At 62.0% G+C, this 55,410-nt stretch carries 57 protein-coding genes, 1 other RNA gene and 4 pseudogenes (2 of these 62 running past the window's edge); 18 read left to right on the forward strand and 44 right to left on the reverse strand.

Going from position 1 to position 55,410, the window contains the following annotated elements; all coding sequences use genetic code 11:
• Together NKI29_RS16455 and NKI29_RS16460 are read left to right on the forward strand one after the other, a co-directional pair.
• Positions 1-394 carry the 3' end of an ABC transporter permease gene (locus tag NKI29_RS16455; protein ID WP_352570408.1) on the forward strand. 824 nt of this gene lie to the left of the window's left edge, so the window shows 394 of its 1,218 coding nt (coding positions 825-1,218); its start codon lies off the left edge, out of view; its stop codon occupies positions 392-394.
• A gap of 113 nt (positions 395-507) precedes the next feature.
• Positions 508-750 carry a hypothetical protein gene (locus NKI29_RS16460; RefSeq protein WP_023720771.1) on the forward strand — a complete coding sequence of 81 codons (243 nt, stop codon included), beginning with the start codon at positions 508-510 and terminating at the stop codon, positions 748-750.
• On the opposite strand, the gene NKI29_RS16465 is transcribed toward NKI29_RS16460, so the two are convergent.
• Both NKI29_RS16465 and NKI29_RS16470 read right to left on the reverse strand, forming a co-directional pair.
• The gene (locus tag NKI29_RS16465; protein ID WP_352570409.1) at positions 747-1,475 is read right to left on the reverse strand and encodes a hypothetical protein; all 729 of its coding nucleotides are present in this window, start codon (positions 1,473-1,475) and stop codon (positions 747-749) included. The genes NKI29_RS16460 and NKI29_RS16465 overlap by 4 nt on opposite strands.
• Positions 1,476-1,482: 7 nt before the next feature.
• Positions 1,483-2,595 (reverse strand): endonuclease/exonuclease/phosphatase family protein, encoded by a 1,113-nt coding sequence (locus NKI29_RS16470; RefSeq protein ID WP_352570410.1) that lies wholly within the window; start codon positions 2,593-2,595, stop codon positions 1,483-1,485.
• Between NKI29_RS16470 and NKI29_RS16475 the strand changes: the two genes are divergently transcribed.
• The 3 genes from NKI29_RS16475 to NKI29_RS16485 all read left to right on the forward strand — a co-directional run bounded on the left by NKI29_RS16475 (position 2,594) and on the right by NKI29_RS16485 (position 3,828).
• Positions 2,594-2,731 carry a hypothetical protein gene (locus NKI29_RS16475; protein ID WP_352570411.1) on the forward strand — a complete coding sequence of 46 codons (138 nt, stop codon included), beginning with the start codon at positions 2,594-2,596 and terminating at the stop codon, positions 2,729-2,731. The genes NKI29_RS16470 and NKI29_RS16475 overlap by 2 nt on opposite strands.
• Before the next feature lie 51 nt (positions 2,732-2,782).
• Complete coding sequence (locus NKI29_RS16480; RefSeq protein ID WP_352570412.1) at positions 2,783-3,367, forward strand: BA14K family protein; 585 nt, start codon at positions 2,783-2,785, stop codon at positions 3,365-3,367.
• Positions 3,368-3,543: 176 nt separating this feature from the next.
• Entirely contained in the window at positions 3,544-3,828 is a 285-nt protein-coding gene (locus tag NKI29_RS16485) for a PilZ domain-containing protein (protein WP_352570507.1), read from the forward strand.
• 10 nt (positions 3,829-3,838) lie between these two features.
• Here the strand turns inward: NKI29_RS16485 and NKI29_RS16490 are convergent, their stop codons facing one another.
• The 5 genes from NKI29_RS16490 to NKI29_RS16510 form a co-directional block, all read right to left on the reverse strand.
• Positions 3,839-4,351 (reverse strand): hypothetical protein, encoded by a 513-nt coding sequence (locus NKI29_RS16490; protein ID WP_352796723.1) that lies wholly within the window; start codon positions 4,349-4,351, stop codon positions 3,839-3,841.
• 102 nt (positions 4,352-4,453) lie between these two features.
• The gene (locus NKI29_RS16495) at positions 4,454-4,975 is read right to left on the reverse strand and encodes a hypothetical protein (protein ID WP_023676659.1); all 522 of its coding nucleotides are present in this window, start codon (positions 4,973-4,975) and stop codon (positions 4,454-4,456) included.
• Between the two features lie 501 nt (positions 4,976-5,476).
• Positions 5,477-6,454, reverse strand: coding sequence for a DUF3592 domain-containing protein (locus tag NKI29_RS16500; RefSeq protein WP_352755804.1), 978 nt, complete (start codon positions 6,452-6,454; stop codon positions 5,477-5,479).
• Between the two features lie 257 nt (positions 6,455-6,711).
• Entirely contained in the window at positions 6,712-7,731 is a 1,020-nt protein-coding gene (gene ilvC, locus NKI29_RS16505) for a ketol-acid reductoisomerase (protein ID WP_023676662.1), read from the reverse strand.
• Between the two features lie 135 nt (positions 7,732-7,866).
• Positions 7,867-8,520, reverse strand: coding sequence for a TetR/AcrR family transcriptional regulator (locus tag NKI29_RS16510; protein ID WP_352570415.1), 654 nt, complete (start codon positions 8,518-8,520; stop codon positions 7,867-7,869).
• A gap of 153 nt (positions 8,521-8,673) precedes the next feature.
• Here NKI29_RS16510 and NKI29_RS16515 point away from each other — a divergent pair, with 153 nt between their 5' ends.
• The gene (locus tag NKI29_RS16515; protein ID WP_352755802.1) at positions 8,674-9,102 is read left to right on the forward strand and encodes an anthrone oxygenase family protein; all 429 of its coding nucleotides are present in this window, start codon (positions 8,674-8,676) and stop codon (positions 9,100-9,102) included.
• A gap of 37 nt (positions 9,103-9,139) precedes the next feature.
• On the opposite strand, the gene NKI29_RS16520 is transcribed toward NKI29_RS16515, so the two are convergent.
• A complete protein-coding gene (locus NKI29_RS16520; protein ID WP_023676665.1) occupies positions 9,140-9,592 on the reverse strand; it encodes a MarR family winged helix-turn-helix transcriptional regulator in 453 nt (150 codons plus the stop codon).
• Between the two features lie 100 nt (positions 9,593-9,692).
• Between NKI29_RS16520 and NKI29_RS16525 the strand changes: the two are divergent.
• Together NKI29_RS16525 and NKI29_RS16530 are read left to right on the forward strand one after the other, a co-directional pair.
• Positions 9,693-9,869: pseudogene (locus tag NKI29_RS16525) on the forward strand (Rieske (2Fe-2S) protein); the annotation flags it as partial.
• Positions 9,870-9,998: 129 nt separating this feature from the next.
• A pseudogene (locus tag NKI29_RS16530) lies at positions 9,999-10,723 on the forward strand (glutathione S-transferase family protein).
• On the opposite strand, the pseudogene NKI29_RS16535 reads toward NKI29_RS16530, so the two are convergent.
• Positions 10,671-11,907, reverse strand: a pseudogene (locus tag NKI29_RS16535) (FAD-dependent oxidoreductase). The pseudogenes NKI29_RS16530 and NKI29_RS16535 overlap by 53 nt on opposite strands.
• Before the next feature lie 74 nt (positions 11,908-11,981).
• Positions 11,982-12,392: a winged helix-turn-helix transcriptional regulator gene (locus NKI29_RS16540; RefSeq protein ID WP_352450047.1), complete on the reverse strand. Its 411-nt coding sequence runs from the start codon at positions 12,390-12,392 to the stop codon at positions 11,982-11,984.
• Positions 12,393-12,528: 136 nt separating this feature from the next.
• Between NKI29_RS16540 and NKI29_RS16545 the strand changes: the two genes are divergently transcribed.
• Positions 12,529-13,419 carry an SDR family oxidoreductase gene (locus tag NKI29_RS16545; protein WP_084641112.1) on the forward strand — a complete coding sequence of 297 codons (891 nt, stop codon included), beginning with the start codon at positions 12,529-12,531 and terminating at the stop codon, positions 13,417-13,419.
• Between the two features lie 41 nt (positions 13,420-13,460).
• Here NKI29_RS16545 and NKI29_RS16550 read toward each other — a convergent pair whose 3' ends face one another.
• From NKI29_RS16550 to NKI29_RS16560, 3 genes are all read right to left on the reverse strand, one after another.
• Positions 13,461-15,380 carry a potassium transporter Kup gene (locus NKI29_RS16550; RefSeq protein WP_352450049.1) on the reverse strand — a complete coding sequence of 640 codons (1,920 nt, stop codon included), beginning with the start codon at positions 15,378-15,380 and terminating at the stop codon, positions 13,461-13,463.
• Between the two features lie 158 nt (positions 15,381-15,538).
• Entirely contained in the window at positions 15,539-17,458 is a 1,920-nt protein-coding gene (locus NKI29_RS16555; RefSeq protein WP_352755799.1) for a potassium transporter Kup, read from the reverse strand.
• Between the two features lie 97 nt (positions 17,459-17,555).
• On the reverse strand, positions 17,556-18,296 hold the full coding sequence (locus tag NKI29_RS16560) for a pyridoxine 5'-phosphate synthase (RefSeq protein WP_352570420.1): 741 nt from the start codon (positions 18,294-18,296) through the stop codon (positions 17,556-17,558).
• Between the two features lie 115 nt (positions 18,297-18,411).
• Here NKI29_RS16560 and NKI29_RS16565 point away from each other — a divergent pair, with 115 nt between their 5' ends.
• Positions 18,412-18,816 carry a SpoIIAA family protein gene (locus NKI29_RS16565; RefSeq protein ID WP_352456501.1) on the forward strand — a complete coding sequence of 135 codons (405 nt, stop codon included), beginning with the start codon at positions 18,412-18,414 and terminating at the stop codon, positions 18,814-18,816.
• 10 nt (positions 18,817-18,826) lie between these two features.
• Here NKI29_RS16565 and NKI29_RS16570 read toward each other — a convergent pair whose 3' ends face one another.
• From NKI29_RS16570 to NKI29_RS16605, 8 genes are all read right to left on the reverse strand, one after another.
• On the reverse strand, positions 18,827-19,954 hold the full coding sequence (locus NKI29_RS16570; RefSeq protein ID WP_352456559.1) for an ATP-dependent DNA helicase: 1,128 nt from the start codon (positions 19,952-19,954) through the stop codon (positions 18,827-18,829).
• 147 nt (positions 19,955-20,101) lie between these two features.
• On the reverse strand, positions 20,102-20,434 hold the full coding sequence (locus tag NKI29_RS16575) for a nitrile hydratase accessory protein (RefSeq protein WP_352456560.1): 333 nt from the start codon (positions 20,432-20,434) through the stop codon (positions 20,102-20,104).
• A 19-nt stretch (positions 20,435-20,453) separates the two neighbouring features.
• Positions 20,454-21,113: a nitrile hydratase subunit beta gene (nthB, locus tag NKI29_RS16580; protein ID WP_352456502.1), complete on the reverse strand. Its 660-nt coding sequence runs from the start codon at positions 21,111-21,113 to the stop codon at positions 20,454-20,456.
• On the reverse strand, positions 21,110-21,715 hold the full coding sequence (gene nthA, locus NKI29_RS16585; protein ID WP_352570421.1) for a nitrile hydratase subunit alpha: 606 nt from the start codon (positions 21,713-21,715) through the stop codon (positions 21,110-21,112). Before nthA ends, nthB begins: the two co-directional genes overlap by 4 nt.
• A 56-nt stretch (positions 21,716-21,771) precedes the next feature.
• Positions 21,772-24,930 (reverse strand): efflux RND transporter permease subunit, encoded by a 3,159-nt coding sequence (locus tag NKI29_RS16590; RefSeq protein WP_352570422.1) that lies wholly within the window; start codon positions 24,928-24,930, stop codon positions 21,772-21,774.
• A complete protein-coding gene (locus tag NKI29_RS16595) occupies positions 24,927-26,174 on the reverse strand; it encodes an efflux RND transporter periplasmic adaptor subunit (RefSeq protein ID WP_352570424.1) in 1,248 nt (415 codons plus the stop codon). The genes NKI29_RS16590 and NKI29_RS16595 overlap by 4 nt, the downstream gene beginning before the upstream one ends.
• A 169-nt stretch (positions 26,175-26,343) precedes the next feature.
• Positions 26,344-26,940: a LysE family translocator gene (locus NKI29_RS16600; protein ID WP_352570425.1), complete on the reverse strand. Its 597-nt coding sequence runs from the start codon at positions 26,938-26,940 to the stop codon at positions 26,344-26,346.
• 106 nt (positions 26,941-27,046) lie between these two features.
• Entirely contained in the window at positions 27,047-28,027 is a 981-nt protein-coding gene (locus tag NKI29_RS16605; RefSeq protein WP_352570427.1) for an acyl-CoA desaturase, read from the reverse strand.
• Positions 28,028-28,213: 186 nt separating this feature from the next.
• Between NKI29_RS16605 and NKI29_RS16610 the strand changes: the two genes are divergently transcribed.
• A complete protein-coding gene (locus NKI29_RS16610; RefSeq protein ID WP_352570428.1) occupies positions 28,214-28,618 on the forward strand; it encodes a metalloregulator ArsR/SmtB family transcription factor in 405 nt (134 codons plus the stop codon).
• 38 nt (positions 28,619-28,656) lie between these two features.
• On the opposite strand, the gene NKI29_RS16615 is transcribed toward NKI29_RS16610, so the two are convergent.
• The 7 genes from NKI29_RS16615 to NKI29_RS16645 all read right to left on the reverse strand — a co-directional run bounded on the left by NKI29_RS16615 (position 28,657) and on the right by NKI29_RS16645 (position 34,851).
• Entirely contained in the window at positions 28,657-29,298 is a 642-nt protein-coding gene (locus NKI29_RS16615) for an SEL1-like repeat protein (RefSeq protein ID WP_352570429.1), read from the reverse strand.
• Positions 29,299-29,303: 5 nt separating this feature from the next.
• Positions 29,304-29,876, reverse strand: a complete 573-nt coding sequence (ilvN, locus tag NKI29_RS16620) for an acetolactate synthase small subunit (protein WP_023676680.1) — start codon at positions 29,874-29,876, stop codon at positions 29,304-29,306.
• Between the two features lie 66 nt (positions 29,877-29,942).
• Complete coding sequence (locus NKI29_RS16625; protein ID WP_352570430.1) at positions 29,943-31,694, reverse strand: acetolactate synthase 3 large subunit; 1,752 nt, start codon at positions 31,692-31,694, stop codon at positions 29,943-29,945.
• A gap of 352 nt (positions 31,695-32,046) precedes the next feature.
• Entirely contained in the window at positions 32,047-33,207 is a 1,161-nt protein-coding gene (locus NKI29_RS16630; RefSeq protein WP_352570431.1) for a PcfJ domain-containing protein, read from the reverse strand.
• Positions 33,208-33,422: 215 nt separating this feature from the next.
• Complete coding sequence (locus NKI29_RS16635) at positions 33,423-33,950, reverse strand: GNAT family N-acetyltransferase (protein WP_352570432.1); 528 nt, start codon at positions 33,948-33,950, stop codon at positions 33,423-33,425.
• Positions 33,951-33,971: 21 nt separating this feature from the next.
• A complete protein-coding gene (locus tag NKI29_RS16640) occupies positions 33,972-34,283 on the reverse strand; it encodes a hypothetical protein (RefSeq protein WP_352570433.1) in 312 nt (103 codons plus the stop codon).
• Position 34,284: 1 nt separating this feature from the next.
• Positions 34,285-34,851 (reverse strand): helix-turn-helix domain-containing protein, encoded by a 567-nt coding sequence (locus NKI29_RS16645; RefSeq protein ID WP_352570435.1) that lies wholly within the window; start codon positions 34,849-34,851, stop codon positions 34,285-34,287.
• A 150-nt stretch (positions 34,852-35,001) separates the two neighbouring features.
• On the opposite strand from NKI29_RS16645, the gene NKI29_RS16650 reads away from it, so the two are divergent.
• Positions 35,002-36,828 (forward strand): ATP-binding protein, encoded by a 1,827-nt coding sequence (locus tag NKI29_RS16650; protein ID WP_352570436.1) that lies wholly within the window; start codon positions 35,002-35,004, stop codon positions 36,826-36,828.
• A gap of 36 nt (positions 36,829-36,864) precedes the next feature.
• On the opposite strand, the gene NKI29_RS16655 is transcribed toward NKI29_RS16650, so the two are convergent.
• The 3 genes from NKI29_RS16655 to miaA form a co-directional block, all read right to left on the reverse strand.
• The gene (locus NKI29_RS16655) at positions 36,865-37,251 is read right to left on the reverse strand and encodes an ester cyclase (protein ID WP_352570437.1); all 387 of its coding nucleotides are present in this window, start codon (positions 37,249-37,251) and stop codon (positions 36,865-36,867) included.
• A 132-nt stretch (positions 37,252-37,383) separates the two neighbouring features.
• Positions 37,384-38,178 (reverse strand): GGDEF domain-containing protein, encoded by a 795-nt coding sequence (locus tag NKI29_RS16660; protein WP_023676688.1) that lies wholly within the window; start codon positions 38,176-38,178, stop codon positions 37,384-37,386.
• A 104-nt stretch (positions 38,179-38,282) separates the two neighbouring features.
• On the reverse strand, positions 38,283-39,251 hold the full coding sequence (miaA, locus tag NKI29_RS16665) for a tRNA (adenosine(37)-N6)-dimethylallyltransferase MiaA (RefSeq protein ID WP_352456562.1): 969 nt from the start codon (positions 39,249-39,251) through the stop codon (positions 38,283-38,285).
• Between miaA and serB the strand changes: the two genes are divergently transcribed.
• A complete protein-coding gene (serB, locus tag NKI29_RS16670) occupies positions 39,241-40,128 on the forward strand; it encodes a phosphoserine phosphatase SerB (protein ID WP_352450067.1) in 888 nt (295 codons plus the stop codon). The two genes, miaA and serB, sit on opposite strands and share 11 nt — an antisense overlap.
• Positions 40,125-40,697 carry a GNAT family N-acetyltransferase gene (locus tag NKI29_RS16675; RefSeq protein ID WP_352570438.1) on the forward strand — a complete coding sequence of 191 codons (573 nt, stop codon included), beginning with the start codon at positions 40,125-40,127 and terminating at the stop codon, positions 40,695-40,697. Before serB ends, NKI29_RS16675 begins: the two co-directional genes overlap by 4 nt.
• A 47-nt stretch (positions 40,698-40,744) precedes the next feature.
• Here the strand turns inward: NKI29_RS16675 and NKI29_RS16680 are convergent, their stop codons facing one another.
• The 5 genes from NKI29_RS16680 to NKI29_RS16700 form a co-directional block, all read right to left on the reverse strand.
• Positions 40,745-42,262: a DegQ family serine endoprotease gene (locus NKI29_RS16680; protein ID WP_023676691.1), complete on the reverse strand. Its 1,518-nt coding sequence runs from the start codon at positions 42,260-42,262 to the stop codon at positions 40,745-40,747.
• A gap of 145 nt (positions 42,263-42,407) precedes the next feature.
• Positions 42,408-43,370 (reverse strand): protease modulator HflC, encoded by a 963-nt coding sequence (gene hflC, locus NKI29_RS16685; protein ID WP_023676692.1) that lies wholly within the window; start codon positions 43,368-43,370, stop codon positions 42,408-42,410.
• Positions 43,370-44,464, reverse strand: a complete 1,095-nt coding sequence (hflK, locus tag NKI29_RS16690) for an FtsH protease activity modulator HflK (RefSeq protein WP_352456516.1) — start codon at positions 44,462-44,464, stop codon at positions 43,370-43,372. The genes hflC and hflK overlap by 1 nt, the downstream gene beginning before the upstream one ends.
• 162 nt (positions 44,465-44,626) lie before the next feature.
• Entirely contained in the window at positions 44,627-45,145 is a 519-nt protein-coding gene (locus NKI29_RS16695; RefSeq protein ID WP_023676694.1) for a dihydrofolate reductase, read from the reverse strand.
• On the reverse strand, positions 45,145-46,155 hold the full coding sequence (locus NKI29_RS16700) for a DUF4424 domain-containing protein (protein WP_352570441.1): 1,011 nt from the start codon (positions 46,153-46,155) through the stop codon (positions 45,145-45,147). Before NKI29_RS16700 ends, NKI29_RS16695 begins: the two co-directional genes overlap by 1 nt.
• 141 nt (positions 46,156-46,296) lie before the next feature.
• Between NKI29_RS16700 and cobF the strand changes: the two genes are divergently transcribed.
• Positions 46,297-47,070 carry a precorrin-6A synthase (deacetylating) gene (gene cobF / locus NKI29_RS16705; RefSeq protein WP_352796728.1) on the forward strand — a complete coding sequence of 258 codons (774 nt, stop codon included), beginning with the start codon at positions 46,297-46,299 and terminating at the stop codon, positions 47,068-47,070.
• A 33-nt stretch (positions 47,071-47,103) separates the two neighbouring features.
• Here the strand turns inward: cobF and NKI29_RS16710 are convergent, their stop codons facing one another.
• The 6 genes from NKI29_RS16710 to NKI29_RS16735 all read right to left on the reverse strand — a co-directional run bounded on the left by NKI29_RS16710 (position 47,104) and on the right by NKI29_RS16735 (position 51,653).
• Complete coding sequence (locus tag NKI29_RS16710; protein WP_023676697.1) at positions 47,104-47,445, reverse strand: winged helix-turn-helix domain-containing protein; 342 nt, start codon at positions 47,443-47,445, stop codon at positions 47,104-47,106.
• Between the two features lie 81 nt (positions 47,446-47,526).
• A complete protein-coding gene (modC, locus tag NKI29_RS16715) occupies positions 47,527-48,639 on the reverse strand; it encodes a molybdenum ABC transporter ATP-binding protein (protein ID WP_352570445.1) in 1,113 nt (370 codons plus the stop codon).
• Positions 48,636-49,340, reverse strand: a complete 705-nt coding sequence (modB, locus tag NKI29_RS16720; protein ID WP_023676699.1) for a molybdate ABC transporter permease subunit — start codon at positions 49,338-49,340, stop codon at positions 48,636-48,638. The genes modC and modB overlap by 4 nt, the downstream gene beginning before the upstream one ends.
• A gap of 15 nt (positions 49,341-49,355) precedes the next feature.
• Entirely contained in the window at positions 49,356-50,147 is a 792-nt protein-coding gene (gene modA, locus NKI29_RS16725; RefSeq protein ID WP_352570446.1) for a molybdate ABC transporter substrate-binding protein, read from the reverse strand.
• Positions 50,148-50,433: 286 nt separating this feature from the next.
• Positions 50,434-51,228 carry a thymidylate synthase gene (locus NKI29_RS16730; RefSeq protein ID WP_352570447.1) on the reverse strand — a complete coding sequence of 265 codons (795 nt, stop codon included), beginning with the start codon at positions 51,226-51,228 and terminating at the stop codon, positions 50,434-50,436.
• A 113-nt stretch (positions 51,229-51,341) separates the two neighbouring features.
• Positions 51,342-51,653 carry a DUF2853 family protein gene (locus NKI29_RS16735; RefSeq protein ID WP_023676702.1) on the reverse strand — a complete coding sequence of 104 codons (312 nt, stop codon included), beginning with the start codon at positions 51,651-51,653 and terminating at the stop codon, positions 51,342-51,344.
• 162 nt (positions 51,654-51,815) lie between these two features.
• Here NKI29_RS16735 and ssrA point away from each other — a divergent pair.
• The 3 genes from ssrA to NKI29_RS16750 all read left to right on the forward strand — a co-directional run bounded on the left by ssrA (position 51,816) and on the right by NKI29_RS16750 (position 53,734).
• Positions 51,816-52,171, forward strand: a transfer-messenger RNA (tmRNA) gene (ssrA, locus tag NKI29_RS16740).
• A 293-nt stretch (positions 52,172-52,464) separates the two neighbouring features.
• The gene (locus NKI29_RS16745) at positions 52,465-52,821 is read left to right on the forward strand and encodes an AAA family ATPase (protein WP_502896707.1); all 357 of its coding nucleotides are present in this window, start codon (positions 52,465-52,467) and stop codon (positions 52,819-52,821) included.
• Positions 52,822-52,993: 172 nt separating this feature from the next.
• Positions 52,994-53,734 carry an SDR family oxidoreductase gene (locus tag NKI29_RS16750; protein WP_352570448.1) on the forward strand — a complete coding sequence of 247 codons (741 nt, stop codon included), beginning with the start codon at positions 52,994-52,996 and terminating at the stop codon, positions 53,732-53,734.
• Between the two features lie 72 nt (positions 53,735-53,806).
• Here the strand turns inward: NKI29_RS16750 and NKI29_RS16755 are convergent.
• Both NKI29_RS16755 and NKI29_RS16760 read right to left on the reverse strand, forming a co-directional pair.
• Positions 53,807-54,622 (reverse strand): annotated as a pseudogene (locus NKI29_RS16755) (LysR family transcriptional regulator); the annotation flags it as partial.
• 101 nt (positions 54,623-54,723) lie between these two features.
• On the reverse strand, positions 54,724-55,410 hold the 3' portion of the coding sequence (locus NKI29_RS16760; protein WP_023676705.1) for a multidrug effflux MFS transporter. 519 nt of this gene lie beyond the right edge of the window; 687 of the gene's 1,206 nt are visible here — the last part of the coding sequence; the start codon falls outside the window, past its right edge; it ends in the stop codon at positions 54,724-54,726.

Consider the following 55,410-nt stretch of genomic DNA (forward strand, 5'->3'; position numbering starts at 1 on the left):
GACCACCACCATGACTGGCATGCTCGGCGCCGTCGCCGGCGTCAGCCTGCTCGTCGGCGGCATCGGCATTATGAACATCATGCTGGTGTCGGTAACCGAACGCACGCGCGAGATCGGCATCAGGCTCGCCATCGGCGCCCATGAAAAGCATATCCTCATCCAGTTTCTGGTCGAGGCAACCGTGCTGTCGCTGCTTGGCGGCATCATCGGCATCCTGATCGGCCTGGCGCTGGCCGGCCTCGCCTCGGTGACGCTGACGATCCCGTTTGCGCCAAGCCCGGCGGTCATCCTGCTTGCGGTCGGCTTCTCCGCGCTGATCGGCATGGTGTTCGGCTTCTTCCCGGCGCTGCGCGGCGCGCGGCTTAACCCGATCGACGCGCTGAGGCATGAATAGGCATTGCAGCAAGTGTCGCCTCCAGACGCTGCCAATTTTTTATGCAACCTGCCCTTGTCGCAGCACATTCTGCAATGATAACAATGCTGTTGGGGATTAAGGGGGAACAATGGATGAGCAAGAAAGCGCGACTGGCTTTGGCGATTGTGATCGTCGAAGCCGCCTTGGCAGGGCTTTGGTGGAATTTGATCCTTTATGGGATGGAGAATCCCGATCGCGTCACCGCTGACTTCCAGCAGGTAATTGGGCAGACGATGGGAACGGCGATGGGCGCGCTCCTGGGTCTCGGCGTGCTGTTGTATTTTGTCGCTGCCCGCAACGACCGCAAGGCTATTGAAGGTAGGCTACGACGTTAGAGTTGGAAACCTTGCTCGCTCGCAAAGTGCCATTCGATCAGCGGTCTCATATGCGGCATCAGCCCGTCCGGCAGGTCGGCTGCATTGCGGATGATTACGGGGCCTTCGATTTCAGGCTCTGACTCGGCCGCGACGAAAGCGCTGATCCGCTGTGCCAGGTCGTCGGCGGAGGCCGTCTCGCGGTAGCGGCGAAAGATCACCGTGCCGCTTGCCGTCGACAGGGCGTAATGGCGCCTGCCGCGTGTCGCGCCTGACAGGTCGAGACCGGTCTCTTCGCGCACCTCGCGGATCATGTTGAAGTCGACGTCGACAAGGCCGTCGCGGAAATCGGTTGGCTCGAACGAACCGGCGGCGAAGTAGATGCGGCCGGCATTGACCGTATGCGGCGCCATGCGGATCGCCACAAGCGCATTGTCGCCGGCGACCAGCATGGCATGGGCATAGGCGTGCTCGGCCCCGGCCACCTGTCGATTGCCGCGCCAAAGCATGAAGGTCGAATATCGCACCGCATGGCAGCGGCCAACGAGGCGATTGTCGCGATAGCTGAGAGCAGAAAGCAGCACCACGGTGCCGTCGAAAAGCGCCGGCTTGGCCGCGGTCTCACGCCGCCAGTTCTCGGCGATCGCGTCGGCATGATCGCGCTCGAACGGATGCGGGCCGGAATCGAGCCTGACGTCGATGGCATCGACCGGCAGGATGACGTTGCGCGGCAGATCGAAACTCACGCCTGTCTCACACCATGTCGAGGGCAATTGCTACCGGGCAATGGTCGGATGCCTTCGGCCGGTCCCACCCGGCACGCGGGAAGCGCTCGACCTCCTGGCCCGCTGGAAATATGGTGCGCCAAGGCTGACCGTTGCGGATGATATCGGGAACCGCGGTGGCGTTCTGCCTGGCCAGCGCGCTCGACAAAAGGATGTAGTCGAGCTGGCAGAGATGCCGCTCTTCCGGTCCGCGCGTGTGATAGAAAGTCCAGCGGTCCATTTCCGGCCGCCGCTCGACCGCGTTTTCGCAAAAACCGCCGGCAGTGAGCACATCGATGCAGGACCGGGTCTCGTCGATCACCTCGAAGCGATAGCCGTCGAAAACATCGCCAGTGATCTTCACGCGCTGCCGGTAGTCGTTCATATCGCCGCAGATTGCCCAGCGCTTGTCGGCGGCATGGTCCGTGCCGAAGCGCTCCTCGATGATCCGGCGCACTGCTTGAGCTTCGGCGATGCGCAGCGGCATTGTCGCTTCACGGCCGTCGAGGCCGTTGCGGGGCGAGCCCATCGACTTGAAATGAACGAGGTAGAGCGTCAACGGCGCGCCAGCCACCGTCAGATCGATTTCCAGGCAGTCGCGCCGGAAGATGCGCTCATTGGCCTGATACCCAAGCGCTGCCAATTCCGGCGTGTGCAGGCCGAATTGCTCGAACGTGACATAGGCGTAGCTGGTCATGCGCACGAATTCGATCGGCTGGCCCTGCGCGGTCTCGTTGCGCATCATCACGGCGACGTCGATGCCGCGCGAATCATTGCCGGCGGTGGTGTATTTCTGCCGGTAGCCTTGCCCCACCATCTTGAACAAATAGCCATATTCGAAGGCCCTCAGCGCCTCGATATTGTCGACCTCCTGCATGCAGATGATGTCGGCGCGGGTGGCCGCGATCGCCAGCGCCGTCAACTGCCGCGTGTCGTCGGACTGCGCGATGGCCCGCGCCTGCTCGAGCATCTTGTATTCGGCCTCGCTCTGGATGTCGAAAAGCGCCAGCGTGCGATCTTCGTTGAGCTGATTGCGGTATCCGGAATAATCAAACCTGTTCATCAGGTTTTCGACGTTGAAGGTGGCAAGGCGCAGCGACATGGCTTTGACCTTTGCCCGCAAGCGCGCCCGAAAACAAGGGCGCAGAAATCAGGCGGCTCTGATTGATCGCGCGCTCGTTATGGTTGACGGAACCTTTTTGTTCATCTTCCGTTCAGATGGAAAGTTCCATCAATAGGCCCTTCCCCGGGGTATTCTGGGCGTGGGGCCTGAATCTTCGGAGAGTGCGATGAAACCGCTCTTTTTATCTTCCGCCAGATCCGGGCTGATGGCCCTCGGTCTGATCGCCGGCCTCTCGGCCCCGTCGCTTGCCGGGCCGATGCCCAAACCTCTGCTGCCGGTGGCGGGCAATGCCGCCGACATCGTGCAAATTCGTGAAGATTGGGCAGGCGGCAATGACAGGCAGATCTGGCGTTGGCGCAATCACGGCGTTCGGCAATGGCGCGGCGACGATGGTTGGAGATGGCGGTCCAACAATTTCCGCGGCCGTCATTTCTCGAGACACTGGGACAATGGCGGCTGGAATGACAACTGGCGTTGGCGCCATCACCGCCGCCATTACCGCGGCGGTTATTACGATGATGGTGCCGGCGCCGCGATTCTTGGGCTGGGCCTGGGGTTTGGCCTCGGCAGCCTATACAACAATTACAACTACTACGATGCGCCCGCACCGCGGCGCTACTACCGGACACAGCGGCTTTCCAGCGCGCATGTCCAATGGTGCTACAATCGCTACCGGTCGTACCGCGCCTGGGACAACACGTTCCAGCCCTATAACGGGCCGCGCCAGCAATGCTACTCGCCCTATAGCTGAGCAGGCCGGTAATAATATCGTCTGGCGCCGCGCGTTGCGGCGCCGATTTTTTCTTACGGCCAGCAACCGCGAAAAATCGCCAGCCTCCACTGGTGATAACGTTATTTTTATCAGGCAGGTCTAATAATCCTCCCGATCAGAACGCCCGAGACGCGAAGATGGCTGGATTGCGTGCGATGGCCGAGGACGAACAGAGGGACAAACACCGGCAGCGCGTCTTGAAGGGCGCGGCGATCCTGACCGGCATGACCAACTCCGAGGTCACATGCACACTGCGCAACATGCATGCGGGCGGTGCCGAATTAAAGGTCTCGATCGACGCGCGCGTGCCCGATGAGTTCCTGCTCTATGTTCCGACCGACGGCATTGCCTACAAGGCGGTGGTTCGCTGGCGCCGCGAGGACCGAATTGGGGTGATGTTCACCGGCACCGAACCAAAGCCCAGCTGGCACTACGGCTGAGATCCCGGCGCTATCCGGGTGGCAGGACTCGCAGTGTCTGCTCGTCAAACAGCGGCTCATCCTGGCCGACGCGAACGAATAGAAGCTTTCGCAGTTCGGGTGATTGCACCTCGAAATACTGAATGCCGTCCGGGGCTTCGCCCCATTCGCCGCACGGCGGTTCGCCGACCTCGTCAGGGTCGGCAACGGCTTTCAATTCACTGAGATAAACGGCATCGGGACTGAAGACATACCGCAGGGTGCCCGTGGGCGTGACCCCTTCGGTGTAAGGCATGAACACGCAACGTGTGCTGACAGCCTTCTCGGTCTTCTGCGAGTATATGCGCTGTAATGCAGCATCGGCGGCCTCGCCAGGCAGCATATCGAAGACTTCGACGACGGGATCGGCCGGCCCGCCGTCGCTGTATTTGATGGCAAGAGCATTGCCGCCAAGCTCGAAATGAATCCGGCGAAAACCGAAATCGCAGCGCTGCACCCAGGCAGCCAGCCCGACATCCTTGTCCGCCAGCCGTTCCCAAGCCATTTGTCGAGAGGCGGACGCGACGGTTTGCTTTGGTCGGCACGAGCGCCGGTTGCCATGGCCATAAGGACCGGCAGGGCGAAGATGCAGGCCGGCAGTCTCTTGCTATTCATCGCTACAACCCGTCAAGCTAAAGGCGTCCCAGGCTGAACCATCGGGATTGGCTTTGGCGAAATCGGGCCATTCGGTAAAAATCGCGCCGAAGTCAGGCAACAGCAACCCTGCCGGCGCCGGCGAGGCTTCGCGGGAACTCAACTGCTCGGCACCGCCTGCATTGAACGCATAGACCTGCCCATCCCACACTCTGCACAGCCCGGTGCCGTCCTCGAGACCAGCCTCACGATCGTCGTCGGTGCAGGTGTGCCGGATCGTGCCCACAGGAAACGAGTACTTGCCATTGGTCCAGGTAATGTCCGACGGCAGACGAATGTCGGTGTTGGGCACGATCAACGAAAAGACCTCGGTCGTCAGCGCGGCCGGCTCATTGTTGGTTGGCCGGAACTGTATCGTCGCTCCCGAACGCGGCTCGCGATAGGTCGCATGGCTGAGCGAACATTCTGTTGCGTTCGCTGCTTGCAACAGGCTCAGCATGCTCAGAAAAATAGCTGCTGCTTTGTGGATGATCATTTAAGTCCCTTGGAGCAGCATCATTGTGAAGTCTGAGCATCGATGCTTTAGCATGGCCCAAGGCCACGTCGAAAAGAAGAATCGATCATGCGAAATCTCTTGATGCTCATTTCGATCCTAGCATTTTCGTGCGGCCACGCCTTCGCCGCGGAACAGTATGTGGGCATATGGTCCGGGAACAGATCGAACTGTACCGCCGTTGCGGATGTTCAACGCCAGACTGTCTACACATTATACCGCGACGCGCTGTCGGTCCCTGCTCTCGGCTGCGAATACGCAACGTTCCTCAAGACGCCCACGGGCTGGGTGGCGCGGGCCAGCCAATGCTACGGATCCGACCCGTCGGCCGAAGAGCCGTTCTCCCGTGTCATCCATATTGTGGTCGACGGGGCGACGTTGAGACTGACATGGCCGGGCTTCGACAGCGGAGTTCTTGTCAGGTGCTGACGACAAGTGTCCTCTTCCTCTGGATCTACAGCGTCTAGGACGGCAGCTTCAGCATTAGATCACCCCGACAAGCAGCGCGGCTCCACCTATCAAGCCAACGGCGCAGACCCACAGGAGCCAAAGCCCGCTCACCCTGCATTCGAGAACCGCTGCAACTGGGTTGTCGGGATCGTAGTGGACCTCAACCCTGTCGCCCTGAAGATAGCGCTGTGATTGACCGCTGACGAGGCTCGGCAGCGAAGCCGTCACGTTTGCGCCGAAAGCGATGCGATCGGCGGCGTAGCGCTGGCCGGCGACGCTATAGCTGTAGACGATGCGGGATTTGAAGACTGTTCGCCAGGGCCGATAGCCGCCTCCGGACCTGTCGCGGGTCTCGAATTTCTGCAGGCCCGAAGCATCGATGCGTCCTGCCGTGATCGGCCATTTGGCCGCCTGTTCCGCAAGTGACTTCTGGGCAAAGCCCATGCGCAGGACAAACAATCCCATGAAAAGCAGCAGGGCCGCGGCGCCGAGGTTCTGCGGCCTGGGCAAAAACGGCCGGATCGCTTCGAGGACGCCGCCGACGGAGAAGACCAATACAAGCGCGCCGACCACCAGCCCGGCCGAAAGCTGGACCATGAACTTGAAGGAGCCGTCGGGCATGGTGCGTTCGATCACGGCCTTGGCCGGATCGGCCGGATTGTAGAAGACGGTTACGCCGGCCCCGTTTGGAAATTTCGCAAGGGTTTCCGCCACGGCAAAGTTTCCAAGGTTCTCCTGCACGCTGTAGTGCGAACTGCGAAATGTCTTGCCGTTCACCTTGTATTCGAAGGTGATTGCCGGGAAGTTGCGGATTTCGGTCGACCCTCTGCTGTCCGAACCGGATCCCGAACTGGTCACCTCGCGAGCCTCGACCCGCGACGAGATGATCTTTCCCGGCGTCGGAGACCAGCGGCTGACCGCCCTCACCTCCCACCATTTCAGCAAGGTGACGAGGGAGAGCATGCCGGCAACCGCGCAGGCAAACCCGACCAACAGAAATTTGAGTTCCAACGCTCACCCCCTTGGCACTTTTGTGCCATGCCCCGCACAGGCATATCACGGTGATGAGGATAGTGCGCCTGTGCAGAAGCCTAGAAACCACACAATCTTGATGCGAAAAGGCCGGCGGATCGCTCCGCCGGCCTTTCTTGATCGGCAATGAAATTGCGATCAGTTCTTGGCCTTGTCGACCAGCTTGTTCATGGAAATTCCCACGCGCCCGCAGGGCGAAGCCCGAGGACGGGTAACGAAACGAACGTGGATTTCCTTCAGTTCTTGGCCTTATCAACCAGCTTGTTCTTCGAGATCCACGGCATCATCGCGCGCAGCTTGGCGCCGACTTCCTCGATCTGGTGGCTGTCGTTGTTGCGGCGGATGCCCTTGAAGCGCGACATGCCGGCGCGGTATTCCTGCATCCATTCCGAGGTGAACTTGCCGGTCTGGATATCCTTCAGAACGCGCTTCATCTCGGCCTTGGTCTCGGCAGTGATGATGCGCGGGCCCGAGACATATTCGCCCCATTCGGCGGTGTTCGAGATCGAGTAGTTCATGTTGGCGATGCCGCCTTCATAGATCAGGTCGACGATCAATTTGACCTCGTGCAGGCACTCGAAATAGGCCATTTCCGGCGCGTAGCCGGCTTCCACCAGTGTCTCGAAGCCGGCGCGGATCAATTCGACCAGGCCGCCGCACAGCACCACCTGCTCGCCGAACAGGTCGGTCTCGCACTCCTCGCGGAAATTGGTCTCGATAATGCCCGAGCGGCCGCCGCCAACGCCGCAGGCGTAGGAGAGCGCCAGGTCGAGCGCATTGCCCGAAGCGTCCTGGTTGACCGCGACCAGGCACGGCACGCCACCGCCCTTCTGGTATTCGCCGCGCACCGTATGGCCAGGCCCCTTCGGCGCGATCATCACGACGTCGACCGAAGCTTTGGGCTCGATCAGGCCAAAATGCACGTTGAGGCCGTGGGCGAAGGCGATTGCCGCGCCATCGCGGATGTTTGGCGCGATCTCGGATTTGTAGATGTCGGCCTGCAGCTCATCCGGCGTCGCCATCATCATCAGGTCGGCCCATTTGGCGGCATCGGCTACGCTCATCACCTTGAGCCCGTCGGCCTCGACCTTCTTGGCGGTCGCCGAGCCGGCCTTGAGGCCGATGGCGATGTCCTTGACGCCGGAATCCTTGAGGTTGAGCGCATGCGCCCTGCCTTGGCTGCCATAGCCGATGATAGCGACCTTCTTGCCCTTGATCAGGTTGAGATCGGCGTCGCGATCGTAATAGACACGCATTTTTCTTCCTTCCCGTTTTGAACCAGAGCATGATGCCGAAAAGTGTGAAGCGGTTTTCGGACGACATCATGCTCCATCTTTTAGTGTAGAGCCGGATTCAGATTTCAGGTCGATTTGACCTGAAATCATCCGGCTCTATGGGCCCTGCGGCCCGGTTTTTGCCCCGAAAAGAGCGAGAAACTGCTGCGTCGCCCGGACGGCATCGCCGCCGATCGCCACATCAGTCAATTCCAGCCGGTCGCCAAGCAGCAAGCGGATCTGCACGTCACGGGCGACCAGCCCGAAAAAGGTGCGGAACGCCGTCTCCGCGTCCGAAAATTCAAGGAACCCGGCCTGTCTCCCGGCCTCCAGCACCGGCTTGAGGCGCTTGGCCAGTGCGAAGCGGCCGTTCTCCAGCACGATGGCGCCGAGATCGTCCTTCCCCGAACTAGCATGGCCGACCGCCACCCTGTTCAGCGCGATCGAGGTGTCGCTCGAAATTACCTTGAGCCAGTCCGAAGCGAAGCGTTCGAGGCTCGCCGTCAGCGAAGGGAGGTCGAGCCCCTTGCGGTCGACCGGCACTATCCGCACCTTGGACGCCTGCCATTGTACCGTTGCCGTCAACAGCCCGTCGCGATCGCCGAACCATTTGTAGAGCGTCTCCTTCGAGCAGCTCGCCCGCCGCGCCACGGCGGTCATGGTCAACTGATCGCCCTCTTCGACCAGCAGGCGAAGGGCGGCGTCGAGCACGTCCTTCTGCCGCTCCGTCAGCGCCTCGCTGGTGTCGATGTCGGTCACAGCGTGCAACACAGTTTTTCCTCAGGAGGCAAACTCACCCGCAGTTCAGATACGAGCTCGATGGCGTACCGTACGTTACGGTTCGGATTTATGGCGTATTGCCCGACCCGACGCAAGCCTTTATTTCTGTTTGCTCCATGCGGGGCATCACGGGAGACACGGATCATGCTCGCCGGATTGCTTGCCTTGACCGTTGCCGCAGTGTTCGCTGGCGCGGCTATCTACGTCAGCGTCGCCGAGCAGCCGGCGCGGCTTCGCCTCGATGACAAGGCATTGCTGCAGGAATGGCAGCCTTCCTACAAGCGCGGCGCCGCCATGCAGGCCTCGATCGCCGTCATCGCCTGTATTCTGGGCCTCGTCGCCTGGTGGCTGACCGGCAATCTCGCTTATCTGGTCGGTGCCTTGCTGATCATCCTGCCTTGGCCATGGACGCTGCTGGTGATGATGCCGGCAAGTAGGTTGCTGGAGGCGATGGACGCGAACTCCGTCAATCCTGAAGCTCGGACATTGATCGCCAAATGGGGCAATCTGCATCTGGTCCGCGTCGGGCTTGGCGTTCTGGCGACGTTGGCATTCCTCTTGGGCAGTGCCTGACCTCGCCAATCGGTGCCATCTTCGTCATGAAGGCGTGTCACTCCAGGGCGGGCGGATCTCGCAGGCGCCCAAGCAGAGCTGACAGCGCGTCGAGCTCATCATTGGAAAGCCGGGAGCCGACCAACTCCGCGATCGACCGGCCGTAGACAGCCCACATGCGGCGGCGCGTCTCGCGTCCCTTGTCTGTGACGCGGACTGTTTGCCCGCGGCCGTCATCGGCAACTGGAAGCTTCTCGACCTGCCCGTCGGCTTCGAGCCGCGCCAGCAGCCGGGAGATGTTGTACTGCGCAAACAGGGTGCGCTCGGTGAGTTGGAACGGCCGCAATCCGCCCTCGCCCGCCTCGGCAAGCTCATGCAGGACGTCGTACCAGGCAAGCGGCGGCAGGCCACTGTCCTTCAGCGCGTCCTCGGCTCGTTCCAACAACTGGCGCGAAACCCGCATCAGGCGGGCCCAGGCCTTGATGGCTGGAGGTGAAGGAATCCCGGTCATGATTGCATCGTAGGTGATAGATGCAATTGCATCAAGCTTGACGATCGATGCAAATGCATCTATATAGATGCAATCGCATCAATCATGAGAGGCAATTCCGATGAAGCATGAAATCTGCAAGATCGCCGACATTCCGGAAACAGGCAGCCTGATCGCTCCGTTCTTCGGCCGCGAGGTCCATGTCTACCGCAGCGGCGAGCGTATCCGCGCCGCCGCCAACGTCTGCCTGCATTTCGGTGGCCCGCTCGACTGCAAGGACGGCAAGCTCGTCTGCCAGTGGCACGGCGCCTCGTTCGACATGGCGAACGGTGATCGCCTCGAAGGCCCGGCGCGGAAGGGCTCCCGCCTGATGTTTCTCTCCACCCGCATCGAGGACGGTGCCTTGAACTATGTTGGGGGGAGTGAGATGACCGACAAGCTCACTCTCGTCAGCCATCATCTTTGCCCCTATGTGCAGCGCGCGGCGATTTCACTTCGCGAAAGGGCGTGCCGTTCGAACGCATCACGGTCGATCTCGCCAACAAGCCTGCCTGGTTCAAGGCGATATCACCGCTCGGCAAGGTGCCGCTGCTCCGCGTTGAGCATGACGGCCAGGAAACGGTGATCTTCGAATCGCTCGTCATCCTCGAATTCCTCGAGGAAACCCAGCCCAATCCGCTGCATCCCACCGACCCCTATGCCCGTGCCCGGCATCGCGCCTGGATCGAGTTCGGCTCAGCAATCCTCAATGCCATCGGCCGCTTCTATTCAGCACTCACCGAAGCCGCCTTCATCGCCGAACGCGGGGCTCTGGCAGCAATGTTCGATCGCCTGGAAGTGGAACTGGCGAACGGCGCGGCTGGACCATGCTTCGACCGCGAGCGTTTTTCACTGGTCGACGCGGTCTACGGGCCGATTTTCCGTTATTTCGAGGTCTTTGACCGGATCGGCGATTTCGGCATCCTGGACGGAAAACCGCATATCCAGGCCTGGCGCAAGGCATTGCACGAACGCCCATCCGTAAAGGACGCGGTCGCTCCCGATCATGCGCAACGCCTCCATGCATTCTTGCAGGCTAAGGGTTCGCACCTTTCGGAAATCATCCGCCAAAACGATCCGGCCACAGCGCTTCCGCAAGCCCGATCGGCTTGAATGGATTGAGCACCGTTCCTGTAACCATGGAAGCAAGAAACTGCGGCGCCGGCGGGACTTTTGCCAGCGTCGCCACCAGCCTGTCGCGGACGAACGGCATCACAATTGAATCCGATTGATAAAACGGCGTCAGCACCAGCGACAGCGCCTGGAAGACCCGCACATGCCATCGCCGCGCCCCGACATAGGCCCCCAGCGCAGTATCGATACGGTCCGTTCCTATGAGCGCGTAGTTGAGCGCAGCTGCATCGAGCAGCGCCATGTTCGCGCCCTGCCCGAGTTGCGGGCTTGTCGAATGGGCCGCGTCGCCGATAACGGCCAATCGCCGTCCGGCTGGCGTCTTCATCGTGTGATGGCCATAGCGCGCCAGCGAAAGCTGGTCGAAACTGTCGATCTGGTCGGTGAATGCCGCGCATGCAGGCCACAGCCCGGCCAATCTCGCCTTCCATGCATCGAGACCTGCCGCCCATACGCACTCGGCATCCGCCGGCTTCAGGCTCCAGAAGAATGCCGCCATCTTCCCGGCACCGGGCTCAGGCCGGCCGATCGGCAGCACGCCGATCATCACGCTCGCTTTGTCGTAGCGCTGCAGCAGGGCGTGCTCGTCGAAACCCTCGCCGCGCCAGCCGAGCGATGCCCAGAACGCGCCATAGGCGAGCGATCGCGGTTCGCCCGGATTGGTTACGCACCGCCGCAGTTTGGAGCGCGAACCGCTGGCATCCACTACCAGGTCGAACGCCTATCCGTCGTCCGTTGCCGCAGATCAATGTTGCCCGTTCGCCGGTTTCCAGCGTCTCGAGCTCGATACCTGTCTCGATGGTGATCGCCTGGCGCCGGGCGGCGCGGAAAAGCACGCCGAACAGAGCCGCGCGGTGCACCGCCAGCCCGAAGCGACCGCCGCGCTGGGCATCATAACGGACATCCAGCACGGTGCGGCCAGTTCTGGCGTCTGCACCATGCAGGCGGTCTATGCGGCTGCCCAGCGCCAGAATGTCGTCGAGCAGGCCGAGATCGGCAAGCACCGTCAGCCCGGTCGGCTGCAGGATCAGCCCGGACCCGACCGGCTTTGGCTGGTCGAAGCGCTCGAAGATGGTGACCCTATGTTCGGCGCGCGTGAGATAGAGCGCGGCGGCACGTCCAGCCGGCCCGGCGCCGGCAATCGCGATGTCCAGAGAATTGCCCATCTGCCCGACCCAACCCAGGCCGGACAATCCTTCAGCGCTGTCGCTAAATCAAGCCGCTGTCTCGGCCTTGAGGCTCAGCCCTCGGCAGCATCGAAAATCTTCCGCGCCTCGCGTACAGCGCCGTGATTGAGCTCGGCCCATTGGATCAGCTGATGCAAGGGTCCAAACATCGAGCGCCCGAGATCGGTGAGGCTGTATTCGACGCTCGGCGGTTTGGTCGGAAACACCTGGCGATGCACATAGCCGTCGCGCTGCAGATCGTGCAGCGTCTGGGTGAGCATGCGCTGTGAAATATCGGGCACCAGCCGCCGCAATTCGCCGAAGCGGTACGGCTTCTCGGCCAAGGCCTCCATCAGCAGTGAACTCCATTTATTGCTTATGCCCTGGATCACGTCGCGAACCGGGCAATCCGCAAGGTTTCCGCCACCGCTGCCTGCTTTGTATATCTCGAGCTTCGATCTCAGATTGACGATCTTGCCGTCCATGGCTGGTTCCCTGGATGTGCCTACCTCCCGCAAAACTGCCTTCTTTACGAGGATGGGTCAATTCCTATTTTAGTGCTGGTCTCTTTTTGAGACTAACATATGCACCCGCCGCTCCGGCGCAACGTCAGGACATCTCATGACCGACACCCTTCTCGTCACCGGCGCCTCCGGCCAGCTTGGCCGCGGCGTCATCAATCATCTGCTTGACACGCTCAAGGTCTCCCCTCAGCGCATCATCGCCGCCACCCGCAATCCGGAAAATCTGGCCGATCTGGCAGCCCGAGGCGTCACCATCCGGGCAGTCGACTTCGACGACACCGCGTCGTTGGCCAGTGCATTCACCGGCGCCGACAGGGTTCTGATCATTTCGACAAACGAGCTCGCCGTTCCGGGCAAGCGCCTGAAGCAACATGAGGCCGCGGTCGCCGCCGCAAAAAGCGCCGGCGTTTCGCATCTGCTCTACACGTCGATGCCCAATCCGGAGCCAGGATCGCCGGTACTGTTTGCGCCCGATCACCACGGCACCGAGCAGGCGATCAAGGCGAGCGGTATCCCCTACACCATCTTCCGCAACGGCTGGTATCAGGAGAACCTGTTCATGGCGCTGCCGCACGCCATCGCCTCGGGGCACTGGTACACATCCGCTGGAGACGGCCACATTGCCCATGGCGCGCGCGACGATATGGCAGCCGCGATCGCCGCCGGCCTTGCTTCGAGCGCAACCGAAAGCACGACATACACGCTGACCGGCCCCAAGGCCCACACGATGGCCGAGATTGCAGCCCTCGTCACCGAGGTCACCGGCAAGCCGATCGAAGTTATCCAGCTTTCGGATGAAGCGCTGACCGAGGGATTGAAGGCAGCCGGCGTTCCCGAAGCGTTTGCGCCCGTCATCGTTTCCTTCGACACCAACACCCGCTCCGGCCGGATCGGCATGGTGACCGACGCGGTCGAGACGCTGTCCGGCAGGAAGCCGCAGCCGCTGAAGCAATTTCTTGAAGCAAACAAGGCGGCTCTGGTGAGCTGAGCCTGACAATGGCCGTGCCCTCAAAGGGCACGGCCATTTGTTCAGATAGCCACCTGCGTCCCGATCTCGACCACCCGTCCGGTCGGGATCTGGAAATATTCCGTCGCATCGGCCGCCGTGCGCGCCAGCCCGATGAACAGCTTGTCCTGCCAGACCGGCATGCCGGAATTGGGCGAGGCCTTGAGAGAGCGCCGCGACAGGAAGAAGGACGTCGTCATGATGTCGAACTTCCAGCCCTGTTTGCGGCAGATCGCCAGCGCACGCGGGATGTTGGGCTGCTCCATGTAGCCGAAGGTCAGCGTCACCCGCATGAACAGCTCGTTGACCATTTCCATCTTGACGCGCTCGCTGTCGGGCACAACCGGCTGCGGTGCCGTCACCACCGAAAGGATGACGTTCTGCTCGTGCAGCACCTTGTAGTGCTTCAGGCTGTGCATCAGCGCCGTCGGCGCGCTCAGCGGGTCGCTGGTCAGGAACACCGCGGTGCCCGACACCAGATGCGGTTTCTTCTTCAGCAGATTGCCGGCAAGGAAATCCAGCGGGATCTCGTTCCGGCGCGTCTTGTCGAACAAATAGCGGCTGCCGCGGATCCAGGTCCACATAGTCATCACGATAACTGCGGCGATGGCAAGCGATGCCCAGCCACCTTCAAACACCTTGACTATGTTGGCGGCAAAGAAGCCGGTATCGACGAAGGCGAACACGGCCATCAAGGCGATCGCGACGCCGAGCGGCCATTTCCAGATGCGCGTCATCACAACAAAAAGCAGCACATTCGTCACTAGCATGTTGCCGGTCACCGAAATACCGTAGGCCGAGGCCAGGCGGCTGGATTCGCCGAAGCCGACCACCAGCAACATCACCACCAGCGCCAGCATCAGGTTGATGCGCGGCAGATAGATCTGGCCCGACTGTTTTTCCGACGTATGCTGGATAACGAAACGCGGCAGCATATTGAGCTGCACCGCCTGTCTGGTCAGCGAAAAAGCGCCGGAGATCACCGCCTGGCTGGCGATGACGGTCGCCGCCGTCGCCAGCACGACCATCGGAATAAGCGTCCAGCCCTGGTTCATCTCGAAGAATGGATGACCGACAACGCCGCCATTTGCCAGCACGAAGGCGCCTTGCCCGACATAGTTGAGCAACAGACAAGGGAACACGATTGCCAGCCAGGCGAGTACGATCGGCTTGCGGCCGAAATGGCCGAGGTCGGCATAGAGCGCCTCGGCGCCGGTGACGGCGAGGAAGACCGCACCAACCGTGACGAAGGCGACATCGGGCGAGTTGACCAGGAACGACACGATGTAATGCGGGCTGATCGCCAGCAGGATTTCCGGATCGGCGATGATGTGGTTAATGCCGGAAAGGCCGATGGCCAGGAACCACAGAGCCGTGACTGGCCCGAACACCAAACCTACGCCGCCGGTGCCGAATCGCTGTACCGCAAACAGGATCGCCAGGATGGCCAGTGTCAGCGGCACCACATAGGGCTGGAATGTCGGCGTGACGACATTCATACCTTCGACCGCCGATAGCACCGAGATCGCCGGCGTAATGACTGCGTCGCCGAAAAAAAGCGCCGCGCCGACGATGCCGATGCCGAGGATCACCGCCGAGCGCGTCGGGAAACTGTTGCGCGCCAGCGCCATCAGCGACAGCACCCCGCCCTCGCCTCGATTGTCGGCGCGGAGCACGAACATGATGTATTTGATGGTGACGGTGATCGTCAGCGACCAGATGATCAGCGACAACACGCCGAGGATGTCGCCACGGTTGGCGACGTTGCCACCGGCCGATGCATGCAACGCCTCGCGAAATGCATAGATCGGGCTGGTACCGATATCGCCGTAAACCACGCCGAGCGCGCCCAGCATCAGCACCTTGGTGCTGTGCTGCTCAACCTCAGAATGGCTGGATTGTTCGACAGGTTCTGCCTCGTTACCAGCATTGGTAAGGGCCATGGACGACACTCCGGTAAGCGGGCGGTGCTCTACGCTTGCTGCGCTGCAATATCAAGTGCCGTCACGTAATGGCTCCGTCCCGATATTGCGAGTCCTCCACGACTTGGCAGACTCAGTCCGATCGACAGACCACCTGGAATGTCGCAACGGACACGTTTTTAAATAGCCACCTGCGTCCCGATCTCGACTACCCGTCCGGTCGGGATCTGGAAATACTCCGTCGCATCGGCCGCCGTGCGCGCCAGCCCGATGAACAGCTTGTCCTGCCAGACCGGCATGCCGGAATTGGGCGAGGCCTTGAGAGAGCGCCGCGACAGGAAGAACGATGTCGTCATGATGTCGAACTTCCAGCCTTGCTTGCGGCAGATCGCCAGCGCGCGCGGAATGTTGGGCTGCTCCATATAGCCGAAGGTCAGCGTCACCCGCATGAACAGCTCGTTGATTTGCTCCATCTTGACGCGCTCGCTGTCGGGCACGACAGGCTGCGGTGCCGTCACCACCGAAAGGATGACGTTCTGCTCGTGCAGCACCTTGTAATGCTTCAGGCTGTGCATCAGCGCGGTCGGCGCACTCAGCGGGTCGCTGGTCAGGAACACCGCGGTGCCCGACACCAGATGCGGCTTCTTCTTCAGCAGATTGCCGGCGAGGAAATCGAGCGGGACCTCGTTCCTTCGAGTTTTTTCGAACAGGTATCTGGTGCCTCTTATCCAGGTCCACATGGTCATGACAATCACTGCGGCCACCGCCAGCGAGGACCAGCCGCCTTCGAACACCTTGACAATGTTGGCGGCAAAGAAGCCGGTATCGACGGAGGCGAACAACGCCGTCAAGGCCACTGCAACGCCGAGCGGCCATTTCCAGATGCGGGTCATGACGACAAAAAGCAGTATGTTGGTCACCAGCATGTTGCCGGTCACTGAAATGCCGTAGGCCGAGGCAAGCCTGCTGGATTCGCCGAAGCCGACCACCAGCAGCATCACCACCAGCGCCAGCAGCATGTTGACGCGTGGCAGGTAGATCTGGCCGGACTGTTTCTCCGACGTATGCTGGATCTCGAAACGCGGCAGCATGTTGAGCTGCACCGCTTGCCTGGTCAGCGAGAAAGCGCCGGAGATCACCGCCTGGCTGGCGATCACGGTCGCGGCGGTCGCCAGCACGACCATGGGAATGAGCGTCCAGCCTTCGTTCATCTCGAAAAAGGGATGACCGACAACGCCGCCATTGGCCAGCACGAAGGCCCCCTGCCCGACATAGTTGAGCAGCAAGCAAGGGAATACGATCGCCAGCCAGGCGAGTACAATGGGCTTGCGCCCGAAATGGCCGAGATCGGCATAGAGCGCCTCGGCGCCGGTAACGGCGAGAAAGACCGCGCCAACCGTGACGAAGGCGACGTCAGGCGAGTTGACCAAGAACGAAACGATGTAATGTGGGCTGATTGCCAGCAGGATTTCCGGGTCGTCGATGATATGGTTGAGGCCGGACAGTCCGATGGCCAGGAACCACACCGCGGTGACGGGCCCGAACACCAGTCCGACGCCGCCCGTGCCGAACCGTTGCACCGCGAACAGCATCGCCAAGATGACCAGCGTCAGCGGCACCACATAGGGCTGGAACGCCGGCGTGACGACGTTCATGCCTTCGACCGCCGATAGCACCGAAATTGCCGGCGTGATGACTGCGTCACCGAAAAAAAGCGCCGAGCCGACGATGCCTATGCCGAGGATCACCGCCGACCGCTTCGAGAAGCTGCCGCGTGCCAATGCCATCAACGACAGCGTGCCACCCTCGCCCCGGTTGTCGGCGCGCAGCACGAACATGATGTATTTGACGGTGACAGTGATGGTCAGCGCCCAGATGATCAGCGACAGCACCCCGAGGATGTCGCCGCGGTTGGCGACATTGCCGCCAGCCGAAGCATGCAACGCCTCACGGAACGCATAGATCGGGCTGGTGCCGATGTCGCCATAGACCACGCCGAGCGCGCCGAGCATCAGGATCTTGGTGCTATGCTGCTCGGCCTTGGAGTGGCTGGATTGTTCGATGGGTTCCGCCTCGCTACCAGCGTTGGCAAGGGCCATGGACGACACTCCCATAGACGTGCGGCGCTCTATGCTGCGGGGATGGAAAGGACGCGCTGCCGTGCCGGGAACGCACGGCCTATCGGCTCGCCTTTCTCTACCAGCCACAAGCCTTCAGAAACCGCCTGACCGTTGCGGCCATGCCATACTCCAACGCATCGGCTGTCAACCCATGTCCGATCGACACTTCGGCCAATGCCGGGATGCGCCTGGCCAGCGCCGGCAAATTGCTCACCACAAGGTCGTGCCCGGCATTGACCTGGAGCCCTGCGGCCAATGCGGCATCCGCCGTCTTTCCCAATTTCTCCAATTCCTTCGCCGCTTTTGCCGAATCGGAATGATAGCTGCCGTATGGACCCGTATAGAGTTCGATCCGATCGGCGCCGGTGTCGCGAGCGGCTTTCATGCCAGCGGGATCCGGATCGGAAAACAGCGATACGCGAAAGCCTCCCTTCTTCAGGCGCTTGACAACGGGTGTCAGGAACGCAGCCTCGGCGGCGAAGTTCCAGCCATGGTCGGAAGTCGCCTGCGCTGGGTCGTCGGGCACCAACGTCACCTGCTCCGGCTGGTGCTTTTCCACAAGCGCCAGGAAATCCTCGGTCGGATAGCCCTCGATGTTGAATTCCGCATTCGGGAACTCGTCGTCGATCAGCGCCCTGATCTGCGGCAGATCGGAATGCCTGGTGTGCCGCTCGTCGGGTCGCGGGTGCACCGTCAGCCCATGCGCGCCGGCGGCAAGCGCAATGCGTCCAAGCCCGGTCACGCTTGGCCACGGCAGGTCGCGTCGGTTGCGCAGCATGGCGATGGCATTGAGGTTGACGGAAAGCTTTGCAGGCATTTGCACGGCTCCAGGCTGATCTTGGCGCGCATCTATACCGCCTTTAACGGGAACAGACAGAGGGTTTCAGGTGTTCCAAGGTGTGCGAAGAAAATCGAGCGCAAGGAGTTCCCTGTTGAATTTTCTCGAGGCCGTGCCGGCGGTTCGCCGCATCGACACCGATCGCGAAGATCTTTTCGCCATCGATGTCGTCGGCCATGTCGCAGCGGCTGACGCCGAAAACCTGTTCGGATTGCTGGAGGCGGCCTATGCGCTGCATCCGAAGATCGACGTGCTGGTGCGCCTGATCGACCATGAGGGTGTCGACTGGGCCGACGTATCGGACGAGACGATCGAACAGGGCATAGCTCATGCCGTGGAGCATATCGGCCGCTGCGCGGCGATCGGTGAGCCGAACTGGATACCGGAGGCAAGAGCCTTTTTGCCTGCCTCCTTGCCTATCGAACTCCGGCATTTCGAGGCCGAGGACGAGGCCGCCGCCTGGGAATGGCTTGGCGCCAACCCGATCGCCCAGCGCTGATACGACCGCCCTATCGGACGATCGTCAGCCGTTCGGCCGCGCGCGTGATAGCGGTGTAGAGCCAACGCTGCCGGGTTTCCTTGAACGCCCAGCTTTCGTCGAAAAGCACGATCTCGTTCCACTGCGAGCCCTGCGCCTTGTGCACTGTCAGCGCATAGCCATAGTCGAAATCGTCGAAACGTTTCTTCTGCTGCCAGGGGATGTCGGCGTCCGGATCTTCGAATGCCGCCTTGAGCAGCTTGATCTTGGCGACGCCGCGATCCGGGTCGTCTTCCTCCGGCGAAACCAGCAGATTGATGCCAGGCTTGACGGTCTCGCGCGACGAGGTCATCACCTTCCACAGCGACCCGTTGAGCAGTCCCTTGGCCGGATCGTTGCGCAGGCACACCAGCTTGTCGCCGGCTTGCGGATAATCGGCGTTGAACCCCTTCAGCTCGCGCAGCCGCTGGTTGTAACGGCGGCGCGTGCGGTTGGTGCCGACCAGCACCTGGTCCGCCTTCAGCACCAATTCCTGGGTGACGTCTTCCTTGCCGATCACTTGCGCCGCGCCATAGTCGCCGCGCATGAACTCGCGGCCCTCGCGCACGTCAAGCGCAAGCCGGATGATCGGGTTGTCTCGCGCCTGGCGATGGATTTCGGTGAGCAGAATGTCCGGCTCATGGTCCGTGAAGAAGCCGCCGCCGGAGATTGGCGGCAACTGGCCGGGATCGCCGAGCACCAGGATCGGCGTGCCGAAGCTCATCAGGTCACGGCCGAGTTGCTCGTCGACCATTGAGCATTCGTCGATGACGACGAGCTTGGCGCGCGAGATCGGGCTCTGCCGGTTGAGCGAAAATGTCGGCGACATCGATGTCTTGCCGGTCACCTCGTCCGCTACCGATTCTTCGCCCTTCGGCCGGTAAATCAGCGAATGGATGGTGCGGGCATTGACCGCGCCCTTGGAACGCAGCACCTGCGCCGCCTTACCCGTAAAGGCGGCGAACTGCACCTGGCCGTCGACATGCTCGGCGAAATAGCGCGCCAGCGTCGTCTTGCCGGTGCCGGCATAGCCGAACAGCCGGAACAGCTGCGGCTTGCCGGTTTTCAGCCAGCCGGCCACCGCCTTCAGCGCCTCGTCCTGTTGAGGAGAGAATTCCATCAGCGCGACAGACCGGATTCGCGAGGGAAAGACAAGGTGACTGCCGTCACCATCAATTTTCATCGCCGGCAATCACGCCGCTGCGACAGGGTCAGGCTATCAGTGACGAACAGGAACGTAAAGAGAACAAGGCCAGGCGACCGCAGCTTACCCGGCCCGCTGTGGATCGTTCTCCAGCTGGATCGGCTTGCCATGCGGCGTTGCGTGCGCGGCGCGTTCCCAGGCAGCGGCGAGCGCATCGACGTCGCGCTTTCCGGCAACGCCCTTGGCCAAAAGCAGCTTTTCCAGCGCTGCCAGCCAGTGCTCGTAGTAATCGTGACCGTCGCGCGCGGCGCCCGGCCGCTTCAACTCTGCCGACAAAGCATCCGCCCATTCGCTCCACGAAAACAGCCCGTTGTCGTGCAGTGCTACCGTCATGGCAAAGGCCTCTGCTTGCCACGGCTCGGCAAACACAGGCGCCTCGACACCGGCGGGCAGCATGGCGGCGACTGAGCCCGTCTCACGCCGGCTCAAGGTAGCTCTCCCAGGCATCGATCGACACGACAAGTGTCGGATCGGCGCCCTCGCCCCAGATTTCGCCGCCGGTGAAGGCCACCGTATAGACCCATTGCGGGTTTTCGCCCTGGCCGTGTGCATTGGTGTCGGGAAAGACAAAGCCGTCGCGCACAGCCTCGACGACGCCTCGCTTGCCGCGTGCATAGCGCGGCAGTCTGGTGTGGCCGGTCGGATGAAAGTTCCTGGTTCGCACGGGGTCGCCCGCCTTGAACCGCGCAGGCGCGGCGACAGGCCGGTCGCAGGGCCCGCCCTTGGCCAGCACCGCCGGAACGTCCTTAGCCTTCAGCACCCGTTTGGGTGTCGCTGCCGGGTCGACTGCGTCGCCCGTAGCCAGGTCGCGGTCGCTGACGAAACCATGGCGTTTGAGCAGCACCTCCAGCGCCTTGATCCATATCTGGTAGTAGCTGGAGGCATAATAATCCGCTGGATGCAGCGATTCCCGCGCGTGCCGGCTCTCGTCGATGGTCCAGGCCCCCATGGCGCCGGCGCACAGCGTCACGCCCAGCGCCCGCCTTTCCCAATCGGCATGGAAATAGGGTTCGTCCGGTTCGGGCGCGACCGGCCCGAAACCCATCTGGCCGCCGAGATCCTGCGGCCCGTTCATGCCGGCTCCCGCGCCAACGCCGTGCCGATCATGGCATCGCGCGTCACCAGATCGGCGAGCCGTGCCTCATCCCAGCCCTCCGTACCCCGGGGACGCATCGGCACCACCAGATAGCGCAGCTCGGCGGTCGAATCCCACACCCGGATTGTCGTCCTCGCCGGCAAGGTCAGACCGAATTCCTCGAGCACGCCGCGCGGATCGATCACTGCGCGCGAACGGTAGGGCGGCGCCTTGTACCAGACCGGCGGCAGGCCGAGAACCGACCACGGATAGCAGGAGCACAGCGTGCAGACGACGAGGTTGTGCGTGTCGGCCGTATTGAACACCGCCTGCATGTGCTCGCCTTGCCGGCCGGTGTAGCCGAGCGATTCGATGGCCGCCGTCGCATCACGCTTCAGCCATGCGGCAAACCCGGGATCAACCCAGGCCTTCGCCACCACCTTTGCGCCGTTGCGCGGCCCGATCTTGGTCTCATAGGTGTCGACGATAACATCGATCGCCGCCGGATCGATCAGGCCTTTGCGGGTGAGAATCGTCTCCAGCGCGCGCACCCGCGCCGCAAAAGGATCAAGCTCGTTGTCGTGGTCGTGATTGTGCGGCATGGCGTCAAATTACGATCGCGGACCCCCGGCCGCAAGCACCACGGCTTGGGCCAGCGCTATTCGGCTGCCGCCTTCTGCGGCACCGGTTCTTCCTCCTCGTCGAACAGTGACGGCTGGTCGACCGCTTCGACCGGGCTCGGCTCGCCCCGGCGCCGTGCCCACAGCCTGACCAGCCAGCCGGAAAAATGCTCCATGTAGACGTAAATGACGGGCGTGACGAACAGCGTCAGTGCCTGCGAGGCGACAAGACCGCCGACCACCGCCACGCCGAGAGGCTGGCGCAATTCCGCGCTGGCGCCGGTGCCGAGCGCGATCGGGATGGTGCCCATCAGCGCGGCAAGCGTGGTCATCATGATCGGCCGGAAGCGCATCAGGCAGGCCTTGTGGATGGATTCGACAGGCGACATCCCCTCGCGCCTGAGTTCCAGCGCCACGTCGATCATCATGATGCCGTTCTTCTTGACGATGCCGATCAGCATCAGGATGCCGATCACCGCGATCACCGAAAGATCCATCCCCGCCAGCCGCAGTGCCACCAGCGCGCCGAGCACCGCCGATGGAAGCCCGGTCAGGATGGTGAGCGGGTGGATGAAGCTCTCATAGAGCATGCCGAGAACGATATAGATGGTCAGAATCGCGCCGCCGATCAGCAGCCCCTGGTTGGAAAGCGAATCCTGGAACGTCTTGGCCGTGCCCGAGAAGGCGGTCGAGATCGTCGGCGGCATGCCGATCTTGTCCTTCAGCGCGTTGATGTGGCTCACGCTGTCGCCGAGGGCCACGCCTTGCGGCAGATTGTAGGAGATGGTCACTGCCGGAAGCTGGCCGAGCTGGTTGACGGTCAAAGCACCGGCGGTCCGATCGACGCGGGCGAACGCACCGAGCGGCACCAGGCTGCCGCTCGCCGTTCTCACCTTGATGGCCAGCATCCGCTCGGGCGACCACTCGATCTTCGGATCGAGCTCCATGATCACGTCGTAGCTGTCGGCCGAACCGAAGATGGTCGACACCTGCTGGGTGCCGAAACCGCCATAGAGGCTGGAGCGCAGCGTGTCGGTATCGACGCCGAGGTTCGCCGCCTTGTCGCGGTCGATCACCAGCGTCGCCTGTAGCGCGTTGTTCTGCAGGTCATTGGTGACGTCGGTGAAGGCGGCATGATCGGCAGCCATCGCGTCCGTCAGCCTCTGCGCCCAGACGTTCGTCAGGCCGGTATCGAGGCCCTGAACGGCAAGCTGGTAGGCACTCGCCGAAGAACGCGCGCCGAGCCGCAGGTTCTGCACCGGCTGCATGTAGGTTTCGATGCCGGGCACATTGGCCAGCTGGCGCCGCAGGTCCGTAAGCACCTTGTCGATGTTCGGTCGCTGGTCCTTGTCTTTCAGCTGCACAAACAGCTGGCCCTGGTTGAGCGCATTGTTTCCACTGCCCGCCGACCAGCCGACATGCGCGACGTAGGGCGAATGGGTGAAGACATCCGCCACTTGCCCCTGCAGCTTCACCATCGCGTCAAACGAAATGTCCTGGCGCGCGATGGTCGTCACCGAGACCTGGCCGATATCCTCCTGCGGGAAGAAGCCCTTCGGCGAAATCTGGATCAGCCACACCGACAGCCCGGCGGTCACCAGGAAGACAAGGAAGACAAGGAAATTGTGGCGCAGGCAGAATGTCAGCAGCCTGTCATAGCCCTGCATGAAGACGTTTTGTCTATGGCCTTCACCGTGCGCTGCTTTCTGCTCGGCTTTCGATAATGACAACAGCCGCGAGCACAGCATCGGCGTCAGCGTCAGCGAGACGAACATCGACGCCAGGATGGCGACCGTCACCACCACCGCGAATTCGTTGAAGATGCGCCCGATCACGCCGCCCATCAAAAGCACCGGAATGAACACGGCGACCAGCGAGATCGAGATCGAGATGATGGTGAAGCCGATCTCGCGCGCGCCCTTGAGCGACGCCTCGAGGGCAGAGAGCCCGTCCTCCTCCATATGGCGGAAAATGTTTTCGAGCATGACGATTGCATCGTCGACGACAAGACCGACCGCCAGCGTCAGCCCCATCAATGAGACGTTGTCGATGGAAAAGCCGAACAGGTACATCACGCCCAGCGTGGCGATGAGCGAAATCGGCACCGCCACGGCCGGGATGACCGTCGCCGTTACCCGGCGCAGGAACAGGAAGATCACCATCACCACCAGCGCGATGGTGAGCAAGAGCGTGAACTGCACGTCATCGACCGCCTCGCGGACCGATGTCGAGCGGTCGTTTAGCAACTGGATGCTCGCCGCTGCCGGCATCTGATCGTCGAAGGAAGGTAGCATCGCCTTGACGCGGTCGACGACGTCGACGGTATTGGCATCCGGCTGGCGCTGCACCGCCATAATGATGGCGCGGGTGCCGTCATACCAGCTTGCCGTCGTCGTGGTCTCGACCGAATCGATGACGCGGGTCACCTCGCCGAGCCGCACCGGATGGCCGTTCTTGGTTGCGATGATGATGTTGGAGAATCCTGCCGCATTGGTCAGCTGCGTGTTCGCGGTGATCGTCAGCTGCTGTTTGTTGTTCTTGAGCACGCCGAGCGGCGTGTTGCTGTTGGCCGAGGCAATGGCCGTCTGCAGCTGGTCGATCGAGATGCCGCGAGCGGCGAGCGCCGTCGGATCGATCTGGACGCGGACGGCATATTTTTGCTGGCCATAGATCGAAACCTGCGCAACGCCGTCGATCGTCGACAGCGACGGCGAAATCACATTCTCGGCAAACGCGTCGAGATCAGTCAGCGGAATTGTGTCGCTGACCAGCGACATCAGCAGGATCGGCGCATCGGCTGGATTGACCTTGCGGTAGCTCGGCGGGCTGGTCATCTCCGGCGGCAATTGTCGTTGCGTGCGTGCGATCGCTGCCTGCACGTCGGCGGCGGCTGCATCGATGTCGCGGTTGAGCACGAACTGAATGGCGATCGAGGTCGAGCCGAGCGAGTTGGTCGTCGAGATCGAATCGATGCCTGCGATAGTGGCAAACTGCTTGATCAGAGGCGTTGCCACCGAGGTCGCCATGGTTTCCGGCGAAGCCCCGGGCAGCGAGGCCGAGACGTTGACAACCGGAAATTCGGCGCTTGGCAGCGCCGCGACCGGCAGGAATTTGTAAGCAAATAGCCCGCCCAGAACCAGGGCGAACGACATGAGCAACGTGGCGACGGGCCTGCGGATGCAGAATTCGGAAATCATGGCTGTGTTCCGCCCGTCCGGTCAGCCTCGGCAACCTTCGGAGCCGCCTGATCGCCGGTGCCGGTCGAAGCCTTGCCTTCGCGCACCGCCGCGCCGTTCTTCAGTTTGGTCTGACCCTCGACGACGACACGCTCGCCGCTTTTCAATCCTTGGCTGATTGCGGTGTTGGTGCCTTCTGTCAGCGCGACCTGCACGGGCCGCATTTCAACGGTGTTGTCCGGCTTGATCACATAGACGAACGGGCCCTTCTGGCTGGGCTGGACGGCGACCGTCGGAACGGACGTCATTTGTGGCATGATGCCGGCATCGAGCACGACGTTGACGTATTGGCCCGGCCATAGCGAAAGATCGGCGTTGGGCACACTGGCCCGCGTTGCGATCGTGCCGGACGCCGTGTCTACGCTGGAATCGACGAAATCCAGCGTTCCCTTGCCGATCGGCTTCGGGTCGCCGTCCTTGGTCAGCGTCACCGCACCTTGCTGCGGCGCTGCCAGCGCCTTGTGCAGCAAGGCAAGATCGCTTTCGGGGAGATTGAAGTTCACCTGCAGCGGGTCGACCTGCGTGATCGTCACCAGTGGAGTCGACGTGCTGCTGCCGTTGCTGGTGGTGACGAGATCGCCGACGGCGACGTTGACTGCGCCAAGCCTGCCGGAGATCGGCGCCCTGATCGTGGCGAAGCCAAGCTGGATTTGGTCTGCATCGATCGTTGCCTTGTCGGCGTCGACGGTGGCCGCGGCGGATTTCTGCGCCGCGACGGCCTGATCGTAGGTCTGCTGTGTTCCGGCCTGCCTGGCGACGAGATTTTTGGCGCGCTGAAGATCGGCCGTGGCGCTGGCAAGCAGCGCCTGGTCTTTCGCGAGCGTCGCCTGATCGCGTGCCAGTTGTGCCTTCAACGAGCGATCGTCCAGCGAGAACAGAAGGTCGCCGGCCTTCACCATCTGTCCGTCCTTGACCGCGATTGCGACGATCTGACTCGATATCCGCGCGTTGATGCTGACCACGGCAGGAGAGGACACAAAGCCGATGGCATAGCGCCGGACCGGGAAATCGGCCGTCGTAGCCGTGGCGGCAACCACCGAAGTCGTACGCGCGGCATTTGCTGCTGCAGCGGGCTTGTCCGCCGTCGCCGTCTGATTCGCCGACAGCATCTGCTGAAGACCGCTCATTGCGCTGGGCGAAAGATAGAGCCACGCCGCGGCAACGCAGGCTGCAGCGATCACCGCTAATACGATCTTTCCGCGCATCGACAAAAGGCCTTCTCAACGCGACACGCCGATTTCCGCTGGTCGCACTCTAGCTCAACTCGCAGCCTCTTGCCGCGATTTTGCCAGATAATAGAGGATGCCGAAGGCGAAAAAGGGCCAAAACCCGTCATTACGAAGATTTAATGTGCAGTGCACAATAGAACGGCAGCTAACGCAGCATCGGCCACAGCGTCGCCGCAAGCATCACGCCCATGGCGATGTTGAACCATTTGAGCCGCACCGCATCCGCCAGAAAACCGCGCAGCGCCATGCCGAAACCGGCCCAGGTCGAAATGCTCGGCAGCATAACGACGGCGAACGCGGCCGCGATCAGCACCACCGACACAAACCGGCGTTCCGGGTTCGTATAGACGGCCATGGCTGTAATCGCCATCACCCAGGCTTTGGGATTGACCCACTGGAAAGCCGCAGCCTCGATGAACCGCATCGGCTGGCCCTTCGCCTCGCCTTCGCCGCCGAGCGAGCGCGACATGGCGATCTTCCAGGCGAGATAAAGCAAGTAGAGGCCGCCGGCGATCTTCAACCCGGTATGCAGGACCGGAAAGGCCGTCAACACGGCGCCAAGCCCGAAGCCTACGGCAAGCAACAGCACGAGGAAGCCGAAGCCGATGCCGAGCATGTGTGGCACGGTTTTGACCAAGCCGAAATTCACGCCCGAGGCCAAAAGCATGAAATTGTTCGGACCCGGCGTGATCGAGGTCACGAAGGCATAAACCAGCAGAGCAAGGAATGCATCGAAGGTCATGGAGGATCGCAATGATCAATAATACTGAAATACTGACTTAAATCGATGAAGTGCTGAGTGCAAATGCAATTCGTTGGTCCACGCGCCCTAAGCGTTCCTTCATTTCTTAGGCCAATATCCGCTGAGAACATCTATCTGCGGTAGGCTGCACCGACCATAGATCTGAATCCGGGGCAGTTTCGCGCTGACGGCGCACGCGTCGCAGCCCTTTGCGTCTCGGCGTATTCTCCGGAATCTTGACGCTGTGCGCCAGACCCAGGATCGCCAGAACCTGAATGAATAGCCAGCCGAGATCGATCTGTCCGTGTTCCAGACCAAGCCGTGCAGACTCGGGAAACGCGTGATGGTTGCCGTGGAAACTCTCGCCGAACGTTACCAGCCCGAAACGCGGCAAATTGTATCCTTGCACGGCAACGTCGTCGACGCGCCATCCTTGCTCCCTATCTCGGTGCGCAAAATGCCCAACCAACCAATGCCCGGTAAGCGACACTGAAACGCGCACCGCGATTCCCCATACCACCCAATCCCAGCCGCCAAGCGCGAAAAAGAGGATCGCCCAGGGCAGTTGTTGCAGCATCCAGGTGCGTTCGACGAACTTGTAGAACAGGTCATTCCTGATCGAGGGTTCGATGACGAAGGTGGGTGGATTGCGCAAAGCGACCGCGCAATGCATCTGCCAGAAGGCATCGGTGAAAAATGGCCGACGATGGGCATGGAGATCGTGACATGCGGTCTGGCGCTGAGCCCAGTCACGAATATCGTGAGCATAGATCATCCCAAAAGGACCGGCCATGCCGACGAGCACGCCAAGGTAGACCAGCGCATGCTCGACCCAGATATGAACCTTGAACGAACGGTGGATGAGCAGACGGTGCATCCCCACCGAGTGTCCGGCGCAGATTGTCGCCGCCGTTGTCGCAACGAATAAGGCGAAGGCACTCCAGCTAAATGTCATCGGTCCCAACACAATGGCGGCGATCGTCATCGCCCCGACCCAGATCGACTTTGCCGGCACCCACACGACTTTGCCGTCTTCGGCGTCACTGTCCTGTTGGGAAATCATTCTGCCCGTGGATATGGTTTTCATCGGTACCCCTCCTCCTGCATGAACATTTCCGGACCACAGCCTTGCCTTCTGGCGCGTCTTCCGTTACTTAGGCAGTAAGCTAATCGTCTACTACTACGAATTAGGTATTTAGGCAATAGTCTAAATGAAAATAAGAAAAGCGGACCGAGGCGCAGCCAACGCCTCGGCATCACAAGGTGGCAGACAGTGATCGAAGATGCAGAGCACGCAGCGGATGCCGAAACGGCTGCTCACGCAAATGGCGCGATACAGCGCGTGTTTGAAGCGCTATCTTCAGCGCCCCGGCGCAAGATCCTCGCCTATCTTGCGCACTCTTCCCTAACGGCGGGCGAGATCGCGGCGCGCTTCGAGATGTCGAAGCCGTCGATCTCGCAGCATTTGAGCATTCTGGAGACGGCCGGGCTCATCGCCAAGGAGCGGCACGGACAGTTCATCCACTATTCTCTGGTCCAGAACAATCTTGTGAACACGCTGAATGGATTTGTTCAGGATGTCTGCCCGGTATCGCGCCCTATCAAGAGAGAAAGCAAAGAACTTGGTCGAGGCGAGGCAGCGCAAAGATCGCACTTGCGCAAATCTGAAAAGCCCTAGCGGCTTTGCATCGTTTTCATGAGCGCCTTGGCGTATCGTCAGGCGTCAAATTCCACAGCGATCTCGCAAGACTTTTTGTAGGCGGCCATCGCCTCGGCTTCGTCCACAGAGACGCCTTCACCATGCTGAAGGGCGCTGCCATACATGGTGCAACCCCAGGCATCGCCCTCATTGCAGCTCAGCTTGAATGTGCGATAAGGGCAAGATTCATTGGCACTACCGGCGGCAAGCAGTTTGTTTAGCCCAAGCCGACCCAAGAGAATTCCCGCGCCGCGATTTGTGCAGCCGCCGATACTGCCAGTAGCGCAGGCCTGGGCGAACATCTCCTCGGTCCATTGCTTGTCTTCTGGCGAGTGCTCCTGGATGACCCTGGCCGTCTCGAAACAGGCTTCGCCCCTGCGTCCGTCGAAACACCGCTTGGCACAGGCCAAGACGTCTTTCTCACAACCTTGGTAATCTATTCCCGGCGTGGAAAAGAGCGCGTCATCGACGCCCGACGCCCTGCGCCAAATATCGGCCGGGCATTGTTGGAAATAGTAGCTCGGTGTGCCCCTGCGGTCGATTTCTTCAAACAATTTCGGCAGCACTGACTTGTCGAATACCGGCTCCTGGCTGGCCGCCGCCGTCGTGACCGCAAGAACGATTGCGCCGGCGCCTGCTAGAATTGCCGCCGCGAGCATTATGATCACATCCCTTGCGGGCCGCGGTTCATCGCCGCCACTCCGGTACGGCAGATTTCAACTAGCCCGAGCGGTTTCATGATGGCGATGAACTGATCGAGCTTGGAGCCCTTGCCGGTGATCTCGAAGATGAAATGCTCGGTGTTGGCATCGATGACGCTGGCGCGGAATGCATCGGCGAGCCGGAGCGCCTCGACGCGGGCTTCGCCGGTGCCGGCGACCTTGACCAGCGCGAGTTCCCGCTCCAATGGCCGCTCCTGTCCGAATTCCTGCGACCGCACGGTGAGATCGACGACGCGGTGCACCGGCACGATGCGCTCGAGCTGGTGCTTGATCTGCTCCAGCACGTGCGGCGTGCCGCGCGTCACGATGGTGATGCGCGACAGGTGCTTTTCGTGCTCGGTTTCCGAGACCGTCAGGCTCTCGATGTTGTAGCCACGTCCGGAAAACAGGCCGATGACCCGCGCAAGCACGCCCGGCTCGTTGTCGACCAGGACCGAAAGCGTGTGGTTCTCTGGTTTTTCCGTCTCCTTGGCGATAAAATAGGCGGAGCCGGTCGGTTGCAACTGTGCGTTCATGACATGGATCTCGATTTCAAACTTTTGCGCTAATCTGCTGTTTCCGCACAGCTTCCTCGAACCAGGCTACACCAGTTCCCTGCCCTTGGCGTCGATCGCGTTGGCTACAGCTTCGTCGGTCGCCTCGTCAGGCAACAGCATCTCGTTATGCGCCTTGCCCGACGGAATCATCGGGAAGCAGTTGGCGAGCGTCGCCACGCGGCAGTCGAACAGGACGGGCTTCTTGACCCCGATCATCTCCTTGATAGCGTCATCGAGCTCGTCCGGCTTGTCGCAGCGAATGCCGTGGCCGCCATAGGCTTCGGCGAGCTTGACGAAATCCGGCATCGCCTCGGTGTAGGAGTGCGACAGCCGGTTGCCGTGCAGCAGCTGCTGCCACTGCCGCACCATGCCCATATATTGGTTGTTGAGGATGAAGATCTTGATCGGCGCCTCGTGCTGCACCGCCGCGCTCATTTCCTGCATCGTCATCTGCACCGAGGCGTCGCCGGCGATATCGATGACCAGCGCATCCGGGTGCGCGATCTGCACGCCGAGCGCGGCCGGCAGGCCGTAGCCCATCGTGCCCAGTCCGCCGGAGGTCATCCAGCGGTTCGGCTTCTCGAAATGATAGTGCTGTGCCGCCCACATCTGATGCTGGCCGACCTCGGTGGTGATGTAGGTGTCGAGGTCCTTGGTCAGCGCATAGAGCCGCTGGACGGCATATTGCGGCATGATCACCTCGTGGTTCATCTTGTAGGCGAGCGAATCGCGCGCGCGCCATTTGGCAATCTGCTCCCACCACGGGTGAAGCGCTTTCTTGTCGGCCTTGGCGGTTGCCCGCCACAGCCGCACCAGATCCTCCAGCACACGCCCGACATCGCCGATGATCGGCACGTCGGTGTGGACGTTCTTGTTGATCGACGACGGGTCGATGTCGATGTGGATCTTCTTCGAATTCGGCGAGAACGCGGTGAGCCGCCCGGTGATGCGGTCGTCGAAGCGCGCGCCGATGCAGAGCATGACGTCGCAATCGTGCATCGCCATGTTCGCTTCATACGTGCCGTGCATACCGAGCATGCCCATCCAGTTCTTGCCCGACGCCGGATAGGCGCCGAGGCCCATCAGCGTCGAGGTGATGGGAAAGCCGGTGAGGTCGACCAGCTCGCGCAGCAGATGGCTCGCCTCCGGGCCGGAATTGATGACGCCGCCGCCCGAATAGATGATCGGCTTCCTGGCGCCGGCCATCAGCTCGACCGCCGCCTTGATCTTTTCCAGATCGCCCTGGACCTTCGGTTGGTAGCTGGTGCGCGGCGCCGTCTGCGGCGGGACATAGATACCCTTGGCGAACTGCACGTCCTTCGGAATGTCGACGACGACCGGACCGGGGCGCCCTGTGGTTGCCACATGGAAGGCCTCGTGGATCGTTGCCGCGAGCTCGTTGACGTCCTTCACCAGCCAGTTGTGCTTGGTGCAGGGCCGCGTGATGCCGACCGTGTCGCACTCCTGGAACGCATCCGAGCCGATCAGCGAAGTCGGCACCTGGCCGGTCAGGCAGACCAGCGGGATCGAATCCATCAGCGCGTCCTGCAATGGCGTCACCGCATTGGTGGCGCCCGGCCCTGAGGTCACCAGCATGACGCCGGCCTTGCCGGTCGAGCGCGCATAGCCTTCCGCCGCATGGCCCGCGCCCTGCTCATGGCGGACGAGGATGTGCTCGACCTCGTCCTGCTGGAAGATTTCATCGTAGATTGGCAGAACCGCGCCGCCCGGATAGCCGAAAACATGCTTGACGCCGTTGTCCTTCAGCGCCTGCACCACCATTTCGGCGCCAGTCATTTCGCCCCTTGGCATTTCAGTTCTTGGCATCTCGCGCCGCTCATTCTGTCCACTGCTCATCGGTCTGGTCCCGTACTGTTCGCCATCTGGCGATTGCTGGTCGTTTAGTCGTATTTCGGGCAATAAAAAAGGCCCCCGAGGGAGCCTGTGTCTTGCGCATGGGAGGTCACCGCCCGGCGGTTACACCGCCTTGCCCACGCGCTTTCCTACGAGAATGAGTGCCTTTTTCATGGTGGCGGACAATAGAATTGGTTTGACGCCGCTGTCAACGGCGAATGTGCACTTGGCCTGACGTCGGCACATCCGCCCATTGTGCACCCGCGCCGCCTTTCCGCCGCGCGGGTGTTCCGTTTCAGGCGCAGAGCACCACACCCCTCGCCTTGGCCCAGCGCTCGATGATCTTGCGCTCCTCGAGCGAGGCGAGACGATTGCCGAATCCGCGCACCTGCACCGCACGGTTTTGCGGGTCGAGTTCGATCGTCAGCAACCGCTCGATCTTGCCGAGCGCCGAGCGCCGCAGCACCCAGATCGAGGCATTGCCGGCGATGCATTTGGCCGCGTATATCGAGACGCAATGATGCATCGCCCGGCTCTCGGCGACCAGATCCTCAGCTGTCTTCAACTGACGGACGAAGAAACGCTCGCCATGCGCCTTTGCCTCCTTGGTCGACGGCTGCCAGTCCCAGTCGTCCAGGCACGAGCCGTCCCAGGCGCGACCCTGCGACTGCGTCCCGGCAGTACGCGTGGCCCGCCCGGCAGCGCGGCGGCGCATTGCCTCGATGCGTTCGATCGCGGCAATGTCTCGATGCCATTCCAGCATCTGCCGACGCAGCGAGGCAAGCGTGCGACCCTTCAGGCTGTACGCGGCATCGCGCTGGTGCACGGCGCCGATATAGTCGCATAGATCGTCGATCTCCTCCTTCGACGCGGGTTGCCCGCAGAAGAACCGTGTCACCTCGCGCCAGAAGGCCAGATCGTTACGTGGCGTGCGCGCGATTTTCGACTTGGCAAGTCGGGCCGCCAACCCGGAATCATCCGTGTAAGACCGGGCGATCGCCACCCAAAACGCCTCGTCGAACCTGAAATCGCCGGGCAAGTTCAAGAAGCAATGCACCTCCTTGCGAGACAGCCACGCACAGGCGCCCGCCTTGTAGAACGAGTCACCACGCGCCACTGCGATATACCAAGCCTTGCGAAGCGCAATCTGGAGGGCATTCAACCCCGAGCTGTCCAGCCAGATCCCCTCGAGCGCGGCTGTAACCGGGTAGCGCGCATAGAGATGACGCGCCGCGGCCAGCCGCAGCCGCGCGGGGTCGCGCGTCTTCAGCTTTGGACGCCACAGCGCGCCGTCGCGGATCGCCATGCCGGCAAACCCCCGACGTGCCTCGTCGAGCGCCCGCTCGAAATCCGGAGCGGGACGCGGGACGGGAAAAACCCGCCGCAGCGTTACGGCATATGCTTCAATGCGTTCGCGCTCGGCATCCTGCCTGCGCTGGATCATGGACTTTGCCATGGCCGTTCTTCCTGATTGGAACCCTGTCGGCCGCACGCAATTCCAGCGTCGGCACGGAATGTGTCGATCTGGATCGCCGGGTCATTGACAGGTCTCCTTTCAGGACGGATCAGAATGGGCGGCTTCTCTAAGCTCGCCGCCAATTTGACGCAAGAGCTATTCTTTCCATGCCCGCGATGGTCTGACGGTGTTGCAAAGGTGCATCGTTGTCGCCATCACCGTGTCCGGCCGACGCGTTTCCAGTAGATGAGGGTGCCTGTCAGCCCGCCATGCGGCTTCAGCGCATAATCCGGTATTTCGCCGGCCAGCGTGAAGCCGAGCTTTTCATAGAGGCCGGAAGCCCCCTCCTCTTTTGCCGTGTCGAGGACCAACAGCGTGCGGCCTTTCTCCACGGCAACGGCTTCCGCCGCCTCCATCAGGCGGGTTGCGATGCCCTTGCCGCGATAATCGAGGCGGGTCATCAGCTTGGCGATCTCGGCCCGGTGCGGCTGGTTGGGAGGGCAGTCGAGCAGCAAGGTGACGGTGCCGACCAGAGCCTCGCCGTTCCAGGCCCCAAGCACCGCCCTTTCGCCTCTGGCGGCCGCATGAAGCGACCTGTTCCAGAAGGCCGCGGCCATCTCCGGCGCCAGCGGATGCATGAAGCTGACCGAGCCGCCGGCAGCGACTGTCCCGATCAGCAGATCCGCCAGCATTTTTTGCGTTCCGTCAGTACTGGTGAGTGGCCTGATTTCGATCGAACTCATGTGGTTCCCCTGCGCCGTCCGTCAATCGAAATGACTGGTCCGCTTCCGCTTCCTGGCCCGCCGGATTTCCGCGATGCGATCGGCGTCTTCCTCTTGCAGATGTCGCCCGCGTTCCAGCAGTTCGAGCGTGTATTCCTCATAGGTCAGGCCCAGCCGCTCGGCCTTGTCCAGCCGCATCAGCATGATCTCGCGGCTCGGCGCTTTCCACGCCTGGGCATGGGCGGTCCGCCAGGCAAGAAACACATAGGGCTCACCCTTGCCCCAGGGCGGACCGTTATAGTCGTCGAGCGGCGGACCGCCATTGTCGGAGCGTTTCGGACGGCGCGCCTTCACCTCAGCTCCTGGCCAACGCAACCAGATAGTCGGCGGCGTCCGGCCCCGGAGCGTGAAAGACGCAATCGGATGGCGCGCCGAGCGCCAGGCAGTCGCCGGGTTCGAGCCGGTGAACGATGTCCCCCTCGGTGAATTCCAGCCGCCCGGAGATCAGCCATATCTGTTGCCTAATGAAGGCATAGGACGCCGCCGGGAAACTTACCTTGGCGCCGGCCGGCAACTGGATCCGGATCAGTTCGAGGGGCATGTCGGCGACCGGCGAAAGATGCCGCCGCACATAACCCGTAGCCGGATCGCGCCAGAGCGGCTGGTCACGTTCGCGAAGCAGGCCACCGCCCTGCAATTCCGCCCTTGCGATCAATGTGGACAGCGTCATGCCGAAGGCGGCCGCAATGCGCACAAGGAGTGCCGCCGTCGGGCTGGTCATGCCGCGTTCTACCGTGCTCAGCATGGCTTTCGAAACATCGGACCGCTCCGCCAGCTCTGCCAGGGACCAGCCTCGAGCCACTCTTTCGGCATGTATTCTTCTGCCGATGGTCGAGGAGATGTCGTTCGCTATATCATCCATTAATCCAATATATCGAAATTTTTCTACGGAGCAACGGCCGTTTCATCCATTTTTCGCAAACTCCTTAATGTCCGCTAAACCATCCGGCCTCATCCCACCTTAACCCCGTTCGCCTAGGCTCATCGCTTGGGAAAAGGGATCGGCGTGTCCATGCTCGTTGAACGCGAAGCCTCCATTGGGGAACCGACTTTGCTGGAGCGCCGCAGGGCGGAGCAGAACGACAAGCGCATTCTGGGCAATGTCGTGCAATGCGACGGCGCGCGCGCCACCATCAGCGCCTATGCCGACGATATCGAAGGCACGGTCACCGGCCTGTGGAGCGTCGGCAAGATGATCTCGATCAATCTCGGTACATCACGAACCGTCGGCCTGGTCTATGAAATCGCCAAGTCGGATCGTGCCTGGAGCAGCGAGGGCCAGAATCCGATCGAGGTCAGCATCGAATTGATCGGCGAGGTGCGCGACGGTGCCGGACCCGGCGCGAAGCCGATCTTCGACCGTGGCATCACAACCTACCCGCATATCGGCGCCATTGCCCATCGTATCCGCAGCCGCGACCTGCAGGCCGTCTACGATCTCGCCGGTCGTCATTCGATCACCATCGGCACGCTGTCGCAGGACGAGGCCATCGACGCCAATATCGCCATCGACGATACGCTGGCGCGCCATTTCGCCATTGTCGGCACCACCGGGGTTGGCAAATCGACCGCCGTGTCGCTGCTCTTGCGCAAATCGATCGCCGCCCGGCCCGACCTGCGCGTGCTCATCCTCGATCCACACAACGAGTTCGCCGCGTCGTTGCCCGAATATTGCGTCAGGGTCGATTCGACGACGCTCGACCTGCCCTTCTGGATGTTCAAGCTCGAGGAATTTGCCGAGGTGCTGTTTCGCGGCCGCGAGACGGTCCCGGAAGAGGTCGACGCCTTGCGCGATCTCATCCCCGCGGCCAAGAACCTCTACCGCAATCCGAACTCCGGCAACTATCTACGGCGCAGCACCGATGCGCTGACCGCAGACGCGCCGGTGCCCTATCGCATTGCCGACCTCATCAAGCTGGTCGACGAGCGCATGGGGCTGCTGGAAAGCAAGAACGATCGCCCGACCCTCAGGTCACTGAAGACACGTATCGAATCGGCGGCATCCGATCCGCGCTACCGTTTCATGTTCAACTCGCGCCTGATCGAGGACACCATCCACGAGACGATCGGCAACATCTTCCGCGTGCCGCATCACGGCCGCCCTGTGACCTGCTTCGAAATGGCCGGCATGCCGTCCGAGGTGGTCAATTCCGTATGCTCGGTGCTGGCGCGGCTGGCCTTCGACCTGGCGTTGTGGAGCGAAGGCCGCCTGCGGCTGCTCTTCCTGTGCGAGGAAGCGCATCGCTATATGCCGGCCGATCCGCGCCTCGGTTTCGCGCCGACGCGGCACGCGCTGTCGCGCATCGCCAAGGAAGGCCGCAAATATGGCTGTTATCTCGGCGTCGTCACCCAGCGCCCGGGCGAACTCGACCCGACCATCCTGTCGCAGTGCTCGACGTTCTTTGCCATGCGGCTCGCCAACGAGCAGGACCAGGCGATCATCCGCTCAGCGATCGCCGACTCCTCGGCTTCGACGCTGGCGTTCCTGTCTTCCATGGGCCAGCGCGAGGCCATTGCCTTCGGGGAAGGCGTGGCGACGACGATGCGGATGAAGTTCGAAAAGCTCTCAGAGGATTTGATCCCCGGCACCGCCAAGCGCGCGGACGCCTTGCGGTCCGAAACCGGCGACGAGGTCGACCTCGTGGCGATCGTCGAACGGCTGCGCAACGTGCCGAAATCACAGCAGGCAATGCCTTTCGCGGAAGTCGTCGATCAGGGCCGGCAGGCCGGCGATTCGGACTATCGCAAGCCGTCGGCCGCACGCACCCAGCGGAACGACGATTTCGACTTGCGCTACGGCCTCAAGCCGGCGACCTTCGGCCTGCGTCCCCCAGAATGATTGAGCCGAGCGACTTTTAGGCAGCGCTCGCAGATGTCAAAGCTGAGTTTCGATGGCTGTCTTGTCTATAACTGACCACACCTGGCGAATTTTCCCTCTCTGAAACTCATAAAATACGTTCTCGGCAAACGAAATTCTCTTCCCGCTTACATCGAGCCCAAGGAACGTTCCCCTTGGCGCGCAGTCGAAGCTTAGCCGGCTCGCTACATAAGGCGGATCGGCAACCAATAGCTGAATGTCGAAGTAAAGGTCCGGAATTTCGTCGAAGTCTCTCACCAACATTTCGAGATAGCCGGACAATCCGAGCTTGCGACCGTTGTGGGTCACTTCATCATGAACAAACCGCCCCAGATTTGGCCAATCCTGCTTGTTCAGGCATGCAATATAGCCTCGGTAAAGATCGGAGAGATCGGATTTAGTCACGGCAACACCTCTATTTCCGGCAAGCCCCGCAAAGGCAGCATCTCAGCTTGACTGGGTGACGTCGGTCTGCGTGCACCGGAAACGCAGAAAACGATACCAGACGGCCGGCATCAGGAATTCAATGACGGAATTTCAGGCACACACGCGGTTGCGCCCTTGCCTCTTCGCCTCATAGAGCTGGCGATCGGCGCGGCGATAGAACTCCTCGGCGGTTTCCTTGCGATCCCAGACGGCAAGCCCGACGCTGGTGGTGATTTTCAGTCGGACATTGCCCGTCAGCACCGACATGTTGGCGATCGCCTTGCGGATGCGCTCCGCGAATTTGGATAGCAGCTCGGCGTCCATATTGGGCGTGACCACCGCGAACTCCTCGCCGCCCAGGCGCGCCACCACGTCGTGATAGCGTGTCATGTCCTTGAGACAGTTGGCGACCGCCCGCAACACCTCGTCGCCGACATCGTGACCGTGGCTGTCGTTGACCTGCTTGAAATGGTCGAGGTCGAGGATCATCAGCCCTACTGGTTTCTCGATGCGACGGAACTCTTCGAGATATTCCTTCAGCGCATCGTCGAAATAACGCCGGTTCTGCATGCCGGTGAGGCTGTCGGTGAGCGCCGCATGCTCCAGCGTTTCCGAACGCGCGCTGAGCGAAACGGTCATGGCGCGCAGCTTGCCTTCTTCCGTCGCCTGCTTTCGGATCAGCGGGTAGATGAAGAAAATGCCGAAGAACAGCGCAGTCGCCAGCAGCACGCCCGTCGCAAACAGCAGCTTGTTGAGATAGACGATTTCATCGAGTTCCGAAGGCGTATTGCTAATGTCGGCGGCCAGGGTTTGCAGGAGCCCATAGGCGTAAAGCGTCACCAGGCCGGCGGCCAGGATCACAAAAATAAAGACGAAAAAGGCTGATTCCGCCTTGTGGAAACGCATCTGCTCCCCGTTGGAAAGTTCGTAACGATCTTATGGCATGCGGGAACTTACGGACAGTTAACCTGGACAACTTCAACGCGAAATGTCCCCTCGGTGTCGACTTTTCAGGTTGCGCTCGAATGAGGGAGTGAGAGCATCGAGTCGATCCCCTCACCAGGACGCAATCTCTGCCATTCCGGGCCCAATTGGTGCCTGAACCAGGTCGCCTGCCGTTTGGCATATTGCCGCGTCGCGATTTTCGCGCGCTCGATGGCCTCGGGAAAACTGAAGGCGCCGGCCAGCGCGGCCTGAAGCTCGCGAACACCGATTGCTTTCATCGCCGGCAGGTCGGGATCGAGGCCGAGCGCTGAAAGCTGTTTCACCTCGTCCAGTGCCCCCTTGTCCAGCATGCGGTCGAAGCGAGCATCGATCCGCTCCACCAGCGCCGCTCGCTCCGGCTCGATGACGAAAAAGCGCGCGCTGCTCCTGTCGATCAACGGCCGGCCACGCGCGGCCTGCCAGTCCAGGATGGAACGCCCCGACGCGTCGAGCACCTCCAGCGCCCGCACGATGCGCTGGCCATCCGTCGGCTTAAGCATCATGCCGGCCGCAGAATCCTCGCGCAACAGGATGCGGTGCAATCTCACTGCGCCCTGTTCCTGGAGCTCGTAGCGCCAGCGATCGCGGATCGACTTCGGAATGTCGGGCATCTCCGAGATACCTTCCGTGAGCGCCCGGAAATAAAGCCCGGTACCGCCGACGAAAATCACTGGCCGCTCCGAGAGCGTGCCGTCGTCGATGAGCTTCGTGACATCACGCAACCAGGCGCCGGTGGAATAGGCGGTGGACGGATCGACGTGTCCATAAAGAAAGTGGGGGACGCGGGCGAGTTCGGCAGGACCAGGCCGCGCCGTCAGCACGTCGAGCACCGAATAGCCTTGCATAGAATCGGTGTTGACGATGACACCGCCATTGCGCTCGGCGAGGTCGAGTGCGAGCGCCGACTTGCCGCTGGCGGTCGGCCCGGCTATCAGGATCGCGTTCTTCACGCGGCCTTCGCCCGCCTGTCCGCTGGAATTTTCGATGCCGCTGATCGCCACGCTTCTATCCCATCCCGCCGGCCGCGCATTGACGCCGACGCTAGCGAATATGGCCTCGCGGTCGGTCGGCGCAAGCGCTGTTCGCTGGCTGGCCGAAGGCATCGCCTGCGAACTCGACTTGCCGGAGACCGCCGACGCTTCCGAAATAACGGCGCGCCTGCAGGCCGCGCTTGCTTCCGAACCGATCGACGTGGCCGTCCAGCCGGCTGAGAACAGGCGCAAGAAGATCCTGATCGCCGACATGGATTCGACGATGATCGACCAGGAATGCATCGACGAGCTTGCCGACGAGATCGGCGTCAAGGATCGGGTCGCCGCCATCACGGCGCTATCCATGAACGGCGAGATCGCATTCGAGCCGGCCTTGCGCGAGCGTGTGGCGCTGCTCAAGGGTCTCGATGCCGCAATCATCGACCGCATCATCGACAATCGCCTGACGCTAGCCTCCGGCGGCCGCACGCTCGTCCAGACAATGGCGGCCAATGGCGCCTGGACGGCGCTGATCTCCGGTGGTTTCGACATCTTCACCACCCGCATCGCAGCATTGCTCGGCTTTCACGAAAATCGCGCCAACCGCCTGATCGAGCAGGATCGCCGCTTCACCGGCTTGGTCGCCGAACCGATCCTCGGCCGCGCCGCCAAGGCCGAAGCCCTTATCGAGATTTCCGCCCGCCTCGGCCTGACGCCTGCCGATGCCATTGCCGTCGGCGACGGCGCCAACGATCTCGACATGATCCGTCTTGCCGGCATCGGCGTCGCCTTGCATGCCAAGCCGGCCGTGGCAGCCGAGGCAAAGATCCGCATCGACCACGGCGACCTCACCGCCTTGCTTTATCTGCAGGGTTATCGCCGGGAGGAATTTGTCGAATGACGCCGATCCGCACCGAGCGCCTGATCCTGCGCAACTGGGGAGATCGTGACCGCGAGCTCTTCCATCGCATCAATTCCGACGAGCGCGTCATGGAATTCTTTCCGTTTCGGCGTGACCGTGCCCAGTCGGACGCCAAGATGGAGGAGTTGCGCGCGGCTATCGATCGCGACGGCTTCGGCTTCGCGGCCGCTGAGATCGCAGCCACAGGTGAATGCATCGGCTTCGTCGGCATAACCCGAACCGATCATTTGCCATTCCTGCCGCGCGGCACGATCGAGATCGGCTGGCGGCTGGCACCCGAATTCTGGGGCCGCGGCTATGTCACCGAAGCAGCCGAAGCCTGGCTCACCCATGGCTTTGAAAGACTTGGCCTCGACGAAATCGTGTCCTTCGCAGTCAAGGATAACAGCCGGTCCACTGCCGTCATGGAGCGCCTGGGCATGATCGCCGACCCGGCCTCCGACTTCGACCATCCCGGTGTTCCGGACAGCCACACCGCACTCAGGCGACATGTTTTCTACAGGCTGCCGCGCACAGACTGGCAGGCAAGAAAAAGGGCGGCCCGCTAGCCGCCCTTTTTCGTTTCAAGATCAGAGTGTTGCAGGCTCTTCCGGACTCAATCCATCCGGATTGTCACAAACCGCAGCTCGCCGGTCTTCGACGCCAGCATCAAAAGCGCGTTCTTGCGCCCCTGCTCCTTCAGCGCGCCGATCCGGTCCATGACGTCCTTGGGCGTTGCGACCGATTCCTGCGCGATCTCGGTGATCACCTCGCCCGGCTGGATACCGCGTTCGGCTGCCGCCGAATCCTTGGCGACGTCCGTCACGACGACGCCGGAGACATCGGTGGCGATGCCGAATTTCGTGCGCGTCTCCTCATTGAGCTCGCCGATCGTCATGCCGAGCACGGCAGCCGTCGAAACCGCAGGCGCCTTGTCGGCATCGTCCTGGTCGGTGTTGCCGTTTTCACCGCCGCTGGCAAGCTTTTCGCCGTCCTCGAGCCGGCCGAGCGTCACCTTGACGGTCTGCTCGACCCCTTTGCGCACGATGATCACGTCGACCGCCTTGCCGACCGGGCTCTCCGCCACGACGCGCGGCAGGTCGCGCATTTCATGGATGTCCTTGCCGTCGAATTTGATGATGACGTCGCCGGCCTGGATTGTGCCGTTGTCGACCGGCCCGCCCTTGATGACGCCGGCGACCAGCGCGCCCTTGGCGGTCGCCATGCCCAGGCTTTCGGCAATGTCGTCGGTCACCGGCTGGATGCGCACGCCGAGCCAGCCGCGCCGCGTCTCGCCGAACTGGCGAAGCTGGTCGACGACGCCCGAGGCAAGCTGCGACGGGATCGAGAAGCCGATGCCGATCGAGCCGCCCGATGGCGAGATGATTGCCGTGTTGATGCCGATGACCTCGCCGCTGCTGTTGAACAGCGGTCCGCCGGAATTGCCGCGGTTGATCGCGGCATCGGTCTGGATGAAGTCGTCATACGGGCCGGAATTGATGTCGCGATTGCGTGCCGAGACGATGCCGACTGTCACCGTGCCGCCGAGACCGAACGGATTGCCGATCGCCATCACCCAGTCGCCGACACGCATCGTGTTGGAATCGCCGAACTTCACCGCTGTCAGCTTGTGCCCTTTCGGATCGACCTTCAGCACCGCGACGTCGGTCTTGGTGTCGGTGCCGACCAGCGTCGCCTTGAGCGTCACCCCATCGGAGAAATTCACCTCGATGTCGTCGGCATCGGCAATGACGTGGTTGTTGGTCACCACGATGCCCTGCTCGGCGTCGACCACGAAGCCGGAGCCCAGCGACTGCACCTTTTGCCCGCCGCCGCCCTTGTCGCCGCCACGGTTCTTGAAGAAATCGTCGAAGAAGTCCTGGAAGGGCGAGCCTTCCGGCAGCTGCGGCATCGGCACTGCGCCCGGCCCCTCAGTGCCTTTAACAGTCTGCGACGTCGAGATGTTGACCACGGCGCCAAGCAGGCCGGCGGCGAGATCGGCAACCGAGGGCGGCCCGTCGGCTGCCATCGTCGGCGCCACGAACGACGGAACGGCAACGGCGCCGACCAGAAGCGCAGCGGCCCCGGCGATGAACGTCCGCCTCGCTGCACGCAGAAGGGTGGTGGATGTCATCGAAAGGCCTCCGGGTGTTCTGAAAAAAACCGCTTCGGCAAAAATGCCGGTCCGCGTCATGTTGGCAAGAAATAAGGCACGTTTGCGGCTATGGCTACCGCCAGAGAATAAATCCTCTGTTACGCCGGCTATCCCTGCACCGGCCCTACTGGCCGGTGCTTGGCTGCGCTGCCGGTGGGGCGGGAGCGGCAGGTGCTGGCGCTGGTGCCGCCGGTGCCACAGGCGTTTCCTTGCTGTCCGGGTCGCGGAAGAAGCGGAAGAACTCGGAATTCGGCGACAGCACCATCGTCGTTCCGGCGCTGTTCAGCGCCGTGCCATAGGCATTCATCGACCGATAGAAATCGAAGAAGGCCGGATCGCGCTGATAGGCCCCGGCAAACGTGGCACTGCGCTGGGCTTCACCTTCACCGCGCAGGATTTCAGACTCTTTTTGCGCTTCGGCGACGATTTCGACCACTTCGCGGTCGGCGCGAGCCCTGATCCGCTGCGCTGCCTCATTGCCTCGCGCCCTCAGCCGCTCGGCTTCGGCGAGACGTTCGGCCTTCATGCGATCGAAGGTCTGCTGCGAGACTTCGGCCGTGAGATCGGTGCGGCGGATGCGGACATCCTCGATCTGCAGGCCAAGCGAGGTGGCATCGGGCCTCAGCTGATCGCGCACCTCGCGCATCATCACCGCGCGCTCTTCCGAGAGCGCCGCCTCGAAGTCTCGCAGGCCATAGACGCGGCGCAAGGCGGCGTCGAGACGCGTCCTCAGCCGGGCCTCGGCCAGTTCGATCTGGCCGGACACCGCGGCGCGGAACACGCGCGGATCCGAGATACGATAGGCGATAAAGGCATCGACCTCATAGAATTTGCCGCCCGAAACCTGGACACGGATGTTGTCGAGGTCGAAGCGCAGGACCCTGTTTTCGATCAGCTGCACGGTGTCGGCATCGAAGAAGGAGAATGGCGCCTTGAAATAGATGCCCGGCTGGTTCTTGACGTCGACGATTTCGCCGAACCTGAGCACCAGCGCCTGCTGGCGCGCATTGACGACGAAGACCGACGAGTAGAGCAGGAACAGGATGACCGCGGCGATGACCGCAATGACGGGAAGACGGTTGGCCATCACTGGTTTCCTCCGGTGGCCGGTGTCGGCGCCTTCTGCTGCAATGCCGGCAGCGGCAGGTAGGGAACGACCCCTTGCCCGTTGCCTTGCTCGACGATGACCTTGCTCGAATCCTTCAGCACCCTCTCCATCGTTTCCAGGTAGAGTCGCTTGCGCGTCACCTCCGGCGCCTTGGCATATTCGTCATAAACCGAGATGAAGCGCTGCGCCTCGCCTTCGGCCTCCTGCACGACCCGGTTTTTGTAGGCGGCCGCGTCTTCGCGGATCTGTGCGGCCGCACCGCGTGCCTGGCCGAGCTTCTGATTGGAATACTGATTGGCCTGCTCGACGAACTTGTCCTCGTCCTGCTCGGCGCGCTGCACCTCGTCGAACGCGTCTGCCACCTCGCGCGGTGGCGCGGCGTCCTCGATCGAAATGGCGTTGACGTTGAGGCCGGCCTTGTAACCGTCCAGCGTCGTCTGGATGATCTCACGCACCGACGCCGCGATGCCTTGCCGGTCGTCGCGGAAAATGTCTTGCGCCGGGCGCCGGCCGACCGCTTCGCGCATCGCGCTTTCGGCGACCTGCTGCAGCATGCCGTCCGGGTCGGACACGTCGAACAGATAGGCCTTAGGGTCGGAGACCTGATAGGCCACAGAGAACTGCACATTGACGATGTTCTGGTCGCCGGAAAGCATCAGGCCATTGCCGCTGGAACTGCCGCCGCCGATACTGACAAGCTGCTCGGCGATGTTGGCGGTCTCGACCGTTTCGATGGGCCACCAATGGAAATGCAGGCCAGGCTGCGACAGCTCCGCCTTCGGCTTGCCGAACCTGAGTTCCACCGCAACTTCGTCGGGCTGCACGGTGTAGACCGCCTTGAACGCCCATAGCACCACCAGCGCCGCGGCAATCAGCCCGAACACGGCAGGGCTCGCGCCACCGCCGCCCGGCAGCGCGCGCCGCAACCTGTCCTGCCCGCGCCGGATGATATCCTCGAGATCGGGAGGCGAGCCCTGCGGGCCGCTGGGTCCTTTTGGTCCCTGACCCCAAGGCCCCTGATTGTTGCCGCCGCCCCACGGGCCGCCGCCGCCGCTCTTGTCGTTCCAGGGCATAAATGTCCTTTCGCTTGGAATTCCCTCAAGCGCCGGCTCACCGGCGCAAAATCCAATATTATTATTCTATAGGGATGCAGCGGCACGCTTTCAACGCGATCGGCTGCCGCCACTGTCCGCCTTTTGGGTCCATCTAGACCTGTCGCGACCCCTTTGTCGCCTTCAATGCACGTCGCGGCGCCGCTCGTAAACCGAATAGCGTGTCGCATGGCTGTCCTTTTCGCCAGCCTCCACCTCCTGCGAGCGGACGATCCGCCACAGCGCCGGATCGATCGGCGGGAAATGGGCATCGCCGTCGACCGCGGCCAGAACATGGGTCACGTGCAGCCGATCGGCCAACGGCAGCGCCTGAGCGTAGATCTCGCCGCCGCCGATGACGCAGATCTCGTCGGCGCCGGCCATGCAGCGCCCGCGCACCGTCGCCAGCGCGATTGCGTCCTCGATTGAGTGCGCGACTTCGACGCCCTCGGCGCGCCATGCCCTGTCTCGTGTCACCACGATGTTGAGCCTGCCCGGCAATGGGCGGCCGATGCCTTCATAGGTCTTGCGGCCCATGATGATGGGCTTGCCCATCGTATCGGCTTTGAACCGCTTGAGATCGGTGGACAGCCGCCAGGGCAACCCACCCTCGCGCCCGATCACGCCGTTCTCGGCGATGGCGACATAAATCGCGAGGTCCATCAGCCGCCGTTTCCGCCATCGGATGGCTCCAGCAGCAATATGTCGATGTCGTGCTCGGGGTAGAAGTTCTGCGCCTTCATCTCGAACGTCGTCGGTCCGATCTTCCTGACGTTTTCGCCGCAAAACGAGACCAGGTTCTTCGGATCGCCCTTGTCGACGGTCAGCTTGAACGTGCCGATGTTTCCCGACGCCCAGTTGCCGCCCGTTGTCAGGATATAGGCGATGCGGTTCTCGAAATATTTCGGGTAGCCGTCGGGATCGTCCTTGGCTGCCTTGCGCACGGCATTCTCGAAGGCATCGTCCATGCAGTAGCGTGTCTTGTAGGCGGCATACTGACCCTGGAACTGGCCGTCATAGAAGAAGCTGACCGAGGAGGTGCCGCCGACGCTCGGCTTGTAGCGATGCGAGACATGGACCGCCTTGTTGGCCGGAAAGGTCGAGCGCCACCAATAGGTCGAGCGCAATTGCCAGAACGGCGTATAGACGGTCTTCATGCCCGAACCGTCGTCGGCAGTGTCCTCGATGATGATGCCGCGGTTGACCCAGTCGTCGGCGACCGCTTGCGGCAGCTTTGCCAGCGCTGCCTTGGCCGCATCGCCGAACGGATAGAACGGCACGCCCAGCGCCTTCAGGTCAGCGCCGATGTCGATGCCGAGCGCGAACACCTTCTGCTCGAGCTGCGGCTTTGCCGGCACCCCGTCGATCGTCACTTCGAAGCCGAGGAAATTGTCGCTCTGCGCCTCCGGAATCGCCGGTATTTCTTCGGGGTCGCCTTCGATGTCGGGCATCGGAAAGGCGACGATCGCATCGACATCCTTGTCGGTGTTGTTGCGGAAGACGTAATCGACCATCACTTTTTCCGGCGAGATGTAGAGATCCTCGCTTTCCATCGCCACCGCATCGCTGCGCGAAAGGATCAGCCCACCGGTGCCGAGTTCGGCGACCGAATCATTGGCGAGCGCAGGCGTAGCTGAGAGCGCCAAGGCTGCGGTCAGGACGTAACGGAACATGGAAACTCCCCCGGCGAGAATGCCGACATGACTCTAGCTGTTCAATGTGGCGTTTCAAAGCCTTTCGGCAAATGCGCCGGCGCCTGCCGGCATGTCGTGCCGGTCTAGACACGCCGGTCCCGATCGGGCAGGAGTTCGCCCATGCGCAAGCTTCTCGTCATCGGCATCGGCGCCGGCAATCCGGAGCACATGACGGTCCAGGCCATTAACGGTCTCAATCGGGCCGACGTGCTGTTCATTCCCGACAAGGGCGCCAAGAAGAACGGTCTCGCCGAATTGCGCCGCCAGATCTGCGACCGCTTCGTCATTAATCCGAACTCGCGCCGTGTCGAATTCGAGGTGCCGGTGCGCGCCGAGCCGGCGCCTTCCTACCGCTCGACCGTCGACGACTGGCACGAGGCGATCGCCGCGATCTACGAAGGCCTGATCCGCGACGAACTCACTGAAGATGGCTGCGGCGCCTTCCTGATCTGGGGCGATCCGTCGCTCTACGACAGTGCGCTGCGCATCCTCGAGCGCGTGCGCCTCAGAGGCAATGTAGCGTTCGAGCTGGAGGTCATCCCTGGCATCACCGCCATCCAGGCACTCGCAGCCAGCCACAAAATGGCATTGAACCGGATCGGCGACGCCATTTTGATCACCACCGGCCGCCGGCTCGCCGAGGAAGGTCTGCCCGAAAACGCCGGCAGCACCATCGTCATGCTGGACGGCAAATGCGCCTTCAACACGCTGGACGACAACGACGTCACCGTCCACTGGGGCGCCTATCTCGGGACGCCCGACGAGATCGTCATCTCGGGCCGGATTGGCGACGTCGGCGACAAGATCGTGAGCACCCGTGAGCAGGCCCGCCGGAAAAAAGGCTGGATCATGGACACCTATCTGCTGCGCAAGCCGGGCGAGCCTAAGAAGTAACAGGGATCACACGCGGCATGAATTCCGCCGGCGTCACGCTGCGTCGATCTCGGCCTGCAGCGCCTCCATATGCGCCGCCGCTGCTGAAGACGCAGCCCGCTCGATCGCGCGGAAGCGGCTGACCACAGCAAGCCCGACCGACGTCAACTGGGCGCCACCGCCTTTTTTGCCGCCCGTCTGTGCCGCAACCAGCGGCTTGCCGAACACGCGGTTCATGTCTTCGACCAGATCCCAGGCGTGCTTGTAGGACATCTCCATGCCGCGTGCCGCGGCCGAAATCGAGCCGAAGGCGGCGATCTGTTCCAGAAGCTCGATCTTGCCCGGTCCGATGCGGCCATCTGGATCGAGATTTATCCGCAAACTCAGCGACGGCATTTGCTCCTCCGCGGTGACGCCATTCTACAAGTTCTGCAGCGATACCGCTATTCTAAAACGATATAGCGAATCATCGGCCGTTCACTCATCCGCCTCGGCGGGCAGGCCGGCGCCGGTATTCGCCCGGTCGAAGCTCACCGTCTTGACCACGGCGAAGACCTGTCGACCAAGCCGAAGCCCCAGTGTCTGCCGCGACTGTTCGGTGATGCGGGCAAGCACGGTTGCGCCATTGCAGTCGAGGCCAATCTCGACCGTAGGCCCTTCGCCCGGCTGTATCGCCACGATCGTGCCCGGCAATATGTTGAGCGCGCTGAGGCCAACCGGCTGCTCGGTGGCGATCATCACGTCGCGGGCACGGATGCGCACGCGCACCGGCGCACCGACTGGCGTTGCCAGAAGCGGCACCCGGATCTCGCCCGCCAATGAGCCTAGCACCGTCATGCCAAAGGCTTCGTCGTGGCGCAGAACCGCGGTATCCAGCACGGCACCGCCCTCGCCGCGCTCTTCGGCCGGCAATAGATCCAGACGCTGCATGATCGCTCCGGTCGGACCGGAAGCGGCGACCTTTCCTTGCATCAGCACCACGACGTCGCTCGCCAGCCGCGCCACTTCGGCGATCGAGTGGCTGACATAGACGATCGGGATTTTCGTCTCGTCGCGCAGCCGCTCGATATAAGGCAAGATCTCGGCCTTGCGCCCCTCGTCGAGCGAAGCCAGCGGCTCGTCCATCAGCAGCAATTTCGGACTGGCAAGCAGCGCCCTGCCGATTGCCACACGCTGCTTCTCGCCACCGGAGAGTTTTGCCGGCCGCCGGTCGAGCAAATGGCCGATCCCGAGCAGTTCGACCACGCCATTGATATCCGCGTAACGCTCGGCAGCCGGCGTGAACCAGCGGCCATAGCGCAGATTGCTCGCCACGCTCATATGCGGAAACAGCCGCGCATCCTGGAACACCATACCGATCCGCCGTTTGTGCTTCGGCACGAACAGACCGGCATCGCTATCGACCAGCACGCGGCCCTCTGCCGCGATACGACCTTTGTCGGGGCGGATCAGCCCGGCAATCAAATTGATCAGCGTCGTCTTTCCGGAGCCGGAAGGCCCGAACAGCGCAGTCAGCCGCCCGGCGCTTTCGAAGCGGGCATTGACGGTGAAATCGCCAAGCCGGTGGCTGATGTCGACCTGAACCGTCATTCGATGTCCATCCGCCGGCCGACGCGCCGCGCCAGCACTTCCGAGGCAACAAGTGCCGCCATCGAGATGACGATCGAGATCAGCGTCAGCCTGAGCGCGCCGGCGTCGCCGCCGGGAACCTGCGTGAAAGTGTAGATCGCCGACGGTAACGTCTGCGTCTCGTTCGGAATGTTGGAGACAAAGGTGATCGTCGCGCCGAATTCGCCCATCGCCTTGGCGAAGGAGAGGATCGCACCGGCGATCAGGCCGGGCAGGATAAGCGGCAGCGTGATCGTGCCGAATACCCATAGCGGATTGGCGCCGAGCGTGCCGGCGGCCGCCTCGATTTTGCGGTCGACGGCCTCGATAGACAGCCGGATGGCCCGCACCATCAGCGGAAAGCCCATCACGCCGCAGGCGAGCGCGGCGCCAGTCCAGCGGAAGGAAAAAACGATGCCGAAATGTTCGGCCAGGAAAGCGCCGGCCGGACCACGTTTGCCGAAAGTCAAAAGCAGCAAATAGCCGGTCACCACCGGCGGCAGGATCAGCGGCAGATGCACCAGACCATTGAGCAGCGTCTTGCCCCAGAACTGGCCGCGGGCAAGCACAAGAGCGATCAGAATGCCCGGCGGCAGGCTGGCAATCATCGCCACGGTCGCCACCTTGATCGACAGCCGGACCGCATTCCATTCGTCGGGAGCGAGATCCAGCAGCCAGTTCATGTGCGGTGCCGTACGTCAGTTGCTCGGCGCGAGGATTGTAAAACCTTGCGCCTTGAAGAGTTCGCCAGCCTTGGCGGATTGCAGGCATTTCAGGAATGCCGGGGTATCCCTGCTCTTCGAATCGGCAAGCTGGGCGACCGGATAGATGATCGGCGGATGGGTACCCGCGGGGAAAGTGCCGACCACCTTGACGCCAGGCTCCGCATGCGCATCCGTGGCGTAGACGATGCCGAGTGCTGCCTCGCCGGTCGACACCAGTTTCAGGGCGGCGCGGACATTCTCGGCCTGCGCCACCTTGCCTTCGACCGAAGACCAGGCACCGAGCGATTCGAGGGCTGCCTTGCCGTATTTGCCTGCCGGCACAGCCTTGACATCGCCCATGGCAAGTTTGCCGTCACCGACGAGCTTGGCAAGATCGAAACCCTTTTCGATCCTGGTTTCAACCTTGGAATCCCGCGGCGCAACCAGCACGATCTGGTTACCGAGCAGTTTCACTTGGGTTTCGGGCTTGGTCAGCTTCCTGTCAGCAAGATATTTCATCCAGTCGAGATCGGCCGAGATGAACAGGTCTGCTGGCGCGCCGCTTTCAATCTGCCTGGCCAGCGCCGAGCTCGCCGCGTAGGAAATGGTCGCCGCCTCGCCGATATCGGCCTCGCAGGCCTTGTTGACGGCATCGAGCCCATCCTTCAGGCTCGCCGCGGCAAACACGACCACCTTGTCATCGGCATGGGCCGACGGCACCGCGGCCATCAGCATGGCGGCGAGACCCGCGATGGCAATCGTCGTCGAACCTTTGCGCGCCAGCATGAAACTCTCCTCGTCTCGGAACGCCCGAAGCCGTCCATCGATATATCCATGTGAACATAACAAGGAAAGGCTCTTTACCGCCGACGGCATTCTGAGCTGAGGTTTTCCCGGCCTGCGATAATCTTCGTTGGATACAGCGGTACCGAGGCCGAAGGAAATATTCACATGAAAATCAGCGACCAGGAATCGCGCGTCAAGTCGACGTCGGCCAATCAAGATGGATGCTGACAATGCCCAAGGGCGCAGCCGCAGTAGGCAATGTCGATATGCACGGTCAGCTATGGTGCTAGACCGCGATCGGCGCCTTGATCGTCGCGTCGGCGAAATAGTTCTCGAGCCGGAAATCCTCGAAGCGGAAGGCAAAGAGATCCTTCACCTCGGGATTGATCCACAGCGTCGGCAACGCCTTGGGCGTGCGCCGCAATTGTTCGCGCGCCTGCTCGAAATGGTTCGAGTAAAGATGCGCGTCGCCGAGCGTGTGGATGAAATCGCCGGGTTTCAATCCGGTCACCTGCGCCACCATCAGCGTCAGCAACGCATAGGAAGCGATGTTGAACGGCACACCGAGAAAGATATCGCCCGAACGCTGGTAGAGCTGGCAGGAAAGCTTGCCTTGCGACACATAGAACTGGAACAGGCAGTGGCAGGGCGGCAAGGCCATGGCCTCCACCTCGGCCGGGTTCCACGCCGAAACGATCAGCCGCCGCGAATTAGGATTTTTGCGTATCTCCTTCAGAAGATTCGCAATCTGGTCGATGGCGCCGCCATGGCCGTCCGGCCACGACCGCCATTGTTTGCCATAGACCGGGCCGAGATCGCCGTTCTCGTCGGCCCACTCATCCCAGATCGAGACGCCGTGATCGTTGAGATATTTGATGTTGGTGTCGCCGGCCAGGAACCACAAAAGCTCGTGGATAATCGACTTCAGGTGCAGCTTCTTGGTGGTGGTGACCGGAAAGCCGCGGGCCAGGTCGAAGCGCATCTGGTAGCCGAATACCGAGCGCGTTCCGGTGCCGGTGCGGTCGCCGCGATCGGCGCCGTTTTCCAGCACATGCTTCAGAAGGTCGAGATACTGGCGCATCGGCTCCGGTCCGATTCGGGTTGTCAGCCATCATAGCCGAATGACCGTCGGCCGAACACAGCAAAGCGAGACGATTCCAGCAGAAGCCTCACCAGCACCGGCGGCGAGGTTGCTCAGAGCGAGCCGAGCATGCCCAGATCCTTGGCGACGAGGTAATAGAATGTCACCCGGCTCTTGCTGTTGTCGGCCGCCATAGCCTTGCAGGTCTTTTCGATAGCCGCATCCGCCTTGGCACCGTCGGTGACGCCGAGCTTGCCGGCGACCCAGCTGTTCCTGACGCGCTTCAGTTCCTCCGGGTCGGTGCAGGACACCAGCGAGGAATCGCGGTTCCTGAGCGCGATGCCCAGATGCTTGACGATCTTGGCGACCGCGTCGGCATCCGCCGCCGCATCATATTTCTTTACGTCTGCGAGATAATCGGCCATCGAATTTCCCCTCGTCGGCGCCACGGGATCCGGTCAGTGAGGATCGTGGCGCGCTGCCGCAAGTATGCGCTAGGTCTCCTCACCGCCACAAAGCTTCGGTTGAGACCGGCTGCAAGTCAACCCCTTGATGATCCACTTTGACACGGACGAAAGTGGCATTCCGGCCTTTCATTTTCCACCGTCAGTCCCTATATTCGCCTCGTCGGCTCGACCGACTATGGCGATAAACAGGCGATGAAATAAGCCGTTCGGACCCGGGGGCGGTACCCGGCGCCTCCACCAAAAACCGCTGCTCAGGAGCGGCTTTTGCTGGGGGCGAAATAGGATCGACGAAGGTGTAAAGATCGTACTTTTGCCCGGCATTGTACCACCGTTATCGGGCTAAACTTATAGTTGCCAACGACAACTATGCGGAAGCACGTCTCGCCGCGTAAGCGGTGCGATAGCTTCAATTCAAGCCCTAGTGGTTCGCACTTCTAGGCGGGGTTCGGAGGTACCTGGCAACAGAAACCTCCATTTCTCCCTCTCGACATATGCAGAAGCAGGCCCCGCCGGCCGGGCTTTCATGTGCCCTGACGGGTCCAAAAAACCCCTGTCTTCATACTTCCCCATCCAATCCATGGATCAGAAATGCGAAACGATTCCAATCGGTTTTTCGTGCTGACCGGCGGTCCGGGCTCAGGCAAGACAACGTTGATCGACTTTTAAGGTGGCAGGCCTCGCACCTCGGGCGAAGCCGGGCGCAGCATCATCACGACGAATTGGCGATAGGCGGCAAGGCCCTGCCCTGGCGGCTCTGTTCGCCGAGTTGATGCTGTCTTGGGAGTTGCGCTCCTACCGGATCGCGGGCGAGCAATCCGGCCTGGTCTTCTTCGATCGCGGCGTGCCGGACACTCTTGGCTATCTGCGCCTGACCGGGGTGCCGGTTCCCGATCACGCCACGAATGCCGCCCGACGCTTCCGCTATGCCAGGCGCGTCTTCGTCGCGCCGCCATGGCCGGAAATCTTTCGGCAGGACAACGAACGCAAGCAAACGATGGACGAGGCTGAACGCACCTTTCACGCACTCGTCGCCGTTTACACGGAACTAGGCTACGAGCTGGTGCCGCTGCCCTTGGCCCCCGTCGAAACGCAGCTGCGGTTCGTCCTCTCCGAGACAGCGTCGTAGCGAAGCGCCGCAAGCGACGGTTTTGCGAAAGCCCAAGGGCCTCCCATCATCGGAACCTCCGATGGCAGCATTCGTATCTTCCCGTTTCCCTTCTCTCATGCCTTGCGGGACAAGGCCTCAGTTTCTCGCCGCATATCAGTCAGGCCCCGGCGAGCTATCTGATGGAGATAAGATGAACCAGGAAACCACACCAAAACACGAACGCATCCTGATCGTTGGCGGCAGTTCCGGTATGGGGCTGTCGCTTGCCGAACAGCAGCTTGCCGCCGGCGCCGAGGTTACGATCGTCGGCCGCTCCGAGGACCGGTTGTCGGCCGCACGGCAGCGCGTGCCTCACCCGGAAAGGCTGAGGACGATCGCAGCCGACGTCACTAGCGAGGACGAGGTCCAGCGCCTGTTCCAGGATGCCGGCACGCTCGACCACATCGTCTCGACCGCCGCCGACGTTACCGGCGTCTATGTGTTGCTTCCCGAGATGGATATCTCGGTGGCGCGGAAAGTGATGGATTCCAAAGTCGTCGGGCCGCTTCTTCTTGCCAAGCATGGCGCGCCTCGTCTGACGCCCGGGGGATCGATCACGCTGACCTCGGGCATCGCCGCCTATCGTCCGGCGGCGAAAGGCTCGGTGGTGGCAGCCGTTAATGGGGCACTTGGCTCACTCGCCTACGCGCTTGCCGTCGAACTGGCGCCGATCCGCGTCAACGTCGTCTCGCCGGGCTGGGTCGACACGCCGATTTGGGATGCCGTCGTCGGCAGCGGAAAGACAGCCGCGCTGGACGCCATGGCAAAGCGTCTGCTCGTCGGCCGGATCGGCCAGGCAGCCGACATTGCCCAAGCCATCACGTCCCTCATGCACAACGGCTTCATCACCGGAACCGTGCTTCATGTCGATGGTGGCCAGCGGCTGGTCTAGTGATGGCCAGATTTCGCGGACCATTGCGAGGAACAGCCGCAAGACCGGCGCTTGAATGCGCCGGTGGCGCCATACCATGGTGACCGGCGTCACCGGACTGCTTCCGACCCAAGGCAACACGACAACATTGGCGTCAGCCGCGGAAGCCACGAGACGCGGGACCAGCGCGCATCCAAGACCGCCTTCAACAAGGCTCCGTATCGCGCTCATGCTGGCGAACTCGCCGACGAGTTTTGGACGGTCAGGCAATGTTGCGGCAAACGTTTCGTCGAACATCCGCCTATAGACGCAACCGGGCTGGGTGACGAGGAAGGCCTCGTCGGCCAGATCGTCGGGCGTTATGGCAGAATATCCGGCCAACCGGTGATTTGCCGGCATTATGGTGACGAGCTCTTCCACTGCCACTTGCTCGCTTCGCAGCTCCGGCGCCGCCGCCGGGACGGCTCCGAAATGGAAAGATACGTCCAGCGCCCCGCTTGTCACGCCGGCACGCAACCCACTGCTATCGTCCGCCCTGAGGTTCAGTTCCACATCGGGATGGCGCCGATGGAATTCCGCCAGCAGAGCTGGCAAGCGTGTCGAGCAAAGCGTCTCCAGGCCGCCGACCGTCAGGCGACCGGCAACCGTGCCGCTCGCGTCGGCGACTGCGGAACGGGCTTCGTCCGCGAGGTCGAGGAGATCGTTTGCGTAGTCCAGCAGGCGTTGTCCCGCCGCCGTCAGCTTCAAGCCACGCCGTGATCTATCGAACAGCGACGTGCCTAGATCGCTTTCCAGCGCCTGGATCTGTTCGGACACGCTCGATTGGGCAAGATGAACCCGCTCGGAGGCGCGTGTGATGTTCAAGGTGGTGGCGACCGCCACGAAGGTTTTGAGATGTCGAAGCTGCATGTCCTGAACCCGTCATATAGGCATAGACTGCTTTGAACCGGGACGGCAAACGTGAAAAGGCCGGGAACATCGCCCGGCCTTTTTGTCTCGATAGGCGAAGTTTACTCCGCCGGCGCTTCCGCGACGTCCCGGCTGCGGCCGAGCGTTATTTTGGCCAGTGTGAAGGAGATCGCCGCGCAGAGCGTGATGCCCGCCACCATCGGCAGCGGCGTGCCGTCGAAAAACACGCCGGCGACGCCCATGGCGACCGCGCCGATGGCGAAGTGCAGCGTGCCCATCAGCGCCGACGCGGTACCCGCGATCTCGCCATGCTCTTCCATGGCCAGCACCGACGTCGTCGGGATGACCAGGCCGAGAAAGCCGTAGCCGATGAACAGCAGCGCCGCCATCACGTCGAGCCGGTCGACACCCGATGCCATCACCGCGAACAGCACCACCATCGTCGTCGCATAGCCGGTCACCGCGACGCGCACCACGCGCTGCAGCCCGAACCGCTCCGACAGCAACCCGGTCAGCTGCGACATGCCGATAAAGGCAACCGCATTGATCGAGAAGAACACGCTGTAGACCGAAGGCGACAGGCCATAATGGTCGATCAGGATGAAGGACGAGCTCGACAGATAGACGAAGAAGCTCGCAATGCCGAAGCCGGCGATGGCCGTCAGGCCAAGGAAGTTGCGGTCGCCCATCAGGAAGCGGTAGCCGGAAAGTGCCGTCCCGAAGGACGACCCGGCGCGCTCCTCGACCGGCCGTGTCTCCTTGAGCGAGGTCGCCAGCAGGATGGTGGC

Origin of the sequence: Mesorhizobium sp. M0678 (genome assembly GCF_040320505.1) — a bacterium.
Lineage (GTDB): Bacteria > Pseudomonadota > Alphaproteobacteria > Rhizobiales > Rhizobiaceae > Mesorhizobium.

Coding starts and splice junctions, on each gene's coding strand:
- NKI29_RS16650 (WP_352570436.1), top strand. CDS start 35,002: ATGCTCGTTGAACGCGAAGCCTCCATTGGGGAACCGACTTTGCTGGAG.
- NKI29_RS16735 (WP_023676702.1), bottom strand. CDS start 51,653: ATGGCCGATTATCTCGCAGACGTAAAGAAATATGATGCGGCGGCGGAT.
- NKI29_RS16635 (WP_352570432.1), bottom strand. CDS start 33,950: ATGAGTTCGATCGAAATCAGGCCACTCACCAGTACTGACGGAACGCAA.
- NKI29_RS16625 (WP_352570430.1), bottom strand. CDS start 31,694: ATGACTGGCGCCGAAATGGTGGTGCAGGCGCTGAAGGACAACGGCGTC.
- NKI29_RS16490 (WP_352796723.1), bottom strand. CDS start 4,351: ATGGCTTGGGAACGGCTGGCGGACAAGGATGTCGGGCTGGCTGCCTGG.
- cobF (WP_352796728.1), top strand. CDS start 46,297: ATGCGCAAGCTTCTCGTCATCGGCATCGGCGCCGGCAATCCGGAGCAC.
- hflK (WP_352456516.1), bottom strand. CDS start 44,464: ATGCCCTGGAACGACAAGAGCGGCGGCGGCGGCCCGTGGGGCGGCGGC.
- NKI29_RS16605 (WP_352570427.1), bottom strand. CDS start 28,027: ATGAAAACCATATCCACGGGCAGAATGATTTCCCAACAGGACAGTGAC.
- NKI29_RS16590 (WP_352570422.1), bottom strand. CDS start 24,930: ATGATTTCCGAATTCTGCATCCGCAGGCCCGTCGCCACGTTGCTCATG.
- NKI29_RS16750 (WP_352570448.1), top strand. CDS start 52,994: ATGAACCAGGAAACCACACCAAAACACGAACGCATCCTGATCGTTGGC.
- NKI29_RS16595 (WP_352570424.1), bottom strand. CDS start 26,174: ATGCGCGGAAAGATCGTATTAGCGGTGATCGCTGCAGCCTGCGTTGCC.
- NKI29_RS16680 (WP_023676691.1), bottom strand. CDS start 42,262: ATGACATCCACCACCCTTCTGCGTGCAGCGAGGCGGACGTTCATCGCC.
- ilvC (WP_023676662.1), bottom strand. CDS start 7,731: ATGCGTGTCTATTACGATCGCGACGCCGATCTCAACCTGATCAAGGGC.
- NKI29_RS16555 (WP_352755799.1), bottom strand. CDS start 17,458: ATGGCCCTTGCCAACGCTGGTAGCGAGGCGGAACCCATCGAACAATCC.
- NKI29_RS16560 (WP_352570420.1), bottom strand. CDS start 18,296: ATGCCTGCAAAGCTTTCCGTCAACCTCAATGCCATCGCCATGCTGCGC.
- serB (WP_352450067.1), top strand. CDS start 39,241: ATGCCGCTGATCGCCACGCTTCTATCCCATCCCGCCGGCCGCGCATTG.
- nthB (WP_352456502.1), bottom strand. CDS start 21,113: ATGAACGGGCCGCAGGATCTCGGCGGCCAGATGGGTTTCGGGCCGGTC.
- NKI29_RS16470 (WP_352570410.1), bottom strand. CDS start 2,595: ATGTCGCTGCGCCTTGCCACCTTCAACGTCGAAAACCTGATGAACAGG.
- modC (WP_352570445.1), bottom strand. CDS start 48,639: ATGACGGTTCAGGTCGACATCAGCCACCGGCTTGGCGATTTCACCGTC.
- ilvN (WP_023676680.1), bottom strand. CDS start 29,876: ATGAACGCACAGTTGCAACCGACCGGCTCCGCCTATTTTATCGCCAAG.
- NKI29_RS16615 (WP_352570429.1), bottom strand. CDS start 29,298: ATGCTCGCGGCGGCAATTCTAGCAGGCGCCGGCGCAATCGTTCTTGCG.
- NKI29_RS16520 (WP_023676665.1), bottom strand. CDS start 9,592: ATGACCGGGATTCCTTCACCTCCAGCCATCAAGGCCTGGGCCCGCCTG.
- NKI29_RS16545 (WP_084641112.1), top strand. CDS start 12,529: ATGACCGACACCCTTCTCGTCACCGGCGCCTCCGGCCAGCTTGGCCGC.
- NKI29_RS16695 (WP_023676694.1), bottom strand. CDS start 45,145: ATGGACCTCGCGATTTATGTCGCCATCGCCGAGAACGGCGTGATCGGG.
- modB (WP_023676699.1), bottom strand. CDS start 49,340: ATGAACTGGCTGCTGGATCTCGCTCCCGACGAATGGAATGCGGTCCGG.
- NKI29_RS16745 (WP_502896707.1), top strand. CDS start 52,465: ATGCTGTCTTGGGAGTTGCGCTCCTACCGGATCGCGGGCGAGCAATCC.
- NKI29_RS16710 (WP_023676697.1), bottom strand. CDS start 47,445: ATGCCGTCGCTGAGTTTGCGGATAAATCTCGATCCAGATGGCCGCATC.
- NKI29_RS16675 (WP_352570438.1), top strand. CDS start 40,125: ATGACGCCGATCCGCACCGAGCGCCTGATCCTGCGCAACTGGGGAGAT.
- NKI29_RS16575 (WP_352456560.1), bottom strand. CDS start 20,434: ATGCTGCCCGCCGGTGTCGAGGCGCCTGTGTTTGCCGAGCCGTGGCAA.
- NKI29_RS16630 (WP_352570431.1), bottom strand. CDS start 33,207: ATGGCAAAGTCCATGATCCAGCGCAGGCAGGATGCCGAGCGCGAACGC.
- NKI29_RS16660 (WP_023676688.1), bottom strand. CDS start 38,178: ATGCGTTTCCACAAGGCGGAATCAGCCTTTTTCGTCTTTATTTTTGTG.
- NKI29_RS16730 (WP_352570447.1), bottom strand. CDS start 51,228: ATGCGCCAGTATCTCGACCTTCTGAAGCATGTGCTGGAAAACGGCGCC.
- NKI29_RS16515 (WP_352755802.1), top strand. CDS start 8,674: ATGCTCGCCGGATTGCTTGCCTTGACCGTTGCCGCAGTGTTCGCTGGC.
- NKI29_RS16700 (WP_352570441.1), bottom strand. CDS start 46,155: ATGTTCCGTTACGTCCTGACCGCAGCCTTGGCGCTCTCAGCTACGCCT.
- NKI29_RS16485 (WP_352570507.1), top strand. CDS start 3,544: ATGGCCGAGGACGAACAGAGGGACAAACACCGGCAGCGCGTCTTGAAG.
- NKI29_RS16600 (WP_352570425.1), bottom strand. CDS start 26,940: ATGACCTTCGATGCATTCCTTGCTCTGCTGGTTTATGCCTTCGTGACC.
- NKI29_RS16480 (WP_352570412.1), top strand. CDS start 2,783: ATGAAACCGCTCTTTTTATCTTCCGCCAGATCCGGGCTGATGGCCCTC.
- nthA (WP_352570421.1), bottom strand. CDS start 21,715: ATGCCGCACAATCACGACCACGACAACGAGCTTGATCCTTTTGCGGCG.
- NKI29_RS16540 (WP_352450047.1), bottom strand. CDS start 12,392: ATGGACGGCAAGATCGTCAATCTGAGATCGAAGCTCGAGATATACAAA.
- NKI29_RS16475 (WP_352570411.1), top strand. CDS start 2,594: ATGGCTTTGACCTTTGCCCGCAAGCGCGCCCGAAAACAAGGGCGCAGA.
- NKI29_RS16550 (WP_352450049.1), bottom strand. CDS start 15,380: ATGGCCCTTACCAATGCTGGTAACGAGGCAGAACCTGTCGAACAATCC.
- modA (WP_352570446.1), bottom strand. CDS start 50,147: ATGCTGGCGCGCAAAGGTTCGACGACGATTGCCATCGCGGGTCTCGCC.
- hflC (WP_023676692.1), bottom strand. CDS start 43,370: ATGGCCAACCGTCTTCCCGTCATTGCGGTCATCGCCGCGGTCATCCTG.
- NKI29_RS16460 (WP_023720771.1), top strand. CDS start 508: ATGAGCAAGAAAGCGCGACTGGCTTTGGCGATTGTGATCGTCGAAGCC.
- NKI29_RS16645 (WP_352570435.1), bottom strand. CDS start 34,851: ATGGATGATATAGCGAACGACATCTCCTCGACCATCGGCAGAAGAATA.
- NKI29_RS16495 (WP_023676659.1), bottom strand. CDS start 4,975: ATGATCATCCACAAAGCAGCAGCTATTTTTCTGAGCATGCTGAGCCTG.
- NKI29_RS16570 (WP_352456559.1), bottom strand. CDS start 19,954: ATGGAATTCTCTCCTCAACAGGACGAGGCGCTGAAGGCGGTGGCCGGC.